Genomic DNA, 56,037 nt, shown 5'->3' on the forward strand with positions numbered 1-56,037 from the left:
ACATGTACTGGAAGACTGGCGGAAACGCCGTCGCCCGCAAGGGTCGGTACACAGGTGCTGCATGGCTGTCGTCAGCTCGTGTCGTGAGATGTTGGGTTAAGTCCCGCAACGAGCGCAACCCCTGCCTTTAGTTGCCAGCATTTAGTTGGGCACTCTAGAGGGACTGCCGGTGTTAAACCGGAGGAAGGTGGGGATGACGTCAAGTCCTCATGGCCCTTATGTCTAGGGCTACACACGTACTACAATGGTTACTACAAAGGGTTCCGAAGCAGCAATGTGGTGGTAATCCCAAAAAAGTAATCTAAGTTCGGATTGCAGTCTGCAACTCGACTGCATGAAGGCGGAATCGCTAGTAATCGCGGATCAGCATGCCGCGGTGAATACGTTCCCGGGCCTTGTACACACCGCCCGTCACACCATGAAAGTCGGTTGTACCAGAAGTCGCTGTGCTAACCGCAAGGAGGCAGGCGCCCAAGGTATGGTCGATGATTGGGGTGAAGTCGTAACAAGGTAGCCGTAGGGGAACCTGCGGCTGGATCACCTCCTTTCTAAGGATGATAATCCAGACAACTTCGGTTGAGCTGGACATTCCTAGGTCAATCACCACTAAGATCTTCGGATCTGAACGGTGATCAATTTCTGTATAATTCAATTCCTAGCTGTTTAGTTTTGAGAGAGCGTTCGGTTCTCGAAAATCACGAAAGTGATGTTTGAGATGTCTGGGCCTGTAGCTCAGTTGGTTAGAGCACACGCTTGATAAGCGTGGGGTCGGAAGTTCGAGTCTTCCCAGGCCCACCAATGGTGGCACAGACAGACGGAACGTTTTGAAATTTGTTGTTCTTTGAAAATTGAATAGATTGTTTGAGATGATTTTTAGCAAGGCTAATTTTAGTTTTAAGCTACTAAGAGCATACGGTGAATGCCTTGGCACTGAGAGGCGATGAAGGACGTGGTAAGCTGCGATAAGCTTCGGGGAGTGGCACACACACTTTGATCCGGAGATTTCCGAATTGGGAAACCACCCGCAAGGGATCTGTTCATGAATTCATAGTGAACAGAGGCTAACGAAGGGAACTGAAACATCTAAGTACCTTCAGGAAAAGAAATCTATGAGATTCCCCCAGTAGTGGCGAGCGAACGGGGAACAGGCTAAACCTAGATCATTAATTTGATCCAGGGGTCGTGGGACTCTAATGTGAGACTTAAGTTGTTAGGAGAAGGCTCTGGAAAGGGCCGCTAAAGAGGGTGATAGCCCCGTAACCGAAAACAACAAGAGCTCTAGGAGTATCCCGAGTACCATAGGACACGTGTAATCCTATGGGAATCAGGGGGGACCACCCTCCAAGCCTAAATACTACTCAGTGACCGATAGTGGACAAGTACAGTGATGGAAAGGTGAAAAGAACCCCGAGAGGGGAGTGAAATAGAAACTGAAACCGTATGTTTACAAGCAGTCGAAGCACTTTATATGTGCGACGGCGTACCTCTTGCATAATGAGTCAGCGAGTGATCTTTGCAGGCAAGCTTAAGCCGTTACAGGTGGAGGCGCAGCGAAAGCGAGTCTGAATAGGGCGTTTAGTCTGCAGGGATCGACCCGAAACCCAGTGATCTATCCATGACCAGGCTGAAGCGAGGGTAACACCTCGTGGAGGGCCGAACTAGTTGGTGTTGAAAAACCTTTGGATGAGTTGTGGATAGGGGTGAAAGGCCAATCAAACTGGGTGATAGCTGGTTCTCCCCGAAATATATTTAGGTATAGCTTTCGGTAAATTGTATCACGGAGGTAGAGCACTGAATGGGCTAGGGGTCCTTACCGGATTACCAAACCCAAATAAACTCCGAATGCCGTTGATATCTACCCGAGAAGGCAGACGTGGGGTGATAAGGTCACACGTCGAGAGGGAAAGAGCCCAGACCAACAGCTAAGGTCCCTAAATCATCGCTCAGTGGTAAACGTTGTGGGGTTACTTTGACAACTAGGAGGTTGGCTTAGAAGCAGCAATCCTTTAAAGAAAGCGTAATAGCTCACTAGTCTAGTGACCCTGCGCGGAAGATACAACGGGGCTAAGCGATGTACCGAAGCTTTGGCTTGTCGTAAGACAGGGGTAGGGGAGCGTTGAAGTGTAGGCTGAAGGTTGACCGTAAGGACAGCTGGACGAACTTCAAGTGATCATGCTGACATAAGTAGCGTTGAACTCGGGTGAAAAACCCGGGCGCCGAAAACTCAAGGATTCCTGGGCAAGGATAATCCTCCCAGGGTTAGTCGGGACCTAAGGCGAGGCCAATTGGCGTAGTCGATGGCAAAACGGTTAATATTCCGTTACCCGATCTAGAATCGTCTCCGGAGGGACAGAATAGGTAATTACAGCCTCTTATTGGATTGAGGTGTAAGTGTGTAGGTGGTGTCGTAGGCAAATCCGCGGCACATAACACTGAGGCACGAATGCGAGGGGCTTGCCCCGGAAGTGTAACAAGCCATGTTCTCAAGAAAATCTTCGGAGATTAGCTAGACGGCCCGTACCGTAAACCGACTCAGGTGAGTGGGGTGAATATCCTAAGGCGATTGGGTGAATCTTGGTTAAGGAACTCGGCAACTTAACACCGTAACTTCGGGAAAAGGTGTGCCCTCGAGAGTGTAAGGACTTGCTCCCCAAGCTTTTGAGGGTCGCAGAGAAATGGGAGTAGCGACTGTTTATCAAAAACACAGGCATGTGCAAAGTCACAAGACGACGTATACGTGCTGACGCCTGCCCGGTGCTGGAAGGTTAAGAGGATTTGTCAGCGCAAGCGAAGCAGAGAATCGAAGCCCCAGTAAACGGCGGCCGTAACTATAACGGTCCTAAGGTAGCGAAATTCCTTGTCGGGTAAGTTCCGACCTGCACGAATGGCGTAACGACTTCTCCGGTGTCTCAACCAAGGGCCCAGCGAAATTGAATTCTCGGTGAAAATGCCGAGTACCCGCAGAAAGACGGAAAGACCCCGTGAACCTTTACTGTAGTTTGGCAGTGATTTTAGAGTTTTCATGTGTAGGATAGGTGGGAGCCTGTGAGACCGGGTCGCTAGATCCGGTGGAGGCAACGTTGAAATACCACCCTTGGGAACTTTGAAATCTAACCTGCGGCCATCACTGGCCGAGGGACACTGTCTGATGGGCAGTTTGACTGGGGCGGTCGCCTCCCAAAGAGTAACGGAGGCGCGCGATGGTACCCTCAGCCTGATTGGAAACCAGGCGTCGAGTGCATTGGCATAAGGGTGCTTGACTGCGAGACCTACAAGTCGAGCAGGTGCGAAAGCAGGCCAAAGTGATCCGGTGGTCCCGTGTGGAAGGGCCATCGCTCAACGGATAAAAGGTACTCCGGGGATAACAGGCTTATTCCGCCCAAGAGTCCATATCGACGGCGGAGTTTGGCACCTCGATGTCGGCTCATCACATCCTGGGGCTGGAGCAGGTCCCAAGGGTTTAGCTGTTCGCTAATTAAAGTGGTACGCGAGCTGGGTTCAGAACGTCGTGAGACAGTTTGGTCCTTATCTTCTGTGGGCGTAGGAAATTTGAGCAGATCTGTCCTTAGTACGAGAGGACCGGGATGGACGAACCTCTGGTGTTCCTGTTGTCGCGCCAGCGGCAACGCAGGGTAGCTATGTTCGGAATGGATAACCGCTGAAAGCATCTAAGCGGGAAGCCAACTGCGAGATAAGATTTCCCGGACTTCGGTCCCTAAAGGCTCCTCGGAGACTACGAGGTTGATAGGCTGTGGGTGTAAGTCTGGTAACAGATTCAGCTGAACAGTACTAATAGGCCGTGCGGCTTTTTATATCTTCTAATTACTTAGTTTTAGAAGGCGTTCATGATCATGTGTCATGCACGTAATTTAATCTAGAGTTAGTCCTTAGCTAAAGATCATTTCAAACAATCATTCAGTTTTCCTAGAACTATGTTCTTTAAAATTTTGCTGGCGTCATTAGCGACGGGGCCACACCTGATCCCATTCCGAACTCAGAAGTTAAGCCCGTCTGCGGCGATGGTATTGCACTGGCAACAGTGTGGGAGAGTAGCACGACGCCAGCTTTTTATTTTGAAAACCCAAATCGAGAGATTTGGGTTTTTTTTTGCCCGAAACTTTTTCGAGAGTCGGCGGGTGCGGATTTGCTTTTCCAGACCTTGGGAGAGCAGGCTGGTCTCAATTCAAAACGTCATTTCACCGATAGAGAGTCGGATGAAAGTTGCGGTTTTGATTCCTTGTTTTAATGAAGAGGCGAGCGTTGCCCAGGTGGTGACCGAGAGCCGTCGTTTTTTGCCGAATGCCGAAATTTGGGTGATCGACAATGCATCGACCGATCGGACGGCCGAGTTGGCGTCTTCGGTGGGGGCGAAGGTTTTGCTTTCGCCGCTGGCCGGTAAAGGGAATGCGATCCGCCACGGGTTTCGGGTTATCGATGCGGACTACTATGTCATGGTTGATGGCGATGGAACTTATCCGATGCGGGAAGCTCCGAAATTATTGGAGCTCGCCCGGACGCAGAATTTCGAGATGGTGGCAGGGAGTCGACTTCAGCGGGCACGACGCGAGGCTTTTCGTCCGTTTCATTTTTTCGGCAATCGTTTTTTCACGGGCCTTGTTGCGTTGAGTTTTGGTTTTCCGGTGCGAGATCTTTTGACGGGTTTACGGGTGTTTTCGCGCCGGTATCGGAACGAAGTTCAGCTGACGTCGCGGGGTTTTGAGCTTGAGACCGAGATGACGGTTCGGGCGATCGCGCAGAATATGGCATTTTGCGAAAAAGATATTTCTTACGTCGAGCGGGTTTCGGGAAGTTCTTCGAAGCTTCGGACGTTCAAAGATGGTTTTAAGATCTTCATGACGATCGCGAGTCTGTTGGCATTCTTCCGGCCGCGCTTTTTCTTCGGCAGTTTGGGAATTTTGTGCTGGTCGATTTGGGCTCTGGCGGATGCGCGATGGGCGATGCCTCTTGCTCCACTGACCGCGGGATTTTTTTTGGCGGCTTTTGTTTTGGATCATCAGCGTCGTCGTGAAAGTTTTCGCCTTCGTTCCGTCGAAGATTCGTCGGCGGATCCATCGTCTTCGGGATCGAAGGCGGCTTAGTTTGAAAAGTCGCGAGAAAGTGTTCGGCGTCGGGGCTTTTTGTTCGCCGGAGTGATCGTTTAGGGATTCGTGCGAGCGGCGGCGTCGATGGCGGCCTCAATTGGCGCGAGGTAGATCGAGGTCGGATTCAGGCGCCGTGCTTCGTTCAGGGCATGTCGCGCACTTTTTACTTCACCCAATGACAATTCGGCGGCCGCGAGGCCGGTCCACGCCTGACTCGTCCATGGCGCAAGCTTCAAACATTTGCGGAATTCGTCGCGCGCTTCGGCGTATCGCCTCTGCGTGTAGAGAAAACGTCCCAGATTGTGCATCGGCAGAGGTTCGCCAGGGTGATAGCTGACGCCGGAGCGAAAACTTTGCTCGGCTTGAGTGAGTCGTCCTTGGCGTTCGAAGGCTTCGCCCACTCGCGTGTAGGCTTCGCTGGAAATTTGTTTGGCGTCGATCGCGTTGGCGCGCTCGAAAGTTTTGATCGCTTCGTCGTCGAAGCCTCCGTGAGAGTACATCGTCGCGATGAGGCTGAGGTTGTAGATTTCCAGCGAGGTTTCGTTCTGCGTGGGCCGCGGCCAGGTCAGTGCCGCGCTGGCCGCGAGCGCGATGCCGATCGTCGCCGCTCGTTTCTTCGTGCAGAAACTTCGGGTCGAAATTCTTCTACTCGCGAGTGCGCAGGCGGTCGCGATTCCGAAGCCGGCCCATGGAGCGAGAAGGATATAGAGTGGTAGTCGATATCGGTCGGTGACATAGAAAATAAGAAGGCTCGCGAGGTAAATGCCGAGGGCCCCCCAGAGCGGAACGCTTCGACGCCACGATGGTCCTCGATAGTGAGAGGCCAGCAGGCCGAAGACGGCGGCGATAAAGATGACGCCGAAGCGGCCCGGTAAGGCGTTCAAGAAGTTGGAATACTCGCGGCGCATGAAGTTCTGATCGTAGTTGTCTGGCGCTTCCCAATCGTTCACGGATCGCCAGAACTTTTCGCCGAGAAGTTCGAGTTCTCGAAGCGGGTTTTCGAGAGCAAATTCAAGCGCCTTGCGGGACCAAAATGCGGAAGCTTCGCTGGGCTTGAGGGGGCGACCCAGTTGGGCCTCGGCGATTTTCTGAGTTACGATTTCTTCCTCTTGGGGATCCGTGGAGATGCCGTGCGGATAGTCCCCACCGCCGCGTGCTTCGGGAGAGTGGCCGATGTAAAGATTGAACCCTCCGGTGGAGCTGATCAGCACCCCATCGCCGCTGGCGAGGTAGTTGTGAGTCAAGCTCAGGGACAGTGGAATCAAGGCGCCGAGGGCGACGGCGGGCCATCGGCGTGGCGCGTAGACCCAGGGAATGAGGGCACCCATGAGGAGGGCGTTCGAGCGGACCAAGGCGAGCAAACCGAGAAGAAGGCCGCCAGCCAATGCGGTGAGGTGCTCGCGAACGACCGAGCCCTTCGGGGACATTTTTGAATCCCGGGCTTGCTGCCAGACCAGCAGTAAGGTGGCCATAAGAAACAGGCCGAGGGTTTCTTTCATGAGAGGGGCGGTGAAGAAGATGAGGGCCGGGCTCAACGCCGTGATCAAGCCGGTCGCGAAGGCTGCCGACCGGCCGAAGATCCTCAGTGTTAAGAGGGCCAAGAGCACGCAGGTTCCGGAATCCAGGGCGGCCTGAAAAATCGCGATACCGGTGGCGTCCATGTTCGGGAGCTTCAGCAAGGCGGCGATCAGATAAGGATAGAGAGGGGCTTGGTAGAAGGCGTTTTCACGAAGCCATTCGCCTTGAGCGATGCGTTGCCCCCACTCCATGTAGGATTTGGCATCGAGGTGGGGCGCGATGGCGAAGGGACTGTGGGTCCACTCCCAGATCCAGAGGAGTCTCGGTAGAAGCGCGGCGAAAAATATCGTCGGAATCAGTGCTCTCATCGCACTTCAATGGTGGGCGAACTCGTCGAGCGCGACAATAAAAAAGGCTTGGTTAATTTTCCGGAGTGGCGGCGGGACGGGCGAGAGAGATTTTGACGGTTTCGAAGCGACGGCCGACCTCAAAAATTTTGTTGGACGTGGCTTGGTCGAAGACGCTGACTTGGAGTTGGATTTGGTTGCGGGCTTCGCCCTCGCCTTCGAACTCGGAGGAGAAGACTTCGATCTCGAGACTTGCGGGAGCATTTTCTTTTTTGTCGAAGCAGCTGGAGATCAACGCTTTCAGCAAATCGGTTTGCAGGCGTTTTTCGCGGTATTTGATGCTGATTTTGCCGAAGGCGGGTGCGATGTTTTCGGCTTCAAGTTCGCCGACCATCTCTTGGCAGACTTGCTCCACGCTGGCGGAAATCTCTTCTTCGGATTTGGGGGCGTACTGGAGAGGGACGTTGGCCTCGGCGGCCGCGGCCGCGAGATCTCCCGGGGAAGGTTCGGGGGGCTTTTCGTCCTTGGCCATACGTTTGACCGAAGGCTTTTTCGTGGGCTCGTCTTTCAATTGGACGACCTCGTAGGCGATGTAGATTCCCAATACCAAGAGGACAAGGCCCCAGATCTTTCCCAGCATGTTGTAACTATCGGTGATTTTCGAAAATTCCGTTAAAGGGCACTTGGACCAAAGTTTCGTCACTCGTCCCAAAATGAGACAGAGTTTAGACAGTCATTTTTTCAAGTCATATTCGGGGTTTGTAAAGAGGCCGGGGTGGCATGCCTTTTGGAATGTCGTGAGACTGAACCACCTGAGGAGTCTGTTATGCGTTGGCCCCTACAAATGATCATGCTTGCCGTACTGGCCGGAGTTTACGCCGCCTGTTCGCCCGTCATGTTCGAAAAGGATGCCGATTGCGGAGTAGGTTGCGTCCGCGTGAACGGAATGAAAGAGATCGAGTACACGGTCGGCGCGAGCGGCGGTAAGGTCGACATTCTTTTCGTCGACGACAACTCGGGCTCGATGTCCTTTGAACAAAATAATATCGCGGCCCGCTTTTCGAGTTTTCTTTCCGCTTTGGACGCGAAACAGGTCGATTACCGTATCGGCGTTATCACGACTGACGTTTCGGGGCCGAACAACGGACCCCGTGCGATCAATGGGAATGGCGCCCTTCAGGACGGCCGTTTGATCGCTTTCTCGAATGGTCAATACTTCCTGGAAAAAGGCACCGCCAATAAAGAGGCGCTCTTCGCCGGCGTCATTCGCCGTGGTGAAACTTTGACTTGCGAGAACTATCTGAACTCGGGTTCCTCTCAGAACGCTTCGGCTTACGCCGCGAATTGCCCGAGTCCGGACGAGCGCGGCATTTACGCGGCTTCGCTGACCGTCGAATCGAATCCTTCGGGCTTCATCCGCGCGGAAGGCAGCTTGGCGATCGTTTTCCTGAGCGACGAGGACGTCCGCTCGTTATTGTACGAGCAGTCACCCGCTTATCGGCTGAACGATCGTGATCTGCCGCAAACGTTGATCCAAATCGTCCAGAACCGTTTCCCCGGCAAGTCGCTGAGCATGCACTCGATTATCGTGCGGCCCGGAGAGCTGAAGTCGGGTTACAGTGCGGCCGATGTCGCGCAGAAGATCTCGCAGGTGATCACCGGTGACTACAATATCTCGGTGAACGCTCAGAATCGCCCCGAGAACTTCTTCTACGGCGCGGATATCTCTTGTTTGAATCAACAAGGGAGCCAGACAAACCAAGTTTCGGGTTCGCAAGGCTATCTCTACTACCTGGCCGCGAAGATGACCGGCGGCGTGGTGGGTGACATCTGCGCCAATAACTACGGATCGCAACTTTCGGCGATCGGTACGAATATCGGCGAGAAGGTGAACCAGATTGCGCTGGCTTGTGAGAATCCCAAGATCCTGGATCTGCGCTTCACCAATCAATCGGGCGCGCCGACCGGAAGCGTGCAAGGTTCGAACTTCGTCTTCAATCCGGAGCTGACCTCGGGGCAGACGGTTTACCTGAAGATCGAATGTCCCGACAATATGTAATCGGGATTCGAATTGCGGTTTCGGACAAATAAAAAAGCCACCTTGCGGTGGCTTTTTTCGTTTCAATCGGAAGCGAAACGCGACTACTCGATCGAGCGGAGCGCGTTGTCCAGGTGAGTGGGAACGCCGCTGGTGAATTTGATTTCCACGCGACGGTTCGGGCTGAGTTCTTCCTGGGAAACGAGTTCGCGCGACGCGCGGCCGGCGACGACCAATTTGTTCGCGGGGACGCCTTGTTGCTCGAGGTAACGTTTCACCGATTGCGCACGCGCCACCGACAGACGTTCATTCAAACGCTCGGGACCGGTGGGGTCCGTGTGGCCCACCAGGGTTACGCTGCGGTACTGGCTCGCGTTGTTCTTCAAGAGCGAAGCCACGCGACGCAGGTAAGTGCGGTCGGGAGCGCTGAGCTCCGAGCTTTGCAGCGCGAAGCGCGCCAGGGGTTTTTGCTCGGGCAGAGTCGCTTGCGCCTGGCGGATCAAATGATCGGCCGCCGCGGGCTCTTCTTCGAGCGCGAGGGGTTCGCTGGTCTCGGGTTCGCCGCCGAAGCTGATCTGCAGATTCGCCATCATGACGAGGACCTGCTCGTCACGGATATCGAGATCGGTCATGACCGTCGCACCGGCACGCAGAAGTTGACCTTCCCAAATGAAGTCTTTGTTCGCCGCCGCACCGATGAAGCTGGTGAAGTTGGTGTTCGCGCTGCCGTAACGAGCGGAATCCGCAAGGTACGTATTCATGATCGGACCCAGCTGCCAGCCCAGACCCATTTGGTAACGAGCCGAAGCTTCGACCATCGGGAGCGTCGAGTTGCGACCGGCCGACATGAATTGGTGCTGCAAACCACCGCCGATATCGAAGACCCATTGAGCGTCTTCAGTGTAGTAAGAGCCGAGGGCTTTGATGCTTGTGGGAAGTCCTTCGACTTCATGACGTCCGCCGCTCGACATGAAGCCGCTGCTCATACCGACGAAGGGTTTCCAGCCTTCCGAGAGGTAGGACTCCGATTGGTAGAGTTCAGCACGCGACGCGCCGTCTTGTGCGTGGACGAAATTGCCGGTCAGCAGGACCAAAGTTGCGAGAAGAATAGAACGCATGGACGTCTCCTTATGAATACTGAATTTTTGCCCGCCTTCTTTGGCGGTAGCAACAAGTCCAGGTCGGAGAGCCGAGATTGACTCGATCTGTTATTTTTTTGCCGAAGCGATCGCCACGATTAAGGACTTATGAATGTCCGAAAGGGTGAAGGGGATATTCACGATGCCTTTGATGGAGGGCGTGAAGTTCGATTCGACTTGAATGTTCTGCCGGGGATCGTTCATGAGGACCACCGGGACGCCGAAGTTCATGTTGTCCTTCTGCGAAGTCGCGTACATGAACTCGTCGAGAAAGACTTCGGACTCGGATCCGAGAATCATCGCGGAGAACTTTTGCCGATCGATCTTTTGCAGAACGTCCTTTTGCTTCATCGAAGCCACGATGCGCAGCCCCTGAAGGTTTAAATAACAGCTGACGAGCTGGTACAGGGTCGAGTCCGTGCAGTGAAAGAGGATCGTCAGGTTTCTTTGCATTACGCCCTTTTCAATTCAACAGTTACTGAGTCAAAATAGCAAAGATGTCGGGCAAACCACAGATCTTTTTGTTAGGACCCAACGTTCCCGGACTTGAAGGCGTCTTCGAGCGTCTGGCGGATGTCGGATACGATCTTACGCCGCTCGACGAAAACGCGAAGGCATTGAAGGGCGTCGCGGTTCTGTCCATCGGTCGCGACACGGATTTCCGTCAGCTTGAGGAAAGTCTGACTCGACGGCGCAAAGCCAACTCGCAGATGGAATGGATCGCGCTGTTTTCCGGACGATTGAAGCTGAAGCTTCACTATCTTCACGGTTTGGGTTTCAACTCCATTTACCAAATCCCGCTCGACGAGGAGTTGTTCACGAATCGGGTCTTCGAGATCGAGCCCCTCGTCATTCCGCAGAAAGAGCTGAAGTTCGATCACCTGCTGCGCGTGAACTTACCGCTCTTGCGTGAGCTGGATCGCGCTCCGTTCGACGTTTTCATGTATTTGCCTTCCAATCGCCGGATCATGTTGTATTTCCGGGAAGGTCATCCCGTCGAGCGCGCCCAGCTCGAAAAATTTGAGAAGCACAAAAACTATTCGCTCTTCATCCGTAAGTCCGACATCGCGAAATATAAGAGCTTCACGTCCGATTCTTTGCTCAAGATCAAGGCCGCCGAGGGACTGAGCGACGACCAGAAGATCGCCACCATCCAGGAAAACGTGCAAATCATGATGGGGCCGTTCTTTGTCGACGGAGAGTTGAGCGATGAAGAGGGGCGGCAGACCGTTCGCCAACTGCAAGAGTCTTTGCGAGGGCTGCAGATGCGCCCGAACCTGGAGCGCGAAACTCTGGAGTCATTGGAAAAGCTGGCCTCGCAGAAAATGACGAATGCGAGCCACTCGAACAATGTCGCGGCTTATTGCGCGCTTTTCGGAATCGCGTTGGGGATGAAGAATATCGACGAACTCCGTTTGGGCGGGCTGCTGCACGACGTAGGATTGGCCGATATGCCGGTTGAACTTTTGGGCCGTGACGAAAAGAAAATGTCGGCCGAGGATCGCGCGCGCTACCATCTGCACCCCGGGAACGGGAAAACGGACGTCATCAACCGGAACGTACCGGTCACCGAAACCGTCCTGAATATGATCTTGCTGCATCATGAACGGCCCGACGGATCGGGATACCCCTACGGTAAAAAGAAGGACGAGATCCCCGTCGAGGCACAGATTTGCGCGTTGGCCGATGAGTTCGATAAGCTCACGAGCCTGCGCGAGGGCTATCTCTGCTATTCGGCGCGCGACGCCATGTTATTGATTTCGGGAAAACTCGGAGAGCCGCCGTTGCCGGTCTTCAATCCCGAGGTGCACCAACCCATCATCGATTTCTACTTGAGTTCACCTCAAGAAAAGGGAATCGCGACGGGAGCGCCCGCTACGGGCGGGGACGCGGCTCACGGACAAGTGATCTTGCGGGCGCGTCCCGGGACGGTGGAGCGGAAGAAGTTCAACGATCCCGTTCTATTGAATGATCTCGTGCCGCAAATGCCGCCGCTGCCGGAAGGCAAAATGCCCATTCCGGAGGACATTTTGCCTGAGGTTGTCGCGCTCGAAAAAGAAACGGAATTCTACTTCTTCGAGATGAAAAGCTGACCTGAGGCTATCGACCGCCGACGGCGCCTTCCCCGCGGGCGTCAAAGGCGCCCTCTAGGCGTTGCGCCTTCGGCTCCCACATCACTCCGTAGGCTAATCCTTGCCAGCCCGGTTTCACTTCGTGACCTTTTTTGCGCAGGCCATCGAGGACTTCGGGCGCGAAACGTTTATCGTCGATGAAAACCGTATTGGGTCGGAACTGATGGTGCACGCGCGGAGCTTGCACCGCAGAGTCGATGTCCCATCCCGAAGCGAGCGTGCGGTAGAGTGTGTGATAGACCGCCGTGATGATGCGCGGACCGCCGGGCGCACCGACGCTCATGACGATCTTGCCGTCTTTTTCAACGAGCGTCGGGCTCATCGAACTGAGGGGACGCTTTCCGGCTTGCACGCGATTCGCGTAGCCCTGCACAAGACCATACATATTGGGCGTGCCGGGCTTCGTGGTGAAGTCGTCCATTTCGTTGTTCAGCGTGATCGCGTATTTGTCACTGGCGAGTCCCGAACCGAAGTTGCCGTTCAGGGTGACCGTCATCGCCACCGCATCGCCATCCTTCGTGATAACGGAGAAGTGCGTGGTCTCGTTCGACTCCGGGGCCTGCGGGACTTCATCCGGAAGCGGCGCCAGCGGTTGAGCCTTTTCCGTAGAGATCCCTTTGACGAGCTCGTCGATGTTCGCGCTTGCGAAAATCTGCTCGAGAGGGTTCGCGTGGAAATCGGGATCGCCGAGAACGCTGCGGTAACGGAAAGAGCGATTCAGGATTTCCGAAAGCAAGTGGGACTCTTCGATGCCGAGCGCGGGTTTTTCGAAGGGTTTCAGCTTTTCGGTCAGTGCCAGCGCGGTTTTCAGCACGACTCCCGAGCTGGAGGGCGGGGGCATGAGGTAGAGCTTGTAGCCACGGAATTCGGTTTCAATGGGCTTCAGCCAACGGACCTTGTAATCCGCCATATCCTGCATCGTCATGACGCCGCCGTTTTTACGAACGGTCTCGACGATGTCTTTGGCGACATCGCCCGTATAAAAGCCTTTGGCCTTTTGCGAACGGTAAAGCAGAAGGGCTTTCAAAAGATCCGGCTGCTTCTGGATCTCGGTGGGAGCGAAATCTTGTCCTTTGTTCAAGAAGACGGCCTTCGCTTTCGGATTGAAGCGCGACTTTTCGTTGCCGACGACGTCGACCCATTTGCGGGTGACACGGAAACCTTCACGGCTCAGGCGCAGGGCGGGACCGAAGAGATCTTTCCACGCGAGCTTGCCGTACTTTTCATGAAGCGCGACGAGGCCGGCCGGAATACCGGGCGTCGCGACCGCCAGGCCGCCGTCGATCGAAGATTTGCCGGGCTCGGTATAAGTTTTGGGGTTGGTGGCTTTGGGAGCGGTTTCGCGGAAGTCGATGACCTGTGTTTCTTTCCCCATACGCACGACCGCAAAGCCGCCGCCGCCGAGGCTCGCGTAGTTCGGTCCGGTGACCGTCAGTGCGAGGGCCACCGCCACCGCGACGTCGACGGCGTTGCCGCCTTGGTCGGCGATGATGAGGCCGGCTTCGACCGCTTCGGGGTGGGGGCCCGAAATCAGCAGGTTTTTACCCGCGCTGGGAAGGGCAAAGCTCTTCGTGCTGACGAAGAGAAGTTGCAAGGCAAGTAAGAGACGGAGAGTTTTCATGGGTTGGTCCTCACGGGAAAATTTGACTCTAACAGTCGTGGTGGGGTGGTTCAATCTGATCGGTCGCGGCAAGCAAGCTTTGCGCTTGAATGGTGCCAATCTGGACTGTTAGCTCAGCCCCATTCACGTTGATCCGGAGGGGGAATCATGAAAATTCGGAAACTGATGCTGGTGGTTTTGGCGATGACGGCTTGCGGAGCGAATGCTTTCGCCCGTCCCTGGGACTCGGTCGGAGTTTACTGGCGCGAAGCGAAAACCGTCGTGCAGATCAACGAGGGGAACGCCAACGTCTGGCCCGGCTCGCGGCTGCATGCTTTGATGGACGCCATCGGTGCGGATGCGAATTGGGATTTCGTGAATGCGACGGAGACCGTGGTCATTCGTTGCGGCCGTAACACGACCGCGGCGACCTGCACGTTCCGTTTTGTTTCGGGAGTCGGCGTTTCGAGCGAGCCCCGTCAGATCACGGCGATGGTGCCGCTGACCGAGCTGGCGTCGGCGGGTTTCAACGCGAAAGTCGCGGAGTTTGCGCCGGTCGAGTTCTTGAATTCGAACGGCGATCGTTTTGCCGCCGAGATCTCGGCGGGCGAGCTGCGCATTCGCGCATCGAAGCGTTAAGGAATCAAAGACATCACGATAAAGGCGGCAAGGATCACCAAGTGCACGGCTCCTTGCAGGGCCGTAGTGCGCCCCGTTCCGAGCGTCAAACCGCCCGTAATGAAGGTCAGAAGCAGAAAGGCCGTCCCCTTGCCGTCGAGGCCGAGAGTCAGCTGGCGCTCGGTGAGGATTGAGTACACGCTGACGACAGGAATGGTCAGCGCGATACTGGCCGCACCCGAGCCCAGCGCGAGATTCAGACTGGTCTGGAGCTGATTCGCCCGGGCGGCGGAGATCGAAGCCCAAGTCTCGGGAAGCAGAACCAAAATCGCGATGACGATACCGACCGCCGCTTTCGGCGCCCCGATCGCCGCGATGCCGCTTTCGATGGCGGGGCTGAGTGATTTCGCGAGACCGATGACCGCGACGAGGCTGACGACCAGAGCGATAAAGCTGATGGTCGCGGCGTGCGCGGAGGGAAGATGGGAAGATTCGGCGTCGGCGGGGGCTTCGGGCTCGAAGTAATCGCGGTGGGTTTTCGTTTGGAACCAGACGAGGGCTCCGTAAAGAGAGAGCGCTGCGACCGAGGCGAAGATCAGTTGTCCCACGGTATATGTCGCATCGCTGGTCGAGGTCGTGTAGTTCGGGAGCACCAAGGTCAGTCCCGAAAGCACCGCGAGGACGGCGAGGAGCGAGTTGGCTCCCTGAAGATGGAAACCGAGTTCGCGATAGCGAAGGCCGCCAAGCAGAAGGCAGACCCCGACGATCCCGTTCGTGACGATGATGACCGCAGCGAAGACCGTGTCACGCGCTACGACCGCGGAGGTGTCGCTGTCGTTGGACATCAGCGAGACGATCAAACCCACTTCAATGACCGTGATCGACAGGGCCAAGATGAGTGCGCCTAATGAAGGCCCCACTCGCAGCGCGATGATTTCCGCGTGGTGGACCGCCGTCATGACCGCGACTCCCAAGAACAAGAGCGCGACGCCTAAGACTCCGTAATTTGTCGTGCCCACGGAGAAAACGACGAAGACGAGGAGTAGGGAAATGGCGCTAAGGACATGGGTCATGTCAAAGAGGCGCTGGGGTTTCGCGGGCATTGATCCTCCGTTTTGGTGGTGCACCCTAACAGGCGCGCGGTGGAGGGGTCAAAACCGCGTCGGGGTTTTTCACTCACTTTCGGGCTCAATGTTTTTTTATTTTCACGGGGCAAGGTCTTGATGTTGCGTGTCTAATTCGTACGCAATTTTAGCGGCGGATCTGATCGAAGAGAATGAAGAGTCCGACGAAGAGCACGAAATAACCGAAGCCCTTCTTCAATTTATTTTCTTCGACCCGCGCTGAAAGTTTCCGGCCCACGAGGAGCCCCAAGACTCCGAGTCCCGCAACCGAAAGGAGAAGCGCCCAGTTCATGGATGGATGACCGAGGCTCAGGGAAAAACCGAACAGGGAGTTGGCCGCGATGATCGCGAGGGAGGTTCCGACGGCCGTCCGCATCGGTAGATTCAAAAGGATCACGAGCGCGGGAATGATCAGAAAGCCTCCGCCGGCGCCGACAAATCCCGTGACGAAGCCGACCAGGAGTCCTCGTGAGGCGATCTGTGTGAGGCTGGGGGCTCGAGGCTCGGTCTTCGGTGAGTCTTGGGGGAGGGGAGGTTTATTGGGTGATCTGATCATCGAAAACGAGGCGATCACCATCAGGGCGGCGAAACTCGCTAAGACCAGCAGCTCTTTGGTGAGCGTGAAGTCGCCGAGGCTCATGAGGAGGTCGGGAATTTGGGGGAGGAGGAGATGGCGTGCCAGATAAACGCCGAGAAAGCTGGGAACCGCGAACAGGAATCCGCTGCGGAAATCGATGAGTCCCTGACGGGCGTAAATCAAACCACCAACCGTCGCGGTGGTGCCCACGATGAACAGAGATTCGGTCGTGGCGATGAGGGCTTCTTGCTTGAAAAAAAACATGAGAATCGGGACGGTGAGAATTGAACCCCCACCGCCGATCATTCCCAGAGTGACACCCATCAAAATGGCGGCGAGGTAACCAAATATCTCCATGAGTCCTACCTACGGAATTTGAAGCGGAGGTTGACCCACTTGAAAACGAGCATTCCCAGAATCATGCCCGCGACGAAAACAAAGGGACGGAGTTCGAAGCTCGCGAGAGCCGTGATCCCGGGGCCGGGGCAGTAACCCGCGAGTCCCCAGCCGACTCCGAAAATGACCGCCCCCGCGATGAGGCTGGGGGTGAGGGGTGAGTTCGGCGGGACCTCCCACTGCGCCGAAAAAAGCGGTGTCTGGCGCCGACGAATCAGTCGGTACGAAATGAGGTGAAGCCCCACGGCCCCGAGCATAACGAAGGCGAGAGACGGATCCCACGCCCCGAAAAGATCCAGAAAGCCCAAGACCTTCTGCGGATCCGTCATGCCCGAGATGCCGAGTCCCAATGCGAAGAGGAGACCCACGATGAAAGCACCGACATTGTTCTTCATGGAATCGCTCCGAGTGATCGCAGCAGTGCGACCGTGAGGATTCCCGCGCCCATGAAGGCGCCGGTCGCGACGAGGGACCGAGGGGAAAGGCGGCTAATTCCGCAAATTCCATGTCCACTGGTGCAACCACTGCCGAGAACCGTGCCGAAGCCAACGAGAAGGCCGGCGGCGAAGACGAGCCCATCGGGCGCGAGGCCCGCCGGACCGAAGCTTTGCGGCGCGAAGAGGCGAAGGGCGATTCCGCCGAAGATCAGTCCGAGAATGAAGCTGAGCCGCCAATCGCGTTCACGGGGATTTCGCGTGAAAAGACCGTAAAAAATCCCGCTGATTCCCGTGACTCGACCGTTCCATAAAAGCATCAAAGAGACGGCCAAACCGATCAAGCCGCCACCCGCGAGGGCGTTCCACCAAGCGCTATTCACGAGATCTCCTTGTTAGTTCTTTTCCGTGCGGTACTTCAGGTCGTTCCATTGAAGCATGCCGCCCACCATGTTCGAGGTGAATTTGTACCCCTGCTTGATGCTTTCGGTGGTGGCTTGTCCGGATCTTCCGCCGCTGCGGCAGACGAAGACGATCTCCTGAGAACGTTCACCGTTTTCCAGGAAGCGCGTGAGGGCTGGCCCCAAAGGAATGAGTTCGGCACCTTGGATATGCCCAAGCTCGTTGTTGAATTCGTCGGGGTTGCGAACGTCAATGAGTCGAACTTTTCCTAAGGCCTCGTGGACTTTTTGGACGGAGACTTCGGGAAGGCCATCGTTCATGGAGGGGTGGATTTCGCGCTCGTCGCGAGTGATCCCGCAGGCCATATTCGCCGGAACCGCCTCGTGGATTTTTTTTGGATTGGCGAGTTTCAGCTCGGCCATGGTTTGGATGAAGTCGCTTTTTGACTTCGCTAGTCCCAGGCGAGGATTAAATTTCTTTTCGAGCTCGATGGTGGAGGCGGTTTGCCCACGGTAGTCGTGGCCCGGGTAGACCTGCATTTTCTCGGGGAGGGAAAAGAGCTGTTGGTGAACGCTGTCGTAGAGTTTTTCCGACGAGCCTTGCTGAAAGTCGGTTCGCCCGGTACCGCGAATGAGCAAGGCATCTCCCGTAAAGACACGGTCGCCACAAACGAAACTCATGCAGGTATTCGTATGTCCCGGCGTGGACAGGGCTTTGATCTTGACCTCTCCCAACGCGAGCTCTTGACCGTGGGTCAGGGCGATGTCCACGCAGTCGACCTTCGCGGTCGCGCTGACGGCGGACTTTGCGCCGGTTCTTTTGCGCAGTTCGCCCGCGGCGGTGATGTGATCGGCATGGATATGGGTGTCGAGGATGTACTTGAGCTTCACCCCGAGCTCCTCGATGAGTTTGAGGTCCCGCTCGATCGTTTCGATGACGGGGTCGATAAGGGCGGCCTCTTTCGTGAGGGGGTCCGCGATCAGATAGGTGTAGGTCGATGATTCACTTTCGAACAGCTGATAGAACAGGGGATTGTCTTTATTCATTCGGCCCTCTTTTTATATTGATATATTCTAATATTATAATATGATCAAGTCATGAAAACAACCGGCGAACAATTGGCGGCGCAATGTGAAACGGTTTCTGGCCTTTTGAAGGCCATTGCCCACCCGCAGCGGCTGAAGATCCTGTGTCGTTTGTCGGAGGGGTCTTGCTCCGTGTCGGAGCTCGAAGACTACTGCGGGGCCTCGCAGTCCTCCGTGTCCCAGTACTTAGGTAAGATGAAAGCCGAAGGTCTACTGAAGTCTCGTCGGGACGGGAAACAGATCTTCTATGAGATCGATAGCAAGGACCTTCTAAAGATGATGAAGGCGATGCAAAAAATCTTTTGCGAATAGTCGCGAAGGACAACTCGTTGAAGGAGTCGGTGATGACAAAGAATATTCACTCGGTTGAAAGAGGCGCTCGCGTCGTGATCGGTTTGGTTTTGGTGGCGATGGCTTTCGTGGGCCCGGCGAATCCGTGGTTCCTTTTGGGGATCGTGCCCCTCGCGACCGGTTTGATCGGATGGTGTCCGCCGTACGCGCTCCTCGGCATCAGCACCTGCAAGTTGGGGACACCCACCGACGGCGAGGCGAAACGTTCTTAGTTCAGGCGTATCGCGAACGCGCGGCCTAGCGAAAAACGGCCTCGATATTATGACCATCGGGATCGATGACGAAGGCGGCATAGTAGCCCGGGCTTCGGAGTCCGGGCGGGCCATTGCAGACCCCGCCCGTGGCGGTCGCTTGGCGATGGAATTCGTCGACTTGGGCCGCGGACTTGGCGCTAAAGCAAATATGCATCGCCGGCTTTGTGGGGGCTCCCGCGGTCAGCAAAAGATCATCCGATTTGTCGGTGCGCAGACCGAAGCCGAAGATGCCGCTTTCCTTGTTCTCCGTGGTGAGCAAGAACCCCAGGGGGAGTAGGCACGCCGAGTAGAACTTCAGCGACTTTTCGTAATCATTCACGCGGTATTCGACATGATCAAAAAACATGGGGTCTTCCTGGTCGAAAGATGGGGTCTTGGATGGGAACGCGCCGACGGTTTTGAAAGTTGGTCGGGGAGACAGGATTCGAACCTGCGACCCTCTGGTCCCAAACCAGATGCGCTACCAGACTGCGCTACTCCCCGACGCTGTTAGTATGAACAGAGCCGGGTATCGCTAGGCAAGCCAAAAATCTATTCGCCAATTCGGCGTTGGCTTCCTAACATAGCGATGTGGAGCAATTTCTGAATCAAATTCCGAAACCCTTTCTGGTGGTCGTCGCGTTGATCGCGGGGATTGCGGCGATCATCGCCACGAATCCGCAGTACACGGCCTGCCAAGCGCAGACCGAGATCTTTCAGAAGTCGGTGACGCAAGAGATTTACGGTCGTCGCGGTCAGCGGATGGGTTTTTCGCCGAAGGTGGCGGGGCAGATTTCGAGCTGTAAACAGGGGAACGGCCCCGGGGGATGTTTCGAGCTCTTCCGCACCTTGCGCAAAGTTATGCGCGAGCTGCGGCAGTTCGATGAATCTTGTAATGCGGACCTCGCGGCGATCGGCGAAGTGCGGGCCGCGATCCAAAGTCCCATGGGCCTGATGGTGCAGGTGGCGTGGGGCGAGCAGCCTCCGGAAAGCACCGAGAAGCGCTACGGTTGGTTCGAGGCTTCGGACGTCGCGCTGTTTTGCCAATTGCGTGAAAGTTACCTGCGTCTTTATGGCGAAGAGGAGTTCACGAATTTTCGGATGCAGGTGATGTCCACGCTGCCGGGCGAGGCGCCGACGTTCGAGAACGGTGTGTGCTCGAACTGCGAGTACCGGAAGAAGGCTCCGGCGGTCATGTCGCCCGAAGAAATCCACAAGCTGAGTTTATTTGCGGCTCCGTGCAGCCGGATGAACTACTAAGCCGAGATCTCGTCTTCCAAAAGCTCCAGCGATGACCAGCGCGCGCGTCCGTTGAGGAGATGGACATGGCCGCAAAGAACGAGGTCGGCATCGTGACGGTGAATGGCGCTGAAAACTCCATGCGTGAGTGGCTGAATGAACCAATCTTGAGGATTGAGACCGAACTGCGAGAGTTGTGTGCGCAGCTCCATTGACATTTCTTGGGGTGAAACCGAAAACGACAGGGATTGCATAGAGACCTCCGATGCCAGATCCCCTTCGCAATCCCAATGCCGGACGCCTCGGACGTCCGGAGGGGCTGAGATCGAAGGAGATGGGGTTTGAGGTGTGATCGGGAAGGACGCCGTCCCCGATCACGGAAAATGCTGTCTTAAGTCAGAGAAGGCGTGGAATGAGGTTTGAGATGCGTCTACAGCGACTGAGGCCCTGGATTGAGTTGGTTCTTTTGGGCCTTCATATTGTCGCGGTGATCTTTATTTTTAAGATCATCGAGGATCGGAAGGTCGCGGGCGTGGTGGCCGGAGCCTTATTTCTGGAGATCGGCCTGCTGACGATGTTTTTGGAGTGGAAGTGGGGGCGGAAGTGGGGATCCCTCGCCTTTTGGGCGGCGGCGATCTTCTTCCTGGGCTCGGCGGTTCCCGTGATGGGGCTTCGGCTCACGCACTGGGAGATGGCGTTTGACGACATCCAGTGGCTGGGCGTGACCGGGCGTCAGCTCCATCAAATGGGCAACGGCACCTATATGGCGATGCTGCTGATGGCGGTGGTCGAAGGGCTGCGTGATCGTTGGGCCTTGCGTGGGGCGCGAGGACGCACACGTCATTGACCGCAAAAAGAAATGGCCGCGATGTCAGTGACATGCGGCCATGGCCTGATCTATCTCGTAAAAGACACGTCACGGCTTTCACCAGTGACGAGACGAAGACTAGATTTCGAAGGGAACCGGCGAGATCGACTCGGCACGGTTGAAGTAGTCGTAAGCATCCGAGCCCGAGGGCAGCAGAGCCAAGTTGCGCGCCTTTTTCACAGCGGCCGCGACTTTCTTCTGTTGAGCGATGCTCAGTTTTGCGATGCGAGCGGGAGTGATCTTGCCGCCGTCGCTGATGAAGCGTGCGAGGCTGACGGGATCTTTGTAGTCAAAAGTTGTATCTCCGCTGAATTCCTGGCGGTATTTACCGCGTCCACCTTTTCTCATGTTCCAAGGCCCTTTCATTTTTACGAGACGGTTCTTGTACGTGGGCTGGGCGGCGAAAGCAAGAGGTTCTTGGCGGGGTGGTAGGGGCTTCTGGGAAACGGATTTGGGGGCCGGAACCGGGTTTGCGGCCAATAGGGCGGACTTGAGGCCTTTTCGGGATTGGATTTTTCGTTTGCCATCCCTGGCTTTCTTATTTAGATGTGTCAATTCTTTGGATTTCTAGAAAGAGGAACTTATGAGCCGCTGCGAACTCACTGGCAAAGGACCTGTCGTTAAGAACTTGGTCAGCCACTCGAACATCAAGACGAAATCGACCGCTTTGCCGAACGTTCAGAAGAAACGCCTGTTTAGCCGCGTTCTGAACTCCATGGTTCGCCTGCAGGTCGCGACCAGCGCGATCCGCGATATGGAACACATGGGCGGTTTCGACGTTTTCATTCTGAATCAACCGACAAAAACTCTCTCGCCCCGCGCGCGTGAAGTTCAGTCGCGTATCCGTCGCAAGATGTCGTCGAAAAAGAAGACCGCGGCTCCCGCGACTTCGGACGCTCCCGTGACAGAGAAAAAAGCCGCTAAAAAACCTGCCGCTAAAAAAGCGACGAAGAAGTAAGCTGAAGGAATTCCGCCATGAAATTGAAAATCAAAAAAGGCGCGACTGTTCAAGTGAACGCCGGTTCGGATAAAGGCAAAAAAGGCAAAGTCATCGAAGTCAGCCCCACGCTCATGAAAGTGAAAGTGGAAGGCGTGAAAGTGATGACTCACTTTGATAAGAAAGATGGTCTGAAGAAGCTGGAAGGTTTCATCGACTACTCGAATGTCACGCTGGTCGAAAGTGCTGCTCCCAAAGGGAAAAAAGGCGCTAAAACCAAGTCGGCAGGCAAATCCGCCTAGTTTCGGCTGGCCTCGAAAGCATTTATCGTTCAAAATGGGCTGCGATGTCGGCCCATTTTTTATTTCTCCCTACTCCTCTGAGATTTGTCGTTCTGTGCTTGGTGATGAGCCTGGGCGCGGGCGGAGTTTTCGCTCAGGGGCAGTCCGTTTCTCCGCAGCAGTCGTCGGCGACTCAGGTCGATAGTGATGACGAAGGCTTGGCGCCGAAGAAGTCCGGTAAAGGTACGCATCCCGACGATGGTTCGGATCTCGGCGAAGTGACGCTCGGGACGCTGGAACAGAAACCGATTTATTGGATGTGTCGCAATCACAGTATCGTGCGCACTTTGCAAATCGAAACCCGTGACGGGGGCTGCCGGACTCATTACGGAAAAGACGGCGTTGATCGCGTGGTCAGTCAGTCGCAAACGCCTTCGGGCTGTGTCGGCGTTTTTTCGAATATCCGTCGCAATCTTGAGTCCGCGGGCTGGAAGTGCAAAGACATCAGCCAGGGCCGCATCTCGGAAAACCTGTGACCTCGACACATCTTCAAGTCCACGTCGCCCAGATGAATTCGGTCGACGACCTCGCGACGAACGTCGCGCAAGTGAAATCACTTTTACAACAAATCCCTTCGAGCGTGGAAGAGCAGCTGGTCTGCTTTCCCGAAAATAGTCTTTATCTGAAGTTGAAAGACAAAAGCGCGATTCCGGCCCTGACACTAGAAGAGAGTTTTTGGGCGGAGTTTTCCGAGATCGCGCGCGCGAAAAACGCGGTTTTACATTTTGGATCGGTGCCGCTGCGGGGGCGCGAGAAGCTTTTAAACTCGTCGGTCGTTTTGCGCCCGGGCGGAAAACCCGAGGCGACGTACACGAAAGTTCATCTGTTCGATATCGACGTCGAAGGACACAAACCCGTACGTGAATCCGAAAACTTCGAGCATGGGGACGGGACCTCGACGTTCGAAGTGAACGGGTGGCTGATCGGTCAGAGCATTTGTTACGATCTGCGTTTTGCGGAGCTTTATTCGCGTTACGCGAAACTCGCGGTCGACCTGATCTTGGTTCCCGCGGCGTTTTTGGTTCCGACGGGGCGTGCGCATTGGGAGACTTTGCTGCGCGCCCGCGCGATCGAAAGCCAGGCCTTCGTGATCGCGGCCGCGCAGGCCGGTCGGCACGTCGGGGTCGGCGGAGACGAGCGAATGACCTTTGGCCACTCGTTGGTCGTTGAACCATGGGGTTCGGTGATGGCCGATGGTGGGCCCGAAGGCGTGAAACTTCTGAGCGTGATGCTCGAGCGCGCGCAGATCGAGAAAGTGCGTCGCCAGATTCCCATGAGTGTCCACCGCCGACTCTAATCTTAACTCTTGGGGCGAAAGAGGCGGAATTTTCATGGCACGAGCGTTGTAAGCCTCCTAGGTCTTGGAGGTTTCATCCATGAAGAAGCACAAAATTGCGGTCACTGCGGCGGTCACATCATTCATTCTCGGATTAGGTTGGGTCTCTTGGGCGGAAAAAAATCCCGTCCTGCCACCACCGAACTCAACGGCATCGGTCACGAAACAATCGACGGTCATTCCTTGGCCGGCAGACACTCGGCCCACGGCACCGGCGGGGTTCGAGGTTTCGGTTTTTGCGGAGCTGGATGCGCCCCGTAACATTCTGGTGCTGCCGAGCGGGGAAATTTTGGTTTCCCAGGCGGCGAAGAAACCTTCGGACTCGGGCGAAAATTCGCCGAACCAAATCACGAAGTATACCTTGGACGCGGAAGGCGCGATCGCGAAAGCCGAAGTTTTCTTGGATGGCATCGAGTTGCCGTTCGGGATGGCCGTTTGGGAAGATCAGTTCTTCGTCGCGACGCCCACGGAAATCCTGCGCTACCCATTCGTGAACGGCGTTATCACCGGGCCGGGCACCGTGATCGCGCAGCTGCCGTTCCCGCAGCCGCAGCGGCACTGGACGCGTGATCTGAAGATCGCGCCCGATGGTTCGAAGATGTTCATCTCGGTGGGATCGGTGTCGAACCACGGTGAAGACGGCGATCCTTTGGATCCGATGACGGCGGCGATTTTGGTGATGAACCTGGACGGATCGGATCTCAAAGTTTACGCGAGCGGAGTTCGTAACGCCGTGACGATGGCGTTTGAGCCGACGACCGGGGCGCTTTGGGCGACCGTGAATGAGCGCGATGAGTTGGGGGACGGACTCGTTCCCGACTTCTTGATCGCGGTGAAAGAGGGTGGGTTCTACGGTTGGCCTTACGCCTACTACGGAGCGAACGCGGATCCGCGTCTGCAGGGTCAGCGTCCGGATCTGGTCGCGGCGACGATCGTGCCGAACTTCTCGGTGGGGGCGCATACGGCGTCGACGGGAATCACGTTCACGACCGGCACGAAGTTTCCGGCACCCTACAATGAAGGCGCATTGATTTCGCAGCACGGATCTTGGAATAGCTCGGCGCTGGTTGGCTACAAACTGATCTATGTTCCCTTTGTGGACGGCGATGCGGTCGATCCTGAACAAGACTTTTTGACGGGCTTCGTGGCGGACGCGAAAGCGGGCACGGTCTACGGCCGTCCCGTGATGGCGGCCGTGCTGCCAAATGGAACCGTGTTGGTGACGGACGACGGGGGGCACAAGATCTGGCAGGTGAAGCCCGTAACCGCGAGCCCGCATCCGCAACCGGAATAATTCCGCGTCACGGCGAAAATTCGCGGCGTTCAATGGACAAAGCCCTGGGCCACCGGGGCTTTTGCTTTTGGTGTGGGACATGAGAGGATAACGGGAGATTTGAGAGGCGGTTTCAATTGATTTTCAATGCCGTCCCCAAGTAAGGTCAGGAAGCGAGGTCACCAGTGTTACAGAAGATTTGTATCGCGATCTTGTCGGGTTTGGTGCTCATGGGCGCAGCCGGGATGGCGCAGGCGCAAAGCGACGACAACCAGGATGAAAGCAGCATCCGTAAAACCGCACGTCTGCGTCAGTACGCGGGCGGCGTGGATGAAGAGCCCCTGAAGGTCCAAGACCCGCTCCCCCAGATCAAGAAGGATGGGGACAACGAGATGACCGCGCCCGAACCCGCCGACGCGGATTAATTGAACGAGAGGCCCGATGAGCGAAGCCGTGGATGAGATTCAGCGAGAAACGATGGAAGTCGATGCCCTGATCGTGGGCGGAGGCTCGGCCGGCTTAGCCGCCGCTTACCAACTGGCTTCGCAAATTGAAAAGCACAACGCCGACATCGAATCCGGCGCAAAACAAGGTGAGCCGGTTCGCGATCCCATGATCGTCGTGATCGAAAAAGGGATGGAGGTCGGTTCGCACTCGCTGTCGGGTGCGGTGATGAATCCCTCGGCGCTCAAAGAACTCATTCCCGATTACAAAGAGCAGGGCTGCCCGATCGAGTCGGACGTTCTGGAGGACGCGGTTTATTTTTTGACTGAAGACGCCGCGGTCAAAGCGCCGATCACGCCCCCCATGTTCAAGAACCACGGCAAACACATCGTCAGCATTTCGAAAGTGAACCGTTGGTTGGCGACGAAGTGCGAAGAAAAGGGCGTCAACATCTTCCCCGGTTTCGCCGCGGTCGAAGTGCTTTACGAAGGCGACAAAGTCGTCGGCGTGCGCACGGGCGACAAAGGCGTCGGCAAAGACGGCAAACCCAAGGCGAACTTTGAGCCCGGATTGATTTTGAAATCGAAAGTGACCGTGTTTGCCGAGGGCACGCGCGGATCGCTGTTCCGCAAGATGAGCAAAAAGCTCGGACTGCGCGAGGGGAAAGAGCCCGAGGTTTTCGAAGAAGGCGTCAAAGAGATCATCCAGATGCCCGCGGGCACGGTGAAGGCCGGACAGGTCATTCACACCGCCGGCTGGCCGCTGAAAGAATCCATGGGTGGAACCTTCGTGTACACGATCCCGGGCGACAAAATCATCGTCGGGCTGGTCGTTTACTTGGATACGCATGATCCGCTGCTGGACCCGCACCGGGAGCTGCAGCGTCTGAAAACGCACCCCTGGATGCGCAAGCTGCTGGAGGGCGGACAGGTCGTCGCCTACGGCGGAAAGACTTTGCCCGCCGGGGGCTACTACGCCATGCCGAAGCTTTCGGGCGACGGTTGGGTCGTGGTCGGTGATTCGGCCAGCATGGTCGACGTGCAAAAACTCAAAGGCATCCATCTGGCGATGAAGTCGGGGATGCTGGCGGGAGAGGCGGCGCTGGAGGCCCTGATCGCGGGGAACAGCTCGGCCGAAACGATGAAGTCCTACGACCGTAAAATCGAAGGTTCTTACGTCCGTGACGAGCTTTACCGCGTCCGGAACTTCCACCAGGCGCTCTCGAAGGGCTTCGCGGCCTCGGTGCCTTTGATCGGTCTGCAGGAGATCACCGGGGGCCGTGGTCTGAAAGACCCCATGCCGCTCCATCAGGACGCGAAGACGACCGAGAAGGTGCTGGAAGTGTGGGGGCCGGACGGCCTCAACCACAAAGACGTGCAGCTGCCGACTCCGGACGGGAAGCTCTTCTTCGATAAGCTGTCGTCGGTCTATCTGACCGGAACCCAGCACGATGAGGACTCGCCCAACCATCTGCTTTTGCAGAATGGCGATATCTGCCGGACCGTCTGCGAGCCCGAGTACAAGTCACCCTGTACTTTGTTCTGTCCGGCCGCGGTTTACGAGATGCTCCCTTCGCCTGGTCATCCTGGGCAAAAAGATCTCATGATCAATTATACGAACTGTATTCACTGTAAGACCTGTGATATCAAATGCCCCTTCGAAAACATCGATTGGACGGTCCCCGAAGGGGGCGGCGGTCCTCGGTACACTGAGGTTTAATTCGCGAGGCCGCGTTCGGACGTCCTCGGGAGAGGATGACGAATGGCGGTCTTTTTTGCGTCGACGGCGAAGGGTCTGGTCGACGAACTCTACAAAGAACTGGAAACGATGGGTCTGAGGGGTTTGAAACGCGTCCCGAGCGGCGTGGAGTTCGAATCCTCTTGGGAAGGTTGTTACGCCGTGAACTTGCGTTCGCGTTTGGCGTCGCGGATTTTGAAACCCGTCGCGGAGTTCATCGCGTACGAGCCCGAAGAACTTTACGGACATATCATGAAGCACGATTTCACGCGCTTCATCAAACCCACCCAAACCTTCGCGGTCGACGCGATCGTCAGCGAAGGGAAGATGCGCGATCAGCGCTACGTCGCTTTGAAGGTCAAAGACGCGATCGCGGATCAGTTCCGTGACAAGTTTGACGTGCGTCCGGACGTCGATAAATACGACCCGGATTTGCGCGTTTGGGTGCGCGCTTACAAAAACAAATTCCATGTCGCCATCGATACGAGCGGCGCGCCTTTGCATGAACGCGGTTACCGTAAGGAAGCCGGCGAAGCGCCGATGAAAGAAAATCTGGCGGCGGGACTGCTGGCACTGTCGGAGTGGGACGGTCAGCAGCCGATCGTGGACCCGATGTGCGGTTCGGGGACGTTGCTGATCGAGGCGGCCTTGATGGCGTCGAGGATCGCTCCCGGTAGTTTCCGTAAGAACTTCGCATTCCAGCGTTTCCAGAATTACGACAAGGAAATGTGGGAGCGGGTCATCGACGAAGCGATGGACGAAGAGATCGAAGAGCCGGAGATCAAGTTCTACGGCTTCGATATGGACAAAAAGGTTTTACTGAAAGCGAAAGAGAACGCGCGCCGTGCGGGCGTCGATCATTTGATCGAGTTCAATCGCGGCGACGTGACCACGTTGCAGGCGCCCGTGCCGGAAGGCATGATCATCACGAACCCTCCCTACGCGGTTCGTCTGGGTGACGAGGACAACGTGCGCGACGTGTACCGCGATTTCTCGCACACGCTGAAGACGCAATTCAAAGGCTGGAACGCGTGGGTGCTTTCGGGGAACGCGGATCTGATCAAGGATCTGCGATTGAAATCGACCCGCAAACACTTCGTGTTCAACGGGCCGATCGAGTGCCGGCTTTTAAAGTACGAAATTCGCTAGAGCGTTTTGGTGATCGCGAGCTTCGCGGCGTAGCCGACGAGCGCGACGATGACGACCGCGAGTCCCGGGAACCACTGGGGCTTGCGTTTCACGAGGCTGATCGCCAGCGCGAGCGCGAACCAGACGACGAGTTTGCCGTAGATCCAGTCGGGCATCGCGCCGACTAATCCCATTCTTGCCAAAAGACCGAAGCCCGCGACCAGCATGATCGCGAGGCCCACACCGTGAAGGGCGAAGGTCCAAATCTTCAACGCCTTATTCTTCCCGCCGTTTTTGGTGAGCAGGAAATACGAAAGCCCCAAACCGAAGCTCAAAAGCAGGCAGGCCAGACCGATGATGTGCAGGACTTTGTAGAACTCGTAACTCATGGGGGGTTCCCTTTCGTAAGGTTGAAGTGGCGCAAGAGGCTTTGGATTTCTTTGCGAAGGCGGGGGAGCTCGCGGATCGTGGCGATGGCTTTGAGTCCCTCTTTCATCGGCATGAGCGGGTACCCGGTGTAGGCTCCCGGCACGGTGATGTCCTTCGTGACGCCCGAGCGTCCCCCGAGGGACACGTCGTCGCAGATCGTGATGTGATCCGCGATCACCACGTCACCGCCGCAGCTGAAGCGGTCCCCGATCACGGTCGAGCCCGCGGTCATGAAGCCCGCCGTGATCAAGCCGCTTTTGCCGATCCGGCAGTTGTGGGCGATGTGGCAAAGGTTGTCGAGTTTCGTGCCGGCGCCGATGCGGGTGTCGCCGATGGCGCCGCGGTCAATGGTGGTGCCGGCGCCGACCTCGACGTCGTTTTCCAGAACCACGCGGCCGATTTGCGGAATTTTAACGGGCGGGCCTGAGCGCTGCGGGATGTAGCCGAAACCGTCCGAGCCCAGGACGGCGTTCGCGAAGACTTCGCAGTTTTCGCCGATCTCGCAGTGGTGACCGATGACGGCCCCCGAGTGAATCTTCGTCCGTGCCCGGATGTGTGCGCCGGTCTCGACGACAGCGTTCGCGCCGATCCAGACGTTTTCGCCCAAGACGACTCCGGCTCCGATGACGGCGCCCGGTCCGATGCGGACCGAGGGGCTGAGCTTCGCTTCGGGGTGGACGTGGGCGGCGGGGGAAACGCCACTGGGAAAGGCCTCGGGTTTCAGATCGAAAAGGGCCAAGGCTTGCCCCATGTGGGCGCGAAAGTTCGTGGTTTTGAGGACCGAGATATGGGGCGGAATATTCAGTTGGCTCGCGTCCACGCCTTGATCCAAGATGAGGATACGGACGGGCGAGAGATCGGAGATTTCGGCTCCCGCCTTCAGGAAAACGAGGGAGTCGGGTTGGGGCGCTTCGGGGATCGAGATCCGTTGGGCGACCGCGTCCTTGGGACCCTGGAGAGGGGTTAAACCCCATTTTTCAAGCTGTTCGGAACTGATGCTTCGCAAAATGACCTCGCGGGCATTGTCAATGGATGGACCGACGAGGATAGTACCTAACGAAAAGACAGTTAGAACTCAAGGGGATGCATGGCTAAGAAAGCAGCGAAATCAGCTAAGGAAGCCGACAAAAAACCCAAGGCCGCCGCGAAAGCGGGCGCCGCAAAATCAGGCAAAGCCGCGCCGAAGGCCGCGCCCAAGCCCGCGAAGGCCATCAAGCCCAAGAAAACCGCGAGCGAGGACGAAGTCGACGAGACCGAAGAGGTCGATGACGCAGAGGCTGAGATGGCGGCCGACCTGGAGTCGACGGACATCGATGTCGACGGCGACGTGGCCGCTCCGAAAGCGAAGGCCGTGAAGCCGAAGAAAGTCTCCGCGAAAAAGGAGAAAGCGGCGGCGAAGGCGGCCAGCGAGGCGAGCGAGAGCCTGAAAAAGTGGAGCGATCTCAAAGAGCGTCACGGTGGAGAAAAAGCACCGGCTTATGCGATGTCGGCCCAGTTCGAGGCGAATACGCCTCTTCAGCACAAAGTTTTGGGCTGGGGCTACATTGTGAGCAATTTGAACGATCGCCTCGAAGTTCTCTTCGAAAGCGGCACGAAAATCCTTATCAGCAATTACAAGGCGTAGACGGAAGTCGCCTGGCCCCTGATCGGGGCCTCGGGCGATTTCTATTGTCTGGCGCGGGAAGTTCACTTAAAAGTACCCTCAATGGCAAAAGACGATTTAGCACAGGTAGACGGTAAGATTGTGGATGCGCTTGCGGGCGGTCTGTACAAGGTCAAACTCGAAAACAGCGTCGAGATTCAGGCCAAGTTGTGCGGAAAAATGCGCCGGTTCAACATCCGCGTCGTCGTCGGTGACAAGGTCACTGTCGGGGTTTCTCCTTACGATCCGACCCACGGTCTGATCATGTATCGCCACAAATAATCCGGACAAATCCGAAAAAGAGAATGAAGCGGAAGACAAGAATCTTCCGCTTTTTTTATGCGTTTTTCGCGCCTGCGAAGGGCTGCGTCGCCTCTTGCGAGACGAGGTCGGTCGCGCCTATTCTCTGGGGACGTTTGAGAGGTTTTCATGGAAGCAAGTTTACAGAATTATTTGGCGAAAGCCGTCCCCGGTGTTTCCGCGAAGTCCGCGCTGGCCGTTCTTGAGCTGGCCGCGGAAGGCGGGACCGTCCCCTTCATCGCACGCTACCGTAAAGAGAAAACGGGCAACCTGGATGAAGTGCAAATCCGTGGGGTCATTGAAGGCGAAGCCACATTCCAAGAGATCGTGAAACGGAAGACGTTTCTGGTGAAAGAGATCGGCGAGCAAGGGAACTTGACCGCGGAGCTCAAGAAACGGATCGAGCTGTCCTGGGATTTGGGCGATCTGGAAGAGATCTACCGTCCGTTCAAAAAGAAAAAGAAAACCAAAGCGACGATCGCGCGCGATGCGGGCCTGGAGCCCCTCGCGAACTGGATCTGGGATGTCGGTCACGGCGTGAAGCCCGAAGACGTCACCATGGAAGTCAAAGCGAAGGACTTCCTCAATGCGGCGGCCGGCATCGCGAGCTACGAGCTGGCGCTGAAGGGCGCGCAGGACATCCTGATCGAAAAGATCGCCAACGATGCGGAACTGCGCGAAAGCGTGTCGAAGAACTACTTCGAAAAGGGCCGTCTGGTTTCGAAACGCGCGAAGGGTTTCAAGCCGCACTCGAAGTTCGAAATGTATTCGGAGTTCGAAGAGCCCGTGAAGAATCTGCGCGACGGGAAGAACTCGCACCGCTATTTGGCGATGCGCCGTGGATGGCAGGAAGAGGAACTCACGCTGGAAGTGAAGGGCGACGACGAAGAGTTGCAACGCACCTACGAGCGTTTCGCGACATCGACGCCCGACACGGCGGTGGGAACGTTCCTGAAGCAAGCGGCGAAAATGGCGCTTTCGGTCTACGTGATTCCCTCGATCACGAACGAAGTGCACCGCACGTTGAAGGAAAAAGCGGACGAGGACGGAATCCAGGTCTTCGCGGAGAACGTGCGCCGGGTCCTGCTCGGCTCGCCCTTCGGCTCGAAGGTCATCTTGGGCGTCGACCCCGGTTTGAAGACGGGCTGCAAGATCGCGTTGGTGGACAAGGGCGGGAACTACCTGACCCACACCGTGATGCAGATCTTGGGCGACCGCGCGGAAGACCAGGCGAAGAAGCTCTTGGGCGATTCACTGAAGCAGATCCAGGTCGAGGCGATCGCGGTCGGGAACGGCACCGCGGGGCGCGAGACGGAAGTCTTCATTCGTAAAATCTTGAAAGATCTGGGCAAAGATTCGATTCCGGTCATCATGGTGAACGAGTCGGGCGCTTCGGTTTATTCGGCGTCGGATATCGCGCGCCAAGAGTTCCCCGATTTGGACATCACGGTGCGTGGCGCGATCTCGATCGCGCGTCGTCTGCAAGATCCTTTGGCGGAGCTGGTGAAGATCGATCCGAAATCCATCGGCGTGGGGCAATATCAGCACGACGTCAACCAAGCGAGCCTGAAGAAGGGGTTGGAAGCGGTTGTCGAGTCCTGCGTGAACGCGGTGGGCGTGGATCTCAATACCGCTTCGATCAGTTTGATGTCTTACGTCGCGGGCATCGGTCCCGTGCTGGCGCAGAACATCGTCGATCAGCGTAAGAAAGAACTTTTCACGGACCGTTCGGAGCTTCTGAAGGTCCCGCGCTTCAGCGCGAAGGTTTACGAGCAGGCGGCGGGTTTCTTGCGCGTGGCGAACGGCAAGGTCTTCCTGGATTCGACGGGTATCCACCCCGAGCGTTATTCGGCGGTGCGGGACATGGCCTCGGAACTGGGTGTGCAGATCACGGAGTTGATGGGCGAAGGCGCGAAAAAGCTTCTGCCCTTGCGCGCGAAGTGGGGCAAACTCGTCGGCGAATTTACGTTCGACGACATTGTGCGTGAACTTGAAAAGCCCGGTCGTGATCCGCGTGACCCTTTCAAGGTCTTCTCGTTCCGCGACGATATTTTCGCGGTGAAGGATCTGAAAGAAAGCATGATCTGCCCCGGGATCGTCACCAACGTGACGAACTTCGGTGCTTTCGTCGACATCGGCGTCCACCAAGACGGTCTGGTGCATATCTCGGAGCTTTCGAACTCTTACGTGTCGGATCCGCGCAAAGTCGTGAATCCGGGCGATCAAGTCACCGTGCGCGTCTTGGGGATCGATTTGGAGCGGAATCAGATTTCGCTTTCGATGAAGACCGGTGAATCGGCGCAGGCACGTTCGGTTTCGCAAGAGGCGCGTGGTTCGCGTCCGACGCCGCGTGGGGCTTCGGCCGGCGGTGATCGGAGTGGGGGGCCGCGTCCGGGTGGGGGACCTCGTCCCGGCGGTCCGCGTCCTGCGGGTGGCGGGGGCGGTGATCGTGGTCCGCGCCCGGCGGGTGGACCGACGCCGCGGAACTCGTCTCCGTTCAATAATCCCTTCGCGGCTTTATTGAGTAATAATCCGACGAAGAAGTAAGTCGCGTTTGGAGTCTCGTTTCGCGAATGAAAACGCCATCCTTCGGGGTGGCGTTTTTATTTGTGCGTGCGGGACTGATTGAGGGCGATGAGGTGATTCGCGAGCTCGACGAAGCCCGCGCCGCCTGTGGAGGGCGTGACGAAGTTCGGCTTCGCTTTAACGTCGTCCCAGAATTCTTTGATGTTGGCGACGGCGAAAGAATTCGGGAACGCCGACCACATCGGCTCATCGTTCGGCGAGTCGCCCACGAAGCCGCAGTCGTTTTTGATTTGCGCCTCGCTGAAGCCGAATTCCTTTTTCAAAAAGTTCGTCGCTTGCGACAGTTTGTCGTGCGCGCCGAACCAGCCGTTCACGTGAATCGAGCTGACTTTCGCGATCGCGCCGTGCTTTTCAAAAATCGCTTTGATTTTTTGCACTTCGGATTTCGGTAGGCGCGGGACGTCTTCGCAAAAATCCACCGCAAGGTCGAGCAGGCGGCAGAATTGGTCCGAAGCGATGGCGCTGCCGGGAACGCTGGCGAGAATTTCTTTTTCAATCTGCGCGAGTTTTTGGCGATTCGCGGATTGCGTGGCCTCGTCTTGATCGAAATGCCGGAGCATTTTTTTCGTCGCGTGATCGTAGCGGAAATAAAATCCGCCATTTTCTCCGACGACGCCGGCCACCGGCCATTGTCGAGCGATCATTTCGCACCAACCTGCGGGACGTCCGGTGACGGGGACCACGCGGATGCCGGCGTCGCGCAACCTCCACATCGCGGCGTACGCGGGGGCGCGCAATTCGCCTTCGTCGGTCATCGTATCGTCGATATCACTCAGTAAAACGGAAAGTGGACGTTGGAATTTTTCGAGCGACATGTTGATTCCTCCGGCAGATTCGCACGACCTTGGCCCGGCTAGTCTGAAGCCCTGAGTCGAACAATGCACTTGCTTGAAGTGCCGAGTCCCCTCATTTTTTGAAGACGGTCGCGCGGACTCCTTATTTATAGTCAAAGCGCTAGACAAAGGCACGGGGAAACCCAAATTCAGAGGATTCATGGCTAAAGCGAAGAGTGCGAAAAGCAAATCCGTCCCCGCGAAAAAGTCCTCTGCCAAGGCAGACGCGGCGTTTTCCGGCGGTCCGGGTAAGAAGCTGGTCATCGTCGAGTCGCCCACCAAGGCGAAGACGATCCGTAAATTCCTGGGCAAAGATTTTATCGTGGAAAGCTGCATGGGCCACGTGCGCGATCTTCCCCGTTCGGCGAAAGAGATCCCCGAGAAGTTCAAAAAGAAACCCTGGGCGACCTTGGGCGTGAACGTCGAAGAGCATTTCGAACCTTTGTACACGATCCCCAAAGACAAATTGAAAGTCGTCAAAACCCTCAAAGACAAAATGGAAGAGGCCCAAGAGCTCTACCTGGCGACGGACGAAGACCGCGAAGGGGAATCGATTTCGTGGCATTTGTCCGAGGTTTTGAAGCCCAAGATCCCGATGAAACGAATGGTCTTCAACGAGATCACGAAAGAGGCGATCCAGAAGTCGTTGGGGGATACGCGTCCCATCGATTTGAATCTCGTGCGCGCGCAGGAAGCGCGCCGGATCTTGGACCGTCTGGTGGGCTATACGATTTCGCCCCTCATCTGGAAGAAGGTCGCTTACGGTTTGTCGGCCGGCCGGGTGCAATCGGTGGCCGTACGTTTGATCGCCGAACGGGAGCTTGAGCGCATTCGTTTCAAAAAGGCGAGCTACTGGGGCGTTTCCGCGTACTTGAAAGACCAAGGGATTCCTTTCGAAGGAAAGCTTTGGAGCTGGAAGGGCCAGCGCATCGCGAGCGGAAAAGACTTCGACGGGCACACCGGGAAACTCGCGACCGCGAATGTTTTGGTTCTGGACGAAACGGCCGCGAAAGACGTCGAGAAAAAGGCTTCGGCCCAAGATTTCAAAGTCATCGAGGTCGACGAGAAGCCCGTTTTCCGTCGCCCGCCGGCGCCGTTCATCACTTCGTCGCTCCAGCAGGAAGCCAACCGGAAGCTCGGTTTGGGCTCGCGCGAAACGATGCAGGTGGCGCAGAAACTGTACGAAAACGGTTTGATCACCTATATGCGTACGGATTCGACTTTCTTGTCGCAAGAGGCGATCAATGCCGCACGGACTTGGATTCAGCGCGAGTACGGCAAAGAGTATCTGCCCGAAAAACCGCGGGTCTTCGACTCGAAAAAAGTGAAGGGCGCGCAAGAGGCCCACGAAGCGATCCGCCCCGCGGGCCAAGAGTTCATTTCGCCGGAAGAGTCGGGACTGAGCGGAACGCCGCTGCGTCTTTATGAGCTGATCTGGAAACGGACCGTGGCGAGCCAGATGGTCGATTCGAAACAAAAACAAGTTTCGACCCGTATCCAGAGCGGCGATGCGGTCTTTTCCGCAACGGGCATGACGATCGAGTTCCCTGGATTCCTGCGCGCGTACGTGGAAGGTAGCGACGATCCGGATGCGGAACTGCAAGAGCGCGAAGTGCGCCTGCCGGCCCTGCAAACGGGTGGCAAGGTCGGACTCGAAAAGCTTGAGCCCACCAGCCACGAAACGAAGCCCCCGGCGCGTTTCACGGAGGCGAGCCTCGTCCAGATCATGGAGAAGGAAGGCATCGGCCGTCCTTCGACTTACGCGTCCATCATCGGCACCATCATTGATCGCGGTTACGTCCGTAAGCAGGGTTCGGCCCTGGTGCCGACCTTCACCGCGCTGGTTGTGAGTCAGCTCTTGCGCGAGCATCTGCCGCAGTACGTGGACCTGGGGTTCACCAGCGAGATGGAACGTTCGCTCGATACCATCGCCGAAGGGGAGCTCGATTCGGAGTCTTATCTCGGCTCGGTATACCTCGGTAAAACGGGTTTGAAATCGACGGTCGACGGACAAGAGAAGAAAATCGACCCCGAAAAAGCGCGTGAGATCCAGCTGGAAGGCCTGGAAAAATTCAGCTTCCGCGTCGGTAAATACGGCGCCTACGTCTGCATGGAGCGCGAAGGGGCGGAAGTTTGCGCTTCGGTTCCCGAGAGTGAATCGCCCGCAGACATCACTCCCGAGACCGCCGAGAAGTGGATCGAACAAAAAATTCACGGCGCGGATGCCCTGGGCCACGATGAAAAAACGGGATTACCGATCTACGTTCTGAGCGGTCGTTACGGCCCTTACGTGCAGCTGGGCGATGCGAGCGGCGACGATGCGAAACCCAAGCGGGTTTCACTTCCCGCCGGCGTTCAACCCGAGCAGGTGGATCTGCCCATGGCGATGAAGCTGATCGAGCTTCCCAAGGTCCTGGGAACCCATCCGGGCGTGGGAAAGCCGGTTCAGGTGGGCTTAGGACGCTTCGGTCCGTTCGTCGTCTGTGACGGCGATTACCGCTCGATTCCCAAGGGACAAAGCCTGTTCGACGTGACGTTCGAAATCGCCATGGAGATGCTGGCCCAGCCGAAAAAAGGCCGGGGACGGGCGGCTCCGCTGAAGGAATTGGGCGCGCACCCCGACGACAAACAGGTCGTGAACGTGATGAATGGTCCCTACGGTCCCTATGTGAAGTGGGGCAAGGTCAATGCGTCCCTGCCCGAGGGGGAAACCGTGGAAACCATCACGCTCGAGAAAGCTTTACCGCTTTTGGCGGAAAAAGCCGACGCTCCCAAGGCGAAGAAGAAACGCCGGGCTTGATCCTTGCGTAAATTTTGAGCTAAGACAGCGCTATGTCGGACCACTCGAATTCTGACCCGAAGTCGATTCCACATCCGTCGGGCTTGGTGCTTCCCCAAGTCCCGGAGAGCCAGCTGGAGCTGGGGCTTCCGCGCGTTCAAGAGAGTGATCGCAATCTGCACTTGGGCGGTCGCAGTTTTTATTTCTTCGATTTCGATGACAACGTCGCGTTCCTTTCGACGGCGCTGATTCTCTTTCACAAAGAAACCGGGGAAGAGCTCGCGATCAACAGCGGTCAGTACGCGCGTGAAAATCAGAACATCGGCGTGCGCGGAGTCTTTCAGGACTACGAACGTCGCTGGGACGATACGACCGGCACCTACCGGAACTTCCGCGATCACGACAACGGCATGCTCGAGAAGCTCGGCATGAAGACGCAGATCTTTTTGCAGGATTTGGCGGCGGCGCTGGGGCAACCGGATTTCCATTGGAAGGGGCCGTCGTGGTCGTGTTTTTATCACGCGACCTTCAATCAACGTCCGGTTTCGGTCATCACGGCGCGCGGTCATCATCCCTCGACGGTGAAGGACGGGATCGGTCTGTGGGTCGACTCGGGGCATTTACCTCAGGCGCCGAATTATTTGAGCGTTTTTCCCGTCAGCCATCCCCAAGTGCGGTTGGATCTGGGCGATCACGATTTGAAGCTCAGCGTGGCGGAATTGAAGCAGCAAGCCATCCGCGCCTCACTCGAGATGGCGATTCGAACTTATGGTTACAATCCCCATCATCGTTTCGGAATGAGCGACGATGATCCCCGCAATATTCAGCTGATCGTCGAGGAAATGCGTCGTTTGAAGACGGATTATCCCGAGCTGAGCTTCTTCATGATCGAGACTCACGGGGGCGATTTCACGAAACATGAAATCACGCACACCGGACTTCGGTCGCAAGTTGTCCACGCCAACGACAGTGGTGCCACGCAGGCACTGCTCTTTGACGACAATGAGACGAAAAAGAAGGCTTAGGGCCTGATTCTCCACATTCCCCGAATGATGCAGGACCCCTCCAGACGGCGGGACTTTGCGCCGATAGTTTCACGAGGCCCGTGCCCTCTGGTATTCTGAATTCCTCATCTTCTTTGAAAGGATGGCCGGTTCATGGCACTTCGTTCGAAACTCCTTTTGGCATCTTTGATTTTGGGTTCCCTTCCCGCGTTCGCGCAGAAGGAACTCGAACTGCAGTGCCGGTACATCACCCATATCGAGCAGGGATTTTTATCCCAGCACGTGAAGTACGCGAAGCGCGATCAGGCTTTGCAAGATCGCGTGGTCGACCAGTACGTGAAGCAGCTGGATCCGACGAAAGTGTATCTGTTGAAGACCGACGTCGATGAGATCAAAAAGCTCATGACGAAAATCTTCGACAAGATCGAGAAGAAAGATTGCGCCCCTTTGAAGGAAGCGCAAACGATCCTGGCGAAACGGATCACCGAGCGCACGGATTTCGCGAAAAAGTTTCTGGGCAAGGACTACAAGTTCGATCCCAAGACCGAATTCGTTTTCGATCCGGGTAAGAAAGCGTATCCGTTGAACACCGCGGAAGCGGAAGAGTTCCTGAAAAAGTATATCCATTTCCAGGTTTCGAACTATCTGGCGACCGATATGAAGCTGGATGAAGCGAAGACGAACGTGCTGAAAAGCTGGGATCGCGCGCTGAAACGGATCACCGACACGAAGGAAGAGGACCTGTTCTCGGGTTACCTCGAAGCTTTCGCGCACGGGATGGATCCGCACTCGGATTTCATGCCCCGGGACAACAATGAAGACTTCAAGATCTCGATGTCGCTTTCGCTGCAAGGGATCGGCGCGACGTTGTCTTCGACCGACGGTTTTACCGTGGTCGAGGATCTGGTCCCCGGTGGTCCCGCCGCGCGTTCGGGTCTGATTCAGAACCAAGACAAGATCATCGCCGTCGGCCAAGAAAAAGGTCCGATGGAAAACGTGATCGAAATGGATCTGCGCGACGTCGTGAAAAAGATCCGCGGGAAGAAGGGTACGAAAGTGCGCCTGACGATCCTGCGTAAAAAAGGCGACGGCAAAGATCGCCAAGACATCACTTTGGTTCGTGATGAAATCAAACTCGAGGACCAGGCGGCTTCGCTGGCGGTCATCGATCGCGACGTCAATGGCGTGAAGAAGAAGATCGGCGTGATCAACTTCCCCTCGTTCTACTCGGACGCCCGTCGTGGCGGTCGCTCGAGCGCGGCGGACGTGAAGAAACTGGTCACCGAAGCTCGGGCGAAAAAGCTCGACGGTTTGATGATGGATCTGTCGACGAACGGGGGCGGAAGCCTGGATGACGCCGTCAAAATCGCGGGTCTGTTCTTCGGTAAAGGGAACGTCGTGAAACAAAGCTCGCGCGACGATTCGCGCGGCGAAATCACGCTGGCGGACACCGATGCCACCGTCGACTGGCCGGGACCTCTCGTGATCCTGACCAGCCGCGTGTCGGCTTCGGCCTCCGAGATCGTGGCGGGGACCCTGAAGGATTACCGTCGCGCGGTGATCGTGGGTTCGGACCATACGTTCGGTAAAGGCACGGTTCAGTCGGTCATCGAGATTCCGCCCTCTTCGGGCGAACTCGGCGCACTGAAAGTGACGGTGGGCATGTTCTACACCGCGGGCGGGAATTCGACCCAGCACCGTGGGGTTTCGGCGGATGTCGTGATTCCGGGCGCATTTGACTCGGATGAGGTGGGTGAGAAGTCCCTGGACTACTCGCTGCCGCCGTCGACCATTCCGGCCTTCCTGACGTCCGATGCGTACGTCAAGACCGGCCCCGATGCTTGGCAAGAGATCAAGCCCGACATGATCAAACAACTCGCGGACAAGTCCCGCCAGCGCGTGGAGAAGAACGACGAGTTCAAAAAGATCGTGGAAGAGCTGAACAAGGCCAAAGACAACGGCAAAATGATCCGCCTGTCCGAAGTGATGAAGGACAAGGGTAAAAAGGACAAAGAAAAAGAGAAGGCTCGCACCACTCGCTACAACAAAGAAGAGCGGGACAAAGAGTACCTGAAGCGCCCCGACATCCTGGAGGCGGTCTCGGTGCTCATGGACCTGATCTCGCTTGAGGGTGGCGGTAAGGTTGCTCAGCAAAACAAATAAACAGGTTGCGCAGCAAAACAAATAAGCCAGCTGCGCAGCAGAACATGTAGGCCCTTTTTTCATTGGGCTTCCAGCTCAAAACCCCGGTCAAAAAGACCGGGGTTTTTGTTTCTAGCGCAGAGCCCCAACAATTGAGAAAGCGGGGCCTTTCCCCGAGAACAGGGGCATGACTCAATCCACTGCCTCGGCGAAGAATTCGTCCGCGAAACGGGCCCCTCTTAAAAAAGCGGTCTCTAAAACGGCCGGTAAGACCTCGAAGAAGGTCGCCCCGGCCGCGAAAGCCTCCGGTGACCGCGAGCTGAAGCTGCTTCCTAAAGAGCTCTGCTTGAAGATGTACAACGACATGGTCAAGTCGCGTGTCCTCGAAGACCGTTTGATCAAGATCTACAAAGCCGGCGAGTCGTATTTCTGGATCGGCGCACCCGGTGAAGAGGCCTGGGGCGTGGCTTTGGGGCACAACGTGAACAAGGGCCAAGGCCCGGACTACGATTACCTGCACCTGCATTACCGCTGCACGCCCACGCTGGTCGCGTTGGGGCTCGAGATGATCGATTCGATTCGTTTGATGATGAATCGCACGACCGATCCGTCCACCGGTGGACGGAACTTCTCGAACCACTACGTCTTTCCGAAGTGGAACGTCGCGCCCGTGACTTCGCCGATCGAAGTTCAATACATCATCGCGCTGGGAACCGCGCATGTGCAGAAGCGCCGTAAGACAAAAGGCATCACCATCGTTTCGGGTGGGGACGCGGGAACGGCGGAAGGTGACTTCGCATCCAGCCTGATCTGGGCGTCGCGCAAGGGCCGTGAGCTGCCGATGCTGTTGACCGTGCAAAACAACAAGTGGGGGATTTCGACCTCTTACGATGGACAGCACGGCGAGACGAATATTGCGGATCGCGCGAAGGCGTTTAACATCCGTGCGCGTGTCATCGACGGGAACAATCCCATCGAGAGCTACCTGACGGTTCAAGAAGACATGAACTATATCCGCAAAACCGGTAAGCCCGCGTTCATCGAGGCGCGGTTATCTCGCCTGTACGGTCACTCGTCGGCGAGCGGCGCGAACTTCGTCGATTCTGAAATCGATCCCGTTCGTCAGTTCGAGAAACGCCTTTTGAAGGCGGGCTACTTGAAAGAGACCGATGCGAAAGAGATCTGGGCCGCTTACGAGGCGGAAGGCGTGGGCGCACAGACCCAAGCGCGCCTCGAACCCGTACCCACTCCCGAGTCGATCTGGGATCATGTTTACTTCGGCGGTGAGAACGCGGACTGGAGAAAATTCTAATGGCAAATATGGCTCAAGCCATCCGCATGGCGCTTCACTACGGTGAAAAGCATCTCGAAGTGAAAGACATCTTCGGTCAGGACGTGGGCGCGCCTTTGGGCGGCGTCTTCACGGCGACGCAGGGTCTGGACACCGCCTGGAATACGCCGCTCGACGAACGCGGTATCATCGGCATGGCGATGGGGATCGCGATGACCGGCGACCGCTGCGTCGCCGAGATCCAATTCTGCGACTACATTTTCAATACGGTCGATCTGCTGAAGATCGCGGGCAATACGTTGTGGTGCACGAATGGCCAGTACCCGATGGGTCTGACGGTGATGTCACCTTGCGGGGCCGGCATTCGCGGCTCGGTTTACCACTCGCATTCGTTCGACGCGTGGGCGTCGCGCCTGCCGGGTTGGAAAGTCGTGATGCCGTCGAATCCTTTGGATGCTTACGGTCTGCTGCTGGCGGCAATTCAGGACCCGAACCCGGTGCTTTATTTGAAACCGAAGGCGCTGATGCGCGTGCGCGGGGAAGACCTGATTCCTGGCGAACCCGAAAGCGAGAAGGAACTGAAGGCGATGATCGATGCGCCGATCGGCGATCGTTCGAAATGGACGCCGCGCTGGCCGGAGCTGCAAGAGTACGTGGTGCCGATCGGTAAAGGCAAAGTCGTCCGCGAAGGCGAACAGCTGACGCTCGTGTCTTACGGACGTCACGTGGCCACTTGCCGCGAAGTGGCCGAAGATCTGGCGACGGAAGGGCATTCGATCGAGGTCATCGATCTGCGCTCGATCTATCCTTACGATTGGCCGCTTTTAAAGTCTTCGATCGAAAAAACCGGACGCGTGGTCTTCGTCAATGAGGACACCGAGGTCACGAATTTCGCCGAGCACTTGGTTTACCGCTGCGTCCAGGAGCTGTTCTACAGTTTGCTCGCGCGTCCGAAAGTCGTCGCCGGTAAAAACGTTCCCGGCATCGGTTTGCACGCCAACTTGGAGGACGCATCCGTTCCCCAAAAATTGGATATTCTGACCACCGTGCTCGAGACTCTGAACGAAGCTCCCTAATCACGAAGGATCCCTCTTGAAACCCATCTCGAAACGCGCCGACAAACCGGCGCGTCCCGTTTTCGATAAATATGACTATTACAGTAAATCCGTGCAATCGACCGAGACCGACGTCGTCTTCTTGCGGGATGTGTACAAAGAGTGTCGCGGGGTCGCTCCGGAATCGATGCGCGAGGATTTCTGCGGGACCTACGCGCTGAGCGCGGATTGGATTCGCTTGAGTCCGAAACATACCGGCGTCGGGGTGGATCTGGATCCTGAACCGCTCGAATACGGGCATGCCCACATCCTGCCCAAACTTTCGCCCGCACAGCGCGAACGTTTGAAGATCATGCGTGGGAACGTTCTTGATCCAAATCTGCCGAAGGTGGATCTGGTCGCGGCGATGAATTTCTCGTATTTCATTTTCAAAAATCGCGGACAGATGCTGGGTTACTTCAAAAACGTGCACCGTACTTTGAACGAAGACGGCGTTTTCGTGCAGGATCTGTTCGGCGGAAGCCTCTGCTACGACGCGAACGAAGAGAAAACCAAACACAAGGGCTTCACCTACTACTGGGATCAGAAAAGTTACGATCCCGCGACGAATTACGCGCAGTTCGCGATCCACTTCAAAGTGGACGGCGAAAGAAAGCGCGAAGACGTTTTCACTTACGACTGGCGGATGTGGAGTATTCCCGAGCTGAAAGAAATCCTGAAAGAGGCGGGCTTCCGCCGCACCCATCTTTACTGGGAAGGGACCACGAAGGCCGGCGGTGGCGATGGGAAGTTCAAGCGTGTCGAGCATGGCGAAAGTTGCCAGAGCTGGATCGCGTACCTCGTCAGCGAGAAGTAGGGAACGGCTCCCCGATGATGAGCCATGTCGCTTCCTTAGGGTTCCTGAAAGAACTTTTCTTTCGCTCATTTGGGGCACGGCCATCCTGGCCTCACCGCAGAGGCTTACGCCATCCGGGCGCTGCGGAGGCCCCAACTGACCGAAAGAAAAGTTCTTCCAGGAACTCCGTGAAAACGAATTGCTCATCATCGGGGAGCCGTTTGTTCGTGGGGTCTAGGACGACGGACGTCTCGTTTTGAGACGTATTCTGCGCTTCAGTTTGAGATGAGAATTGCCCCCTCAACAAACCGGTTCAAATACCGAAAAATGAATAGGGTTGGGGGCGACGAGTGCTGAAGAAATCCATTCATTTTGGAATCATGCTGACGGTGGGCCTGAGCGTTTCGATGGCTCTGGCGAAGCCCGCGCCTAAAAAATCGGGCCGCGTGCCCGCGTCGGCGACCAAAGCCTGCCCCGAGACGGGCTGCGCTTGTGATGATCTGAAAAGTTTCGCGGCGAAATGTGAAGTGAAGACCCACTCAGAGTACATCGCGCTCGCGCATCATCTGAAGCTGGATCAAGATGAGCGTCGTCGGGCCGAGCTGAAGGCTTGTCCCCATTCGGCGGCGGCGGAAACCTGCCGCGCCAAAGCAAAGCGTCAGCTCACCCAGAAAAAAATGCGCGGCACTCCGTTCAAACCGAGCCTCATGACCGAGCTCGGCAACTTCGGCATCGAACTCGTCGAACAATCTTCGAAGAATCCGCGCTCGCCAGCCTCGCGATAAGCGAGGCCATCTCAGCAATCGCGATAAGCGAGGCCATCTCAGCAATCGCGATAAGCGAGGCCATCTCAGCAATCGCGATAAGCGAGGCCATCTCAGCAATCGCGATAAGCGAGGCCATCTCGGCAATCGCGATAATTAAGCCTGACCGCCCGCTGTTTTCAGCTCCGCCATCGTGAAGAGCGGTTTCAGCTCCAGTTGGGCGGTCGCCATGGGGTTACCTTCCCCGCGATGGATCACGCAGAGGACGTGACCGATGATCGCTCCGGCCTTGCGGAGGTCTTCGGTGGAGAGCAGCACCTGGCCGCCGGTCGTCACGACGTCTTCGATCACGCAGCACTTCTTGCCCTTGAAATCGAGGCCTTCCGCGACCTGGAGGGTGCCGTACTCTTTGGCCTTCTTACGCACGAAAAGGGCCGGGATGCCGGTTTCTAGCGAAAGGGCCGTGGCGATGGGGATGCCGCCCATCTCGAGGCCGGCGAGGACCTCGGTGCCTGCGGGGATCAGGGGCGCGAGCTGCTTCGCGATCTGGCGCAGGATCTCGGGCTGGCTTTCGAAGCGGTATTTGTCGAAGTATTCGTTCGAAGTTTGGCCCGAGCGGAGTTTGAATTCCCCGCGGAGGTAGGCGACTTCGTAGATTTTGCGGGCGAGTTCTTGGCGCGTCATGGATCCTCCGGAAATTGGCATTGGAAATGCTTTAGCACGGGCCAAGGGTTCAAAGGAAGTCGTGAGATGAAGAACGAACGTCAGCCGGATTCAGGAACATTGAGACTTTTTGTGGTGTTAGGGCTGCTGACGGCCTTGACCGCATTTCTTGTGCATTGGGCGCTCAACGCACCACTCGGCGAATCAAACCGGGCTCCGACGGCGATCCCGGCGTCGAAATAGCACTAGTTCCCCTTCCACGCTGCAATCCACATCAATGTGGATTGTCGGTTAATTCTTCTGCAAGAGCGAACGAAGCCAGTCGGCATAGCCGGGATTGATCGCGTCGACTTGCAAACGAAGCAGGCAGGGGACTTCGTAGGGATGGAGCGCGAGGTAGCGGGCTTCCAGCCGTTGATGCAAATCACTCTCGGTTTTGAGAAACGCCGGGACCTCTTTGGAGGTTTCGATTTTGCCGTCCCAGGGATAGATGGCCGTATGGGGCGCGAAGATGTTCGCGCAGCCGATCAGCTTTTCTTCCACGAGTTGGCGGCAGATGTTTTCGGCGGTCGGCCCGTCGGGGAAGACCGCGTAGTAAACGGCGAGGCTCATGTCCGCCGGAGCTGGTTCTTGCGGATTTGCCATTGCTCGAGCGCGTACTGGCGCATGTCGGTGACGTTATCGAGTTCGTCGACGATCTCGACGCCCAGAAGCGTTTCGATCGCGTCTTCCAGCGACACCAGTCCCGTGACGATTCCGTATTCGTCCACGGCGAGCGCCAAATGCTCTTTCTTGCGGATGAAAAAGTCGAGGAGTCCCGAAACCGTCATCCGTTCCGAAACGGTCGAGATGGGCGTCGTGATGTCCTTGATCTTGAGCGAGTGTTGGTCGTTCGACAGCGCCTCGTGAATCCGCCAGCGCATGGTGATGCCGACGACGTGATCCAGATTGTCGTGATAGACGGGGATTCGCGAAAAGCGAATGGGCTTATGGCGAAGGTGGACCTCTTCGACCGTTTCCTCGGATTCGAGCGCGAAGAAGACCGACCGCGGGGTCATGATGTCCGACACGTAAAGCGAACTCAGCGTCAGCAGGTTCTTGATGATCATGGATTCCTTGCGGTGAAGGGATCCTTCCTCTACGCCGAGCTCCGCGGTGGCGATCATCTCTTCGCGGGTGACACCCGCCGTTTCAGGGCGCGCGAAAATCCGACCGAGCATTTCCGCCAGCCAGACGATGGGGTACAGCACGAAGATGATCGCTTGGATCAGGTACGCCGCCAGCGGCGCGGTCTGCTTCCAGTAGATGGTGCCGAGGACTTTGGGGATGAACTCCGAGAAGACGAGGATGCAGAAGCCCAAGATCGCCGAAACGATGGAGACCATGATGTCATCATAGAGCTTTTGGGTCATGGAGCCGACCCCGGCCGCACCGGCCACGTTCATGATCGTGTTGAGCGAGAGAATCGCCGAGATGGGGCGGTCCACGTTCTCTTTCAGATGTTCAAGCAAGAGACCGTAACGTTTCCCTTCGCGAACCGCGACTTGGACGTAGGCGGGGCTGATCGAAAGGAAGACGGCTTCCAGGAAAGAAGAGATGAAGCTAACAAAAATGACGAGAAGGCTCAGCGCAATAATCGCGGTCATGGGAGTCCGGCTGAGCTTATAGGACGCGGGCCGGATGGCAAGGAATGCCGGGGCCCAGAAACACAAAAACCCGGGTGGTGACCCGGGTTTTTGAGGAACTTTGCAGTTCGAAGGCGGACCTTATTTGTTTTCGGCCGCGCGCTTCTCTTGGTACTTCTTGACAAGGTCTTCTTGGATGTTCCGGGGAACGACCGCGTAGTGCGAGAATTCCATCGTGAACTCGCCTTTTCCTTTCGTGGCCGAACGCAGATCGGTCGCGTAACCGAACATCTCGGTGAGGGGAACGTGGGCTTCGATGACCGCGTTGCCTTCGATCGAGCTGGTGTTCTGGATCACGCCACGACGCTGGTTGATTTGGCCGGTCGCCGGTCCCTGGTATTCCTCGGGAACGGTGGTTTCCAGCTTCATCATGGGCTCGAGGACCTGGGGCTTCGCTTTGGGGTAAACCTCACGCATCGCCGCCATCGCCGCGATTTTGAACGCCATGTAGCTCGAGTCGACATCGTGGTAAGCACCATCATGCAGTTCGACGTGAACGCCGACGATCGGGAAACCGATGAGCGGACCCTTCGCGCACTGCTCGGCGAAACCTTCTTCCACCGCCGGGATGAATTCCTTCGGAATACGTCCACCGACGACTTTGTTCTCGAACAGGAAGGTCTTTCCGTCCTCTTGCGGAGGGAGCGGATCGATCTTGCCGACGACTTTCGCGTACTGACCCGAACCACCGGTCTGCTTTTTGTGCTGGTAATCGTAAGACGCTTCTTGCGCGATGGTCTCACGGTAAGCGACCTGCGGAGCTCCGACGATGACGTCGCAGTTGAACTCACGCTTCATCCGCTCGACGTAGATCTCCAAGTGAAGCTCGCCCATACCTTGGATGATGGTCTCGGCCGATTCTTCGTCACGGTGAACGCGGAAGGTCGGATCTTCCTTACGGAACTTTTGCAGCGCCTTGGAGAAGTTGTTGGTCGACGTCTTATCCTTGGGAGCGATCGCCAGCGAGATGACCGCATCGGGAACGTGCATCGACTGCATCGCAACGTTGGTGCCTTCGTGGACGAAAGTGTCACCCGACGCGCAATCGATACCGAACATCGCGACGATGTCGCCCGCTTCCGCGGATTCGAGGTCTTCCATCTTCTCGGCGTGCATCCGGACGACACGCGGAATTTTCACGCTCTTGCTGTTGGTCGTATTGATGATGAAATCACCTTTCGACAACTTGCCTTGGTAGACGCGCATGAACGTCAGCTGACCGAACGGAGTGTCCTGGAGTTTGAACGCCAGGGCGACCAAGGGTTTGGTCGAATCCGGAACGAGCGGGACTTTCGCTTCGTTGTTGTCCAGGTCGAGCGCGAACTCGTGCTTCTCGGCGGGCGTGGGCAGATAAGCCGCGACCGCGTCGAGCAGAAGCTGGACGCCTTTGTTCTTGAAAGCCGAACCGCAGAAAACGGGAACGAGTTTCAAAGCGATGACGGCCTTACGGGTCGCCGCTTGGATGTCTTCGATGGTGATTTCTTGCTCCATCAGGAACTTTTCGCCGATGCCTTCGTCGACGTCCGCGAGCTTCTCGATCAGAATCTGGCGGTACTCTTCCGCTTGCGCTTTGAGATCTTCGGGGATCGGGATTTCGACGACGTTTTCACCCGAGTCACCTTCGTTCCGGTACGCTTTCATCGTGACCAGATCGACGTTACCGGCGTGTTTGTCCTCAAGACCGATCGGCACTTGGAACATGACCGCGTTCAGCTTCAGTTTTTCAACCAAGGCCTGTTGCACGCGGAAGGGGTTGGCGCCCTGACGGTCGAGTTTGTTGACGAACGCGAGGCGGGGAACGCCGTAACGTTTCATTTGGCGGTCGACGGTGATCGACTGGGATTGAACGCCGGCGACGCCGCAAAGGACGAGGACCGCGCCATCCAGGACGCGCAGCGAGCGCTCCACTTCGACGGTGAAGTCGACGTGCCCGGGAGTGTCGATGAGGTTCACGGTATAGTCTTTCCAGTGGACCTGAGTACAAGCCGACTGGATCGTGATTCCTTTTTCACGCTCGAGATCCATGAAGTCCATGGTGGCGCCGACGCCATCTTTTCCCTTCACGTCGTGAATTGCGTGGATGCGTCCACCGTAAAACAGGATGCGCTCTGAAAGAGTCGTCTTTCCCGAATCGATGTGCGCGGAAATCCCGATATTGCGGACTTTGTTAATGTCCCATGTCTTAGCCATGTGTACTCCGTATAAGAATTCGCATTTAGGAACATAAGGGGGTATCATGAGTTCAAGACTCGGCCAAGCTGCCCGCAGGATGATTGATGCAAAGCGCAAAAACCTCGACCACCACGCCCGATCCGGCCTTCCTGAAGCGGGTTTTCGGACTGGACCAATTCCGCCCTTTCCAGGCGGAAGCTCTCACGCATGTGCTCGAAAAACGGGATCTGCTTTTGCTTCTGCCGACGGGGGGAGGCAAGTCCCTGGTCTATCAGTACGTGGCGGGCCTGGGCGAGGGGCTCGTGCTGGTGGTGAGCCCGCTCATCGCGCTGATGGACGATCAAGTTTTGAAAACCGAGAAGTTGGGGCTGCGGGGACGGCAGCTTCACTCGGGGCTGGACAGGCCCACGCGTGAGGCACGCCTCAAAGAAGTGGATGAAGGCAAGGTCGACATCCTGTTCGTGACCCCCGAGCGCTTTCGTAAACCTGAATTTCGTGAGGTTTTGGCCGCGCTCGTCGCGCGCGGGGAGCTGCGCCTGCTTGCGGTCGATGAGGCCCACTGTATTTCGCAGTGGGGTCATGATTTCCGTCCCGACTATTCACGCCTGGGAGAGATCCGCACTTTCCTTGGCCACCCGCCGACCATCGCGTTGACCGCGACGGCGACGGCGAATGTACAAAACGACATTTTGAAGAGTCTGAACATGGAGGGCGCGACGATCCTGCGCGCGCCCATGCACCGGACGAATCTGGGCCTTCATGTCCATGACGTCTATGGCTGGGACGAGAAGATTCGCGGTATTTTCGGTTTGCACCATCAGGTCGTGGCGAGTGGCGGAGGATCGGTCGTCGTCTACACGGCGCTGATCAACTCCCTTTATAAAGTGAAGCGGGAGTTGGAGCGTTTGGGGCTTCAGCCCCTCATGTACCACGGGCAGCTGAATGCGGGTCAGCGGCGCAAGACCCTGCGCGATTTCATGGCGGACGACAACGCGATCATGTTGGCGACGCCCGCGTTCGGCCTCGGTATCGATAAACCCAATATCCGCTGCGTGATCCATGCGGAAATTCCCGGCTCCATCGAATCCTATTTTCAAGAGGTCGGCCGCGCGGGACGGGACGGACTTCCCGCGACGGGGCAGCTGCTGCTGGATCAAGACGATCTCAGTATCCAAGAGGAGTTCCTGAAGTGGGGGAATCCGGAAGAGCCCGTCATCGAGCAGGTCTACCGACTGATCGAAAAGCGCGACCCCGACTTGGATCAGCGGGGCTTCGATTATCTGCGCGAGATGATCAACTTCCACAATAAACGCGACTACCGCGCTGAAACTTCGGTGGCGATGCTCGAGCGTTGGGGCTGTTTGGCGGTGGCGACGGACTTGCGTTTCCCTTACGTCGCGGTGGGGGAGCCGGGCCAGGCCGAGTTCTCGTCGATGAAAACGGAGACGCGTCGGCGGGTGACGTCGCAAAAGCTTTACCAGCTGGCGCAGCTGCTCGAAATGAAAAGCGGCTGCCGTCAGCAGGATGTGCTCGCCTACTTCGGCGAGAGTATCGCGCCCTGCGGGATCTGTGATTTGTGTGCGGCGAAGGGAGCCGGCGCGTGAGTTTGGGCACGTTTCGTGGTCCCGCGTCCGAATTCCCGAATCCTCGGGAAAGTTCCCCCGAGGGATTGGTCGCCGTCGGGGGACCGATGAACGCGGCGATGCTGAAAGCCGCCTACGCCAAAGGGATTTTTCCGTGGCCGCAAGAGGGAATGCCGTGGCTTTGGTTTTCGCCGGACCCCCGCGGGGTTTTGGACTTCGCGGATCTGCATATCCCGCGTTCGCTGGCGAAAGCGCGCCGCCGGGTCGAGGACTCCTGGGAGTTCCGGTTGAATGGCGATTTCGCGGCGGTCATGACCGAATGTCAGTTGAAGCCCCGCCCCGGCCAAGACGGGACGTGGATCATGCCCGAGATGATTCCGGCCTATGGCGCGCTGTTTGACGAGGGGCAGGCCCTTTGCGTCGAAGCCCGTTGGGACGGCCAGCTCGTCGGCGGCATTTACGGCGTTCTTTCCGAGAGGTATTTCTCGGCCGAGTCGATGTTTTTTCATGTGAGCGACGCCTCGAAATTGTGTTTGTGGTTTTTGCTCGAGGAGCTTCAGCGCCGGGGCCACACCTGGGCCGATATGCAGATGGTGACCTCGGTGGTGGAGAGTCTGGGCGGGAAGTACATCGAACGTGAAGAGTTCCTCAAGCGCATCGGCGTTTAGTGTCTCAATTTGAGAAGAGGCCTTTCCGACAACTCCAAGAATTCCGACAATAAAGACATGTGGCGGATCGTCTTGGTTTTACTTTTCATCGCCTCGGGGGCGGCGTCCGCGGGCGTGATTTCACTGAACTCGGACAAGGACGTCGGGCTGACCATCACTCGTACGCCTCCCCCCGTGTCGACCCCGACCCGCTGGCTGCAAGTTGCGGATGCGTTGGGGGCTTTGATTCCCGAATCTAAAATCACCTGCGTGAAGGATGTGCTGGGACAGACGTTGTTCGCGCGGAGCAGTTCTGCCGACTCCGAAGATGTTTGGAAGTCCAACTCCAGCGTCAAAGCTTACAATCAGTTGAGGCTTTCGAGAAGTCCGTGTCTGGCCGTGCTGACCGATCGCTACTACCGCGACATCAACAAGGCGAGGGCGGATGGCGAAGAGTGGGGCTCGCGCCCCGATCGGGTGAACGCGGGCCGACCTGCGTTGAATGCGAAGTTGGGACAGGGATCTTTTGCGGACAAGAAGCCGGGCTTCGCTCTAGAGAGTGCGATGAAGCTGGCGCAGGGGAACCGGGCCGTCGCCATGGCTTTGGTGGGACATTGCGGGCATGACGATATCGAGAACTCGTTGCCGACGGTCATCGACTTTTCGAAGTCACCCGAAAGCGGCCCGGTCGTTTCGGCTTACTTGCGTGGTATTCGTGAACGTCGAGGGAAGGGCCAAAGCCCCGCCTTGAAAGGGGTGATCGACGTCATCGGTCAACAGGGGAACACGGGGCTCAAGATCGACTGTCCTCGATCGTCGTCCTCGTTCTATGCGCCGGGCGCCCTGGGCGCGGACGTCGATATCAGCGCGGATCTCAAAAAGAAGATTTCGTCGCTACAGGCGCCGACCAAAGGACCAGGGGCGCTGCCGGCCAAGGCCTACCACACCTCGTTCGCGGCGGTGATGGGCTGCCGGTTGGGAGCTTGTGGGATGTCGGAAGACGGTGCGGCGAAGCTGCTGGCCAAGATCGCGAGCATGTATCGCGGAAATCGACAGTCCGCGACCACCTCGAAATATGATTCCGTACGCCTGTTGATCGAGGCTCAGTTTGGCGTCAACTGGAACGATACGCGGGGCCTCGAGAAAGAATCCGCAGCCATCGCGGCTTGGCTGGAAAGTGACGAGGGCCGCCGCCAGATCATTGCGGTCGGTGGCAGTGAGTTTCTGGCGGAGAACCGGGCGAAGATGAATTGGGACATGTGGAAGAAGAACATCGACGCGTCGATCCTGACGCGTTCGGGGCCTTCGGGCGAGGTTTGGAATGCCCCTCCGCTCAGCGCCGGTCGAGATCCTTACTTCCAGGACGGCACGGGGATCCGCCCCCAGCAGAGTTTTTGCCCCGGATGGTCCGAAGAGCGTTGCACGTCGGCCCGTGAACGCCGTGACACCTGGCGCACGGACTTCGATTGGACCGAAGGGCAACAGCTGGTCGGTGGTCGGTTCGGAGCAAAGTTCTGCCAGGGGCAGCCGGCGAAGGACGAAGAGATCGAGAAGCAGGCTTGCCAAGCCCTGCAGCGGTTGGATGCCGACCTCTCATCGCCGTCGACGCAAACCTCACCTGCCGACGCCGTTCCGGGCGTTGAGTAAAGATCCCGACGTTCGCCTAGTTCTAGATCAAGATTTCTCTGCCCCGCAGCGGGGTGCCGGGAATTGGATTAGCCTGAAGGCGCAGCCTATGGCTAAAGGAGAATTCCCTTATGAAATTGCTGTTCGTTTGGGGTTTGCTGCTGGGACTCGCGTCACCGGCTTTCGCAAACAATTGCTACTATTTTCGTGATCTGCCCAAGGAGCTGAAGAAGTACCGTTCGGGCGATCAAGACATCTACGAAACCCAGGGCACGATGGTGATCCCGAAGGCCGTCGCGAAATGCAGTACCGACATCTGCGTGGCGTGGGTGATGTGTGACAATGGCGCCGGTGCGCCGACCATCAAAACCAAAGTGGCCTGCCGTGCGAAAGGCAATCAGTGCCCGACCGCGAACGACTGTTTCGCGGACGAAGCGGTCATGATCGATGAGGACTTCAAAGTGGCCGAGAGCAAGGCGTTGCCCACTCGCAGTTTGGATCCCGCGAACCAAGAAGGAGTGGAGTAATGAATATCCGCACATCTTTGATTTCGATCGCCCTGCTGTTGGTTTCGGGAATGGCTTCGGCCAGCGTCATGAATCGCGGGACCTCGACATGCACGGTGAAGTCCTGGGATAAATCGCATTACGAGCTGAACTGTGATCCCCGTTATCCCAAAGTGTTTCTGCGCACGCCGGCCGAATGGGTGAAAAAGGCGTTGCGGGACGAGAAGCCCGTCGTCGGCAACTCGGTCGAGATCAGCGTGACCGGCGAGCAGCTCCGTTCGTGGATCGACATGAACAAGAAGGTTCTCGCGAAGGCCGGTGAAACGGCGCCCGCGAAAAAGGAGAAGAAATGATTTCCGCAAAAAACTTTCTGGTTTTGGCTCTCTTCTCGCTGACGTTTTCCGTCGCATCGGCGGCGGACTACAAGGGCTGCCGTTACAGTAAGGCGTCGGGCGGAGACATTTGGGACAACACACGGGTGGCGGCGGCGTGCGCTTCGAATATCTGCGCGGCGGTCGTGGTCTGTGACAATCAGACCAGCGTTTCGAACGTCGTCTGTGCCAGCACACCCGAGGGCTGCCCCTCGGCGGACCAATGCATGAAAGAGCACAAAGCGAACGGCATCAAGTTCGGCGCTTTCGCCTCGACCCCCTACAAAGAGGTCGCGAAACCCACCTTCCCTGATGATAGTGGGGGCGGCGCCCGCTAGGCGCGCGTTTGTGAGGTGGCGGCGCCCGCTAGGCGCTGCGCTCGAGCAGATGCGGCCCCATCATGTGACGAAGGTCCGCGAGGGCCGTCAGGGCCTGATCGATATGTCGAGTCTCGTGAAGTGCGGTGACCGCGAAGCGGAAGCCGCACTCGTTTTTTCCCACCAAGGGGTACGCGCGTAGACCCGCGATGATGCCCGCCCGGTCCATAAACGCGGCCGCCTTCATGAAGGTGTCCAGGTCGCCCACGGGCACGTAGATCACCGGCTGTTCTTTCACGTTCCAGCAAGCGAAACCCAGACTTTGAATTCCTTGGACGAAGCGGCGTACGAGTCCACGAAGTTTCGCGCGCCGGAATTCGCCTTCGCTCGCATTGAAGTCGAGGACGTCATGCACTTCGCCGATCGTGCGGGGGCTCATGCCGGCCGAGAAAAGATATTGGGTGCAGAAGCTGCGGTAGTTTTCTTGATAGGCGTCCGGAATCGCGGCGAACGCCGTATGTGAGCTGAATGCTTTCCCGAAGCTGGTGACGTAGAAAATTCTTTCGAAGTTTTCACCGAAGTGGCGAACGACCCCGGTGCCGCCGGTGCCGTAGGGATTCTCGACGGTGGGATTTTCACCCAAGACGCCGAAGCCATGGGCATCATCGACGTAGAGGTAGGCGTCGTATTTCCGGCAAAGCTCATGCAGGCGACGGATGTCGGCGATCTCACTGGAAACACTGTAGACTCCGTCCACGCAAATCAGTTTCGGCGAGGGCAGGGACGGATCTTTCAGCTGGGCTTCGAGGTCCTCCCAGTTCTGATGTTTGAAGCGTTTCAGCTGCGCGCCGTGATCGCGCGCCAGACGGCAGGCCTCGAAGACGACGGCGTGAACGATCTCGTCGCAGAAAAGCGTGCCTTTGCCGACGATGCCGGGAATCAGGCTGAAGTTGGTCAGGGTGATCGTATGCGAGAGCAGGGTTTCCTTCGCGCCGAGAAATTCGCTGACGCGTTTTTCGAGCGTGGGATAGATGTCGGCGTCGATCTCCATGCGCGACCAGCCGCAAAGCGATCCCCACTGGCGCTGGTATTCCTCCGCACGGATCGAGTGCGCCAAATCGAATTCGAAACCCAGATAGTTCGTGTTCACGAAGTCGAGCAGCTTACGCCCGCGCGAGCTGAGTTCGCGGCCGTTCACGGCCTCGATCGGCAGATTGTACAGGCGTGACTCATCCAGCTTTTTGAGCTGCTCGAATTTGCTCATGTTGCGATTCCTCGTATCCTTGAAGAAGGTCTTGCCACAAAAAACTTTTCTGAAGCTCGCGGGTTCCGCCCAGAAACTTCAGATGGTAAAGGTCGGTCAGAAGCGTCAAGAGGGGGGCTTCGTCCTGCAATGAGCGGACGCCGCCCGCCTCGAAGGCCGCGGTGAGCGCGGTGATTCCGTGGTCCACGGCTTGCCACTTGAGAAGCGAAAGGGGCGTGTTCAACGCGCGCAAACCCGCCGCAAATCCTTTGTGCTCACGGTAGTCCAAGGCGCAGATCTCAAGAAGTCCGCGCAGAAGATAGTGAGCCTTGCGGACTTCAATGGCTTTGTCTTGAACCCATTGATGATCGACCAGATTCTTGCCGAAGGAGCGACGTTCCTGGAACGCGCGGACGAGTTCTTTTTCGGTGCGACTTAAAGTGCCCTGAATCAGCGCCGAGATCATCAGCCGTTCCAGATCGAAGCAGAACTTCAAGATTTCAAAACCCTGTCCCGCTTGCCCTAAACGATCGGTGTCCAGATCGATGGGGAGTCCGCGGGCCGTCAGGCTTCCGGTGCGACCCGAGCGAAAGCCGGCCAGCTCGAAGCGCAAGTCCTCTTGGGTCAGCCGGGTGCCTTCGATCATCAGGACTTCAAGTTTGTCCTCGGTCCAGGCGGAAAGAAAAATCAGGTCCGCGGGGCCATTCGTAAAACAATTCTTGGTGGAGTGCAGAAGTCCATTTTCGACTCTGGAAGCCATCGAGCGGATATCGGTTCCGCCGGTGCCTTCGGTGTTGGCGATCGCGCCGATCCACTCACCGGATTGCAAAGGGGCTTGCGCGCGCAATTTCTGCGCTTGGGTGCCGTAGTGGGCGATCAGCTCGACGCTGATTTGGTGCGCGACGCACGAGACGCCGAAACCCAAAGGCGTTCCGCGTTCCCCCAGGCGGCGGTAGCGGCGAATCAGATCGCGTGGACCCGCGGCGGGGGCAAAAAATCCCGTGGTCGCCAAACGTTTGAAGCCGGCTTCGTCGAAGGCGGGAAGGGCGCGGGCGGGACTCATTGGGTGATCCTTTCCGCGACGGGCTCAAGCGCGAAGGGACGATAGATTTCGTTCACCACGAATTGATCGTCGCTCCAGGTGTTGGCGGGCGTGAGTTCCGTC

The 56,037-nt window shown here is 57.0% G+C and carries 56 protein-coding genes, 2 tRNA genes and 3 rRNA genes (1 of these 61 only partly in view); 37 read left to right on the forward strand and 24 right to left on the reverse strand.

Annotation, left to right across the window (positions count from 1 at the left end):
• The 5 genes from KF767_13555 to KF767_13575 all read left to right on the forward strand — a co-directional run.
• A 16S ribosomal RNA gene (locus tag KF767_13555) occupies positions 1-548 on the forward strand; the annotation flags it as partial.
• A gap of 173 nt (positions 549-721) precedes the next feature.
• A tRNA-Ile gene (locus tag KF767_13560) sits at positions 722-798 on the forward strand.
• Positions 799-892: 94 nt separating this feature from the next.
• Positions 893-3,814: ribosomal RNA gene (locus KF767_13565) — 23S ribosomal RNA — on the forward strand.
• A 135-nt stretch (positions 3,815-3,949) separates the two neighbouring features.
• Positions 3,950-4,066, forward strand: a 5S ribosomal RNA gene (gene rrf, locus KF767_13570).
• Between the two features lie 7 nt (positions 4,067-4,073).
• On the forward strand, positions 4,074-5,099 hold the full coding sequence (locus tag KF767_13575) for a glycosyltransferase (GenBank protein MBX3018911.1): 1,026 nt from the start codon (positions 4,074-4,076) through the stop codon (positions 5,097-5,099).
• A 59-nt stretch (positions 5,100-5,158) separates the two neighbouring features.
• Here the strand turns inward: KF767_13575 and KF767_13580 are convergent, their stop codons facing one another.
• Positions 5,159-6,988 (reverse strand): tetratricopeptide repeat protein, encoded by a 1,830-nt coding sequence (locus tag KF767_13580; GenBank protein ID MBX3018912.1) that lies wholly within the window; start codon positions 6,986-6,988, stop codon positions 5,159-5,161.
• A gap of 52 nt (positions 6,989-7,040) precedes the next feature.
• Positions 7,041-7,607, reverse strand: a complete 567-nt coding sequence (locus KF767_13585) for a hypothetical protein (GenBank protein ID MBX3018913.1) — start codon at positions 7,605-7,607, stop codon at positions 7,041-7,043.
• A 186-nt stretch (positions 7,608-7,793) separates the two neighbouring features.
• On the opposite strand from KF767_13585, the gene KF767_13590 reads away from it, so the two are divergent.
• Complete coding sequence (locus KF767_13590) at positions 7,794-9,026, forward strand: VWA domain-containing protein (GenBank protein MBX3018914.1); 1,233 nt, start codon at positions 7,794-7,796, stop codon at positions 9,024-9,026.
• Between the two features lie 83 nt (positions 9,027-9,109).
• Here KF767_13590 and KF767_13595 read toward each other — a convergent pair whose 3' ends face one another.
• Positions 9,110-10,123, reverse strand: a complete 1,014-nt coding sequence (locus KF767_13595; protein ID MBX3018915.1) for an OmpA family protein — start codon at positions 10,121-10,123, stop codon at positions 9,110-9,112.
• Between the two features lie 90 nt (positions 10,124-10,213).
• Complete coding sequence (locus KF767_13600; protein ID MBX3018916.1) at positions 10,214-10,597, reverse strand: hypothetical protein; 384 nt, start codon at positions 10,595-10,597, stop codon at positions 10,214-10,216.
• Between the two features lie 44 nt (positions 10,598-10,641).
• Here KF767_13600 and KF767_13605 point away from each other — a divergent pair, with 44 nt between their 5' ends.
• The gene (locus KF767_13605) at positions 10,642-12,237 is read left to right on the forward strand and encodes an HD domain-containing protein (protein MBX3018917.1); all 1,596 of its coding nucleotides are present in this window, start codon (positions 10,642-10,644) and stop codon (positions 12,235-12,237) included.
• Positions 12,238-12,244: 7 nt separating this feature from the next.
• On the opposite strand, the gene ggt is transcribed toward KF767_13605, so the two are convergent.
• Positions 12,245-13,897, reverse strand: coding sequence for a gamma-glutamyltransferase (gene ggt / locus KF767_13610; GenBank protein ID MBX3018918.1), 1,653 nt, complete (start codon positions 13,895-13,897; stop codon positions 12,245-12,247).
• Between the two features lie 147 nt (positions 13,898-14,044).
• On the opposite strand from ggt, the gene KF767_13615 reads away from it, so the two are divergent.
• On the forward strand, positions 14,045-14,515 hold the full coding sequence (locus tag KF767_13615; GenBank protein MBX3018919.1) for a hypothetical protein: 471 nt from the start codon (positions 14,045-14,047) through the stop codon (positions 14,513-14,515).
• Here the strand turns inward: KF767_13615 and KF767_13620 are convergent.
• The 5 genes from KF767_13620 to KF767_13640 form a co-directional block, all read right to left on the reverse strand.
• The gene (locus KF767_13620) at positions 14,512-15,597 is read right to left on the reverse strand and encodes an ionic transporter y4hA (protein MBX3018920.1); all 1,086 of its coding nucleotides are present in this window, start codon (positions 15,595-15,597) and stop codon (positions 14,512-14,514) included. The genes KF767_13615 and KF767_13620 overlap by 4 nt on opposite strands.
• 148 nt (positions 15,598-15,745) lie before the next feature.
• On the reverse strand, positions 15,746-16,552 hold the full coding sequence (locus KF767_13625) for a sulfite exporter TauE/SafE family protein (protein MBX3018921.1): 807 nt from the start codon (positions 16,550-16,552) through the stop codon (positions 15,746-15,748).
• 5 nt (positions 16,553-16,557) lie between these two features.
• The gene (locus KF767_13630) at positions 16,558-16,986 is read right to left on the reverse strand and encodes a YeeE/YedE family protein (protein MBX3018922.1); all 429 of its coding nucleotides are present in this window, start codon (positions 16,984-16,986) and stop codon (positions 16,558-16,560) included.
• Entirely contained in the window at positions 16,983-17,345 is a 363-nt protein-coding gene (locus KF767_13635; protein MBX3018923.1) for a YeeE/YedE family protein, read from the reverse strand. Before KF767_13635 ends, KF767_13630 begins: the two co-directional genes overlap by 4 nt.
• Positions 17,346-17,420: 75 nt before the next feature.
• Positions 17,421-18,473 carry an MBL fold metallo-hydrolase gene (locus KF767_13640; GenBank protein MBX3018924.1) on the reverse strand — a complete coding sequence of 351 codons (1,053 nt, stop codon included), beginning with the start codon at positions 18,471-18,473 and terminating at the stop codon, positions 17,421-17,423.
• Between the two features lie 51 nt (positions 18,474-18,524).
• On the opposite strand from KF767_13640, the gene KF767_13645 reads away from it, so the two are divergent.
• Both KF767_13645 and KF767_13650 read left to right on the forward strand, forming a co-directional pair.
• Complete coding sequence (locus KF767_13645; protein MBX3018925.1) at positions 18,525-18,824, forward strand: winged helix-turn-helix transcriptional regulator; 300 nt, start codon at positions 18,525-18,527, stop codon at positions 18,822-18,824.
• 32 nt (positions 18,825-18,856) lie between these two features.
• The gene (locus KF767_13650) at positions 18,857-19,075 is read left to right on the forward strand and encodes a DUF2892 domain-containing protein (protein MBX3018926.1); all 219 of its coding nucleotides are present in this window, start codon (positions 18,857-18,859) and stop codon (positions 19,073-19,075) included.
• Between the two features lie 25 nt (positions 19,076-19,100).
• Here the strand turns inward: KF767_13650 and KF767_13655 are convergent, their stop codons facing one another.
• Positions 19,101-19,463: a VOC family protein gene (locus KF767_13655; protein ID MBX3018927.1), complete on the reverse strand. Its 363-nt coding sequence runs from the start codon at positions 19,461-19,463 to the stop codon at positions 19,101-19,103.
• Between the two features lie 60 nt (positions 19,464-19,523).
• Positions 19,524-19,600: transfer RNA gene (locus tag KF767_13660), tRNA-Pro, on the reverse strand.
• An 87-nt stretch (positions 19,601-19,687) separates the two neighbouring features.
• Here KF767_13660 and KF767_13665 point away from each other — a divergent pair.
• Positions 19,688-20,356, forward strand: coding sequence for a hypothetical protein (locus KF767_13665; protein ID MBX3018928.1), 669 nt, complete (start codon positions 19,688-19,690; stop codon positions 20,354-20,356).
• Here KF767_13665 and KF767_13670 read toward each other — a convergent pair.
• Entirely contained in the window at positions 20,353-20,589 is a 237-nt protein-coding gene (locus tag KF767_13670) for a hypothetical protein (protein ID MBX3018929.1), read from the reverse strand. The two genes, KF767_13665 and KF767_13670, sit on opposite strands and share 4 nt — an antisense overlap.
• A 233-nt stretch (positions 20,590-20,822) precedes the next feature.
• Between KF767_13670 and KF767_13675 the strand changes: the two genes are divergently transcribed.
• Positions 20,823-21,182: a hypothetical protein gene (locus KF767_13675; protein MBX3018930.1), complete on the forward strand. Its 360-nt coding sequence runs from the start codon at positions 20,823-20,825 to the stop codon at positions 21,180-21,182.
• 99 nt (positions 21,183-21,281) lie between these two features.
• On the opposite strand, the gene rpsR is transcribed toward KF767_13675, so the two are convergent.
• Entirely contained in the window at positions 21,282-21,551 is a 270-nt protein-coding gene (gene rpsR, locus KF767_13680) for a 30S ribosomal protein S18 (GenBank protein ID MBX3018931.1), read from the reverse strand.
• A gap of 235 nt (positions 21,552-21,786) precedes the next feature.
• On the opposite strand from rpsR, the gene rpmB reads away from it, so the two are divergent.
• The 8 genes from rpmB (at position 21,787) to KF767_13720 (ending at position 28,420) form a co-directional block, all read left to right on the forward strand.
• On the forward strand, positions 21,787-22,161 hold the full coding sequence (rpmB, locus tag KF767_13685; GenBank protein MBX3018932.1) for a 50S ribosomal protein L28: 375 nt from the start codon (positions 21,787-21,789) through the stop codon (positions 22,159-22,161).
• A 17-nt stretch (positions 22,162-22,178) separates the two neighbouring features.
• Positions 22,179-22,442, forward strand: coding sequence for a 50S ribosomal protein L24 (locus tag KF767_13690; GenBank protein MBX3018933.1), 264 nt, complete (start codon positions 22,179-22,181; stop codon positions 22,440-22,442).
• Positions 22,443-22,486: 44 nt separating this feature from the next.
• Positions 22,487-22,957, forward strand: a complete 471-nt coding sequence (locus KF767_13695; protein MBX3018934.1) for a hypothetical protein — start codon at positions 22,487-22,489, stop codon at positions 22,955-22,957.
• Positions 22,958-22,989: 32 nt separating this feature from the next.
• Positions 22,990-23,778, forward strand: coding sequence for a carbon-nitrogen hydrolase family protein (locus tag KF767_13700; protein ID MBX3018935.1), 789 nt, complete (start codon positions 22,990-22,992; stop codon positions 23,776-23,778).
• Positions 23,779-23,857: 79 nt separating this feature from the next.
• Positions 23,858-25,111, forward strand: a complete 1,254-nt coding sequence (locus KF767_13705; GenBank protein ID MBX3018936.1) for a sorbosone dehydrogenase family protein — start codon at positions 23,858-23,860, stop codon at positions 25,109-25,111.
• 164 nt (positions 25,112-25,275) lie between these two features.
• Complete coding sequence (locus KF767_13710; GenBank protein MBX3018937.1) at positions 25,276-25,515, forward strand: hypothetical protein; 240 nt, start codon at positions 25,276-25,278, stop codon at positions 25,513-25,515.
• A gap of 16 nt (positions 25,516-25,531) precedes the next feature.
• The gene (locus tag KF767_13715; protein MBX3018938.1) at positions 25,532-27,253 is read left to right on the forward strand and encodes an electron transfer flavoprotein-ubiquinone oxidoreductase; all 1,722 of its coding nucleotides are present in this window, start codon (positions 25,532-25,534) and stop codon (positions 27,251-27,253) included.
• A 42-nt stretch (positions 27,254-27,295) separates the two neighbouring features.
• The gene (locus KF767_13720; GenBank protein ID MBX3018939.1) at positions 27,296-28,420 is read left to right on the forward strand and encodes an RNA methyltransferase; all 1,125 of its coding nucleotides are present in this window, start codon (positions 27,296-27,298) and stop codon (positions 28,418-28,420) included.
• Here the strand turns inward: KF767_13720 and KF767_13725 are convergent.
• Positions 28,417-28,788 carry a hypothetical protein gene (locus tag KF767_13725; GenBank protein ID MBX3018940.1) on the reverse strand — a complete coding sequence of 124 codons (372 nt, stop codon included), beginning with the start codon at positions 28,786-28,788 and terminating at the stop codon, positions 28,417-28,419. The genes KF767_13720 and KF767_13725 overlap by 4 nt on opposite strands.
• On the reverse strand, positions 28,785-29,834 hold the full coding sequence (lpxD, locus tag KF767_13730; protein ID MBX3018941.1) for a UDP-3-O-(3-hydroxymyristoyl)glucosamine N-acyltransferase: 1,050 nt from the start codon (positions 29,832-29,834) through the stop codon (positions 28,785-28,787). Before lpxD ends, KF767_13725 begins: the two co-directional genes overlap by 4 nt.
• An 81-nt stretch (positions 29,835-29,915) precedes the next feature.
• Between lpxD and KF767_13735 the strand changes: the two genes are divergently transcribed.
• The 3 genes from KF767_13735 (at position 29,916) to KF767_13745 (ending at position 33,317) form a co-directional block, all read left to right on the forward strand.
• A complete protein-coding gene (locus tag KF767_13735; GenBank protein ID MBX3018942.1) occupies positions 29,916-30,452 on the forward strand; it encodes a hypothetical protein in 537 nt (178 codons plus the stop codon).
• Between the two features lie 81 nt (positions 30,453-30,533).
• On the forward strand, positions 30,534-30,752 hold the full coding sequence (gene infA, locus KF767_13740; GenBank protein MBX3018943.1) for a translation initiation factor IF-1: 219 nt from the start codon (positions 30,534-30,536) through the stop codon (positions 30,750-30,752).
• A gap of 147 nt (positions 30,753-30,899) precedes the next feature.
• Complete coding sequence (locus KF767_13745; protein ID MBX3018944.1) at positions 30,900-33,317, forward strand: RNA-binding transcriptional accessory protein; 2,418 nt, start codon at positions 30,900-30,902, stop codon at positions 33,315-33,317.
• A 56-nt stretch (positions 33,318-33,373) separates the two neighbouring features.
• On the opposite strand, the gene KF767_13750 is transcribed toward KF767_13745, so the two are convergent.
• Complete coding sequence (locus KF767_13750) at positions 33,374-34,171, reverse strand: HAD-IIB family hydrolase (protein ID MBX3018945.1); 798 nt, start codon at positions 34,169-34,171, stop codon at positions 33,374-33,376.
• A 178-nt stretch (positions 34,172-34,349) separates the two neighbouring features.
• On the opposite strand from KF767_13750, the gene topA reads away from it, so the two are divergent.
• The 7 genes from topA (at position 34,350) to KF767_13785 (ending at position 44,080) form a co-directional block, all read left to right on the forward strand.
• The gene (topA, locus tag KF767_13755; GenBank protein MBX3018946.1) at positions 34,350-36,989 is read left to right on the forward strand and encodes a type I DNA topoisomerase; all 2,640 of its coding nucleotides are present in this window, start codon (positions 34,350-34,352) and stop codon (positions 36,987-36,989) included.
• Positions 36,990-37,072: 83 nt separating this feature from the next.
• The gene (locus KF767_13760) at positions 37,073-37,993 is read left to right on the forward strand and encodes a hypothetical protein (protein ID MBX3018947.1); all 921 of its coding nucleotides are present in this window, start codon (positions 37,073-37,075) and stop codon (positions 37,991-37,993) included.
• Positions 37,994-38,125: 132 nt separating this feature from the next.
• Complete coding sequence (locus KF767_13765; protein MBX3018948.1) at positions 38,126-40,135, forward strand: carboxy terminal-processing peptidase; 2,010 nt, start codon at positions 38,126-38,128, stop codon at positions 40,133-40,135.
• A 166-nt stretch (positions 40,136-40,301) separates the two neighbouring features.
• Positions 40,302-41,426 carry a thiamine pyrophosphate-dependent dehydrogenase E1 component subunit alpha gene (locus KF767_13770; GenBank protein MBX3018949.1) on the forward strand — a complete coding sequence of 375 codons (1,125 nt, stop codon included), beginning with the start codon at positions 40,302-40,304 and terminating at the stop codon, positions 41,424-41,426.
• Complete coding sequence (locus KF767_13775) at positions 41,426-42,481, forward strand: alpha-ketoacid dehydrogenase subunit beta (GenBank protein ID MBX3018950.1); 1,056 nt, start codon at positions 41,426-41,428, stop codon at positions 42,479-42,481. The genes KF767_13770 and KF767_13775 overlap by 1 nt, the downstream gene beginning before the upstream one ends.
• A gap of 16 nt (positions 42,482-42,497) precedes the next feature.
• Positions 42,498-43,316, forward strand: a complete 819-nt coding sequence (locus KF767_13780; protein MBX3018951.1) for a class I SAM-dependent methyltransferase — start codon at positions 42,498-42,500, stop codon at positions 43,314-43,316.
• A 329-nt stretch (positions 43,317-43,645) separates the two neighbouring features.
• Positions 43,646-44,080, forward strand: coding sequence for a hypothetical protein (locus KF767_13785; GenBank protein MBX3018952.1), 435 nt, complete (start codon positions 43,646-43,648; stop codon positions 44,078-44,080).
• Between the two features lie 135 nt (positions 44,081-44,215).
• Here KF767_13785 and pyrE read toward each other — a convergent pair whose 3' ends face one another.
• Entirely contained in the window at positions 44,216-44,743 is a 528-nt protein-coding gene (gene pyrE / locus KF767_13790) for an orotate phosphoribosyltransferase (GenBank protein ID MBX3018953.1), read from the reverse strand.
• 66 nt (positions 44,744-44,809) lie between these two features.
• On the opposite strand from pyrE, the gene KF767_13795 reads away from it, so the two are divergent.
• Positions 44,810-44,965, forward strand: a complete 156-nt coding sequence (locus KF767_13795) for a hypothetical protein (GenBank protein ID MBX3018954.1) — start codon at positions 44,810-44,812, stop codon at positions 44,963-44,965.
• Positions 44,966-45,013: 48 nt separating this feature from the next.
• Here the strand turns inward: KF767_13795 and KF767_13800 are convergent, their stop codons facing one another.
• The 3 genes from KF767_13800 to KF767_13810 form a co-directional block, all read right to left on the reverse strand.
• Positions 45,014-45,334, reverse strand: coding sequence for a divalent-cation tolerance protein CutA (locus tag KF767_13800; protein MBX3018955.1), 321 nt, complete (start codon positions 45,332-45,334; stop codon positions 45,014-45,016).
• Positions 45,331-46,368, reverse strand: a complete 1,038-nt coding sequence (locus KF767_13805) for a DUF21 domain-containing protein (GenBank protein ID MBX3018956.1) — start codon at positions 46,366-46,368, stop codon at positions 45,331-45,333. Before KF767_13805 ends, KF767_13800 begins: the two co-directional genes overlap by 4 nt.
• A gap of 120 nt (positions 46,369-46,488) precedes the next feature.
• Positions 46,489-48,597, reverse strand: a complete 2,109-nt coding sequence (locus KF767_13810; protein ID MBX3018957.1) for an elongation factor G — start codon at positions 48,595-48,597, stop codon at positions 46,489-46,491.
• Positions 48,598-48,683: 86 nt separating this feature from the next.
• Here KF767_13810 and KF767_13815 point away from each other — a divergent pair, with 86 nt between their 5' ends.
• The 6 genes from KF767_13815 (at position 48,684) to KF767_13840 (ending at position 53,650) form a co-directional block, all read left to right on the forward strand.
• Positions 48,684-50,183, forward strand: a complete 1,500-nt coding sequence (locus KF767_13815; GenBank protein ID MBX3018958.1) for an ATP-dependent DNA helicase RecQ — start codon at positions 48,684-48,686, stop codon at positions 50,181-50,183.
• 86 nt (positions 50,184-50,269) lie between these two features.
• Positions 50,270-50,830, forward strand: a complete 561-nt coding sequence (locus KF767_13820) for a leucyl/phenylalanyl-tRNA--protein transferase (protein MBX3018959.1) — start codon at positions 50,270-50,272, stop codon at positions 50,828-50,830.
• Between the two features lie 57 nt (positions 50,831-50,887).
• Complete coding sequence (locus tag KF767_13825; GenBank protein MBX3018960.1) at positions 50,888-52,456, forward strand: hypothetical protein; 1,569 nt, start codon at positions 50,888-50,890, stop codon at positions 52,454-52,456.
• A 110-nt stretch (positions 52,457-52,566) separates the two neighbouring features.
• Entirely contained in the window at positions 52,567-52,962 is a 396-nt protein-coding gene (locus KF767_13830) for a hypothetical protein (GenBank protein ID MBX3018961.1), read from the forward strand.
• Positions 52,962-53,294 (forward strand): hypothetical protein, encoded by a 333-nt coding sequence (locus tag KF767_13835; protein ID MBX3018962.1) that lies wholly within the window; start codon positions 52,962-52,964, stop codon positions 53,292-53,294. Before KF767_13830 ends, KF767_13835 begins: the two co-directional genes overlap by 1 nt.
• Positions 53,291-53,650, forward strand: coding sequence for a hypothetical protein (locus KF767_13840; GenBank protein ID MBX3018963.1), 360 nt, complete (start codon positions 53,291-53,293; stop codon positions 53,648-53,650). Before KF767_13835 ends, KF767_13840 begins: the two co-directional genes overlap by 4 nt.
• Before the next feature lie 28 nt (positions 53,651-53,678).
• On the opposite strand, the gene KF767_13845 is transcribed toward KF767_13840, so the two are convergent.
• The 3 genes in view from KF767_13845 to KF767_13855 are tightly spaced (each overlapping or abutting the next) and all read right to left on the reverse strand, a layout consistent with a single transcriptional unit that may run on beyond the window.
• Positions 53,679-54,893 (reverse strand): pyridoxal phosphate-dependent aminotransferase family protein, encoded by a 1,215-nt coding sequence (locus KF767_13845; GenBank protein ID MBX3018964.1) that lies wholly within the window; start codon positions 54,891-54,893, stop codon positions 53,679-53,681.
• Entirely contained in the window at positions 54,859-55,935 is a 1,077-nt protein-coding gene (locus KF767_13850; protein ID MBX3018965.1) for a hypothetical protein, read from the reverse strand. Before KF767_13850 ends, KF767_13845 begins: the two co-directional genes overlap by 35 nt.
• On the reverse strand, positions 55,932-56,037 hold the end of the coding sequence (locus KF767_13855) for a hypothetical protein (GenBank protein ID MBX3018966.1). The gene runs 1,457 nt beyond the window's last position; the window shows 106 of its 1,563 coding nt (coding positions 1,458-1,563); its start codon lies beyond the right edge, outside the window — the gene reads right to left on this strand; the stop codon is at positions 55,932-55,934. Before KF767_13855 ends, KF767_13850 begins: the two co-directional genes overlap by 4 nt.

Source organism: Pseudobdellovibrionaceae bacterium, from assembly GCA_019637875.1.
Classification (GTDB): domain Bacteria; phylum Bdellovibrionota; class Bdellovibrionia; order Bdellovibrionales; family Bdellovibrionaceae; genus JAHBUW01.

What these genes read in the sequence shown, in the direction of transcription:
- KF767_13720 (MBX3018939.1), top strand. Translation starts at nt 27,296, where the DNA reads ATGGCGGTCTTTTTTGCGTCGACGGCGAAGGGTCTGGTCGACGAACTC.
- rpsR (MBX3018931.1), bottom strand. Translation starts at nt 21,551, where the DNA reads ATGAGAAAAGGTGGACGCGGTAAATACCGCCAGGAATTCAGCGGAGAT.
- rpmB (MBX3018932.1), top strand. Translation starts at nt 21,787, where the DNA reads ATGAGCCGCTGCGAACTCACTGGCAAAGGACCTGTCGTTAAGAACTTG.
- KF767_13600 (MBX3018916.1), bottom strand. Translation starts at nt 10,597, where the DNA reads ATGCAAAGAAACCTGACGATCCTCTTTCACTGCACGGACTCGACCCTG.
- KF767_13800 (MBX3018955.1), bottom strand. Translation starts at nt 45,334, where the DNA reads ATGAGCCTCGCCGTTTACTACGCGGTCTTCCCCGACGGGCCGACCGCC.
- KF767_13735 (MBX3018942.1), top strand. Translation starts at nt 29,916, where the DNA reads ATGGCTAAGAAAGCAGCGAAATCAGCTAAGGAAGCCGACAAAAAACCC.
- KF767_13770 (MBX3018949.1), top strand. Translation starts at nt 40,302, where the DNA reads ATGACTCAATCCACTGCCTCGGCGAAGAATTCGTCCGCGAAACGGGCC.
- KF767_13585 (MBX3018913.1), bottom strand. Translation starts at nt 7,607, where the DNA reads ATGCTGGGAAAGATCTGGGGCCTTGTCCTCTTGGTATTGGGAATCTAC.
- KF767_13765 (MBX3018948.1), top strand. Translation starts at nt 38,126, where the DNA reads ATGGCACTTCGTTCGAAACTCCTTTTGGCATCTTTGATTTTGGGTTCC.
- KF767_13620 (MBX3018920.1), bottom strand. Translation starts at nt 15,597, where the DNA reads ATGCCCGCGAAACCCCAGCGCCTCTTTGACATGACCCATGTCCTTAGC.
- KF767_13835 (MBX3018962.1), top strand. Translation starts at nt 52,962, where the DNA reads ATGAATATCCGCACATCTTTGATTTCGATCGCCCTGCTGTTGGTTTCG.
- KF767_13845 (MBX3018964.1), bottom strand. Translation starts at nt 54,893, where the DNA reads ATGAGCAAATTCGAGCAGCTCAAAAAGCTGGATGAGTCACGCCTGTAC.
- KF767_13805 (MBX3018956.1), bottom strand. Translation starts at nt 46,368, where the DNA reads ATGACCGCGATTATTGCGCTGAGCCTTCTCGTCATTTTTGTTAGCTTC.
- KF767_13590 (MBX3018914.1), top strand. Translation starts at nt 7,794, where the DNA reads ATGCGTTGGCCCCTACAAATGATCATGCTTGCCGTACTGGCCGGAGTT.
- KF767_13690 (MBX3018933.1), top strand. Translation starts at nt 22,179, where the DNA reads ATGAAATTGAAAATCAAAAAAGGCGCGACTGTTCAAGTGAACGCCGGT.
- KF767_13640 (MBX3018924.1), bottom strand. Translation starts at nt 18,473, where the DNA reads ATGAATAAAGACAATCCCCTGTTCTATCAGCTGTTCGAAAGTGAATCA.
- KF767_13725 (MBX3018940.1), bottom strand. Translation starts at nt 28,788, where the DNA reads ATGAGTTACGAGTTCTACAAAGTCCTGCACATCATCGGTCTGGCCTGC.
- KF767_13830 (MBX3018961.1), top strand. Translation starts at nt 52,567, where the DNA reads ATGAAATTGCTGTTCGTTTGGGGTTTGCTGCTGGGACTCGCGTCACCG.
- KF767_13715 (MBX3018938.1), top strand. Translation starts at nt 25,532, where the DNA reads ATGAGCGAAGCCGTGGATGAGATTCAGCGAGAAACGATGGAAGTCGAT.
- KF767_13595 (MBX3018915.1), bottom strand. Translation starts at nt 10,123, where the DNA reads ATGCGTTCTATTCTTCTCGCAACTTTGGTCCTGCTGACCGGCAATTTC.
- KF767_13745 (MBX3018944.1), top strand. Translation starts at nt 30,900, where the DNA reads ATGGAAGCAAGTTTACAGAATTATTTGGCGAAAGCCGTCCCCGGTGTT.
- infA (MBX3018943.1), top strand. Translation starts at nt 30,534, where the DNA reads ATGGCAAAAGACGATTTAGCACAGGTAGACGGTAAGATTGTGGATGCG.
- KF767_13605 (MBX3018917.1), top strand. Translation starts at nt 10,642, where the DNA reads ATGTCGGGCAAACCACAGATCTTTTTGTTAGGACCCAACGTTCCCGGA.
- KF767_13580 (MBX3018912.1), bottom strand. Translation starts at nt 6,988, where the DNA reads ATGAGAGCACTGATTCCGACGATATTTTTCGCCGCGCTTCTACCGAGA.
- ggt (MBX3018918.1), bottom strand. Translation starts at nt 13,897, where the DNA reads ATGAAAACTCTCCGTCTCTTACTTGCCTTGCAACTTCTCTTCGTCAGC.
- KF767_13630 (MBX3018922.1), bottom strand. Translation starts at nt 16,986, where the DNA reads ATGAAGAACAATGTCGGTGCTTTCATCGTGGGTCTCCTCTTCGCATTG.
- KF767_13625 (MBX3018921.1), bottom strand. Translation starts at nt 16,552, where the DNA reads ATGGAGATATTTGGTTACCTCGCCGCCATTTTGATGGGTGTCACTCTG.
- KF767_13645 (MBX3018925.1), top strand. Translation starts at nt 18,525, where the DNA reads ATGAAAACAACCGGCGAACAATTGGCGGCGCAATGTGAAACGGTTTCT.
- KF767_13850 (MBX3018965.1), bottom strand. Translation starts at nt 55,935, where the DNA reads ATGAGTCCCGCCCGCGCCCTTCCCGCCTTCGACGAAGCCGGCTTCAAA.
- pyrE (MBX3018953.1), bottom strand. Translation starts at nt 44,743, where the DNA reads ATGACGCGCCAAGAACTCGCCCGCAAAATCTACGAAGTCGCCTACCTC.
- topA (MBX3018946.1), top strand. Translation starts at nt 34,350, where the DNA reads ATGGCTAAAGCGAAGAGTGCGAAAAGCAAATCCGTCCCCGCGAAAAAG.
- KF767_13825 (MBX3018960.1), top strand. Translation starts at nt 50,888, where the DNA reads ATGTGGCGGATCGTCTTGGTTTTACTTTTCATCGCCTCGGGGGCGGCG.
- KF767_13700 (MBX3018935.1), top strand. Translation starts at nt 22,990, where the DNA reads ATGAATTCGGTCGACGACCTCGCGACGAACGTCGCGCAAGTGAAATCA.
- KF767_13840 (MBX3018963.1), top strand. Translation starts at nt 53,291, where the DNA reads ATGATTTCCGCAAAAAACTTTCTGGTTTTGGCTCTCTTCTCGCTGACG.
- KF767_13670 (MBX3018929.1), bottom strand. Translation starts at nt 20,589, where the DNA reads ATGCAATCCCTGTCGTTTTCGGTTTCACCCCAAGAAATGTCAATGGAG.
- KF767_13775 (MBX3018950.1), top strand. Translation starts at nt 41,426, where the DNA reads ATGGCAAATATGGCTCAAGCCATCCGCATGGCGCTTCACTACGGTGAA.
- KF767_13795 (MBX3018954.1), top strand. Translation starts at nt 44,810, where the DNA reads ATGAAGAACGAACGTCAGCCGGATTCAGGAACATTGAGACTTTTTGTG.
- KF767_13695 (MBX3018934.1), top strand. Translation starts at nt 22,487, where the DNA reads ATGTCGGCCCATTTTTTATTTCTCCCTACTCCTCTGAGATTTGTCGTT.
- KF767_13635 (MBX3018923.1), bottom strand. Translation starts at nt 17,345, where the DNA reads ATGCTTTTATGGAACGGTCGAGTCACGGGAATCAGCGGGATTTTTTAC.
- KF767_13705 (MBX3018936.1), top strand. Translation starts at nt 23,858, where the DNA reads ATGAAGAAGCACAAAATTGCGGTCACTGCGGCGGTCACATCATTCATT.
- KF767_13650 (MBX3018926.1), top strand. Translation starts at nt 18,857, where the DNA reads ATGACAAAGAATATTCACTCGGTTGAAAGAGGCGCTCGCGTCGTGATC.
- KF767_13615 (MBX3018919.1), top strand. Translation starts at nt 14,045, where the DNA reads ATGAAAATTCGGAAACTGATGCTGGTGGTTTTGGCGATGACGGCTTGC.
- KF767_13820 (MBX3018959.1), top strand. Translation starts at nt 50,270, where the DNA reads ATGAACGCGGCGATGCTGAAAGCCGCCTACGCCAAAGGGATTTTTCCG.
- KF767_13810 (MBX3018957.1), bottom strand. Translation starts at nt 48,597, where the DNA reads ATGGCTAAGACATGGGACATTAACAAAGTCCGCAATATCGGGATTTCC.
- KF767_13815 (MBX3018958.1), top strand. Translation starts at nt 48,684, where the DNA reads ATGCAAAGCGCAAAAACCTCGACCACCACGCCCGATCCGGCCTTCCTG.
- KF767_13655 (MBX3018927.1), bottom strand. Translation starts at nt 19,463, where the DNA reads ATGTTTTTTGATCATGTCGAATACCGCGTGAATGATTACGAAAAGTCG.
- KF767_13750 (MBX3018945.1), bottom strand. Translation starts at nt 34,171, where the DNA reads ATGTCGCTCGAAAAATTCCAACGTCCACTTTCCGTTTTACTGAGTGAT.